The sequence below is a fragment of the Amycolatopsis xylanica genome (assembly GCF_900107045.1).
Classification (GTDB): domain Bacteria; phylum Actinomycetota; class Actinomycetes; order Mycobacteriales; family Pseudonocardiaceae; genus Amycolatopsis; species Amycolatopsis xylanica.
In genome coordinates this window covers 56,977-112,765 of sequence record NZ_FNON01000009.1, presented here as the reverse complement: position 1 = coordinate 112,765, position 55,789 = coordinate 56,977, and the positions used below count along the sequence as shown (strand labels likewise).

The 55,789-nt window shown below is 69.3% G+C and carries 53 protein-coding genes (1 of these 53 cut by a window edge); 29 read left to right on the top strand and 24 right to left on the bottom strand.

Annotated features, from left to right (window positions below; translation table 11 throughout):
* Window positions 1–7: 7 nt before the first annotated feature.
* The 4 genes from BLV57_RS33985 to BLV57_RS33970 form a co-directional block, all read right to left on the bottom strand.
* The gene (locus BLV57_RS33985; protein ID WP_091296261.1) at window positions 8–886 is read right to left on the bottom strand and encodes an amino acid ABC transporter permease; all 879 of its coding nucleotides are present in this window, start codon (window positions 884–886) and stop codon (window positions 8–10) included.
* The gene (locus tag BLV57_RS33980; protein WP_091296258.1) at window positions 883–1,530 is read right to left on the bottom strand and encodes an amino acid ABC transporter permease; all 648 of its coding nucleotides are present in this window, start codon (window positions 1,528–1,530) and stop codon (window positions 883–885) included. The genes BLV57_RS33985 and BLV57_RS33980 overlap by 4 nt, the downstream gene beginning before the upstream one ends.
* 85 nt (window positions 1,531–1,615) lie before the next feature.
* Window positions 1,616–2,530, bottom strand: a complete 915-nt coding sequence (locus BLV57_RS33975) for a glutamate ABC transporter substrate-binding protein (RefSeq protein ID WP_091296256.1) — start codon at window positions 2,528–2,530, stop codon at window positions 1,616–1,618.
* A gap of 52 nt (window positions 2,531–2,582) precedes the next feature.
* Complete coding sequence (locus tag BLV57_RS33970; RefSeq protein ID WP_176968942.1) at window positions 2,583–3,311, bottom strand: amino acid ABC transporter ATP-binding protein; 729 nt, start codon at window positions 3,309–3,311, stop codon at window positions 2,583–2,585.
* A 293-nt stretch (window positions 3,312–3,604) separates the two neighbouring features.
* Between BLV57_RS33970 and BLV57_RS33965 the strand changes: the two genes are divergently transcribed.
* Window positions 3,605–4,288 carry a response regulator transcription factor gene (locus tag BLV57_RS33965; protein WP_091296251.1) on the top strand — a complete coding sequence of 228 codons (684 nt, stop codon included), beginning with the start codon at window positions 3,605–3,607 and terminating at the stop codon, window positions 4,286–4,288.
* Between the two features lie 4 nt (window positions 4,289–4,292).
* Window positions 4,293–5,705, top strand: coding sequence for a sensor histidine kinase (locus BLV57_RS33960; RefSeq protein ID WP_091296248.1), 1,413 nt, complete (start codon window positions 4,293–4,295; stop codon window positions 5,703–5,705).
* Here BLV57_RS33960 and BLV57_RS33955 read toward each other — a convergent pair.
* Window positions 5,677–6,588, bottom strand: a complete 912-nt coding sequence (locus BLV57_RS33955; RefSeq protein ID WP_245757629.1) for a TAXI family TRAP transporter solute-binding subunit — start codon at window positions 6,586–6,588, stop codon at window positions 5,677–5,679. The genes BLV57_RS33960 and BLV57_RS33955 overlap by 29 nt on opposite strands.
* Window positions 6,589–6,636: 48 nt before the next feature.
* On the opposite strand from BLV57_RS33955, the gene miaB reads away from it, so the two are divergent.
* A complete protein-coding gene (gene miaB / locus BLV57_RS33950; RefSeq protein ID WP_091296246.1) occupies window positions 6,637–8,118 on the top strand; it encodes a tRNA (N6-isopentenyl adenosine(37)-C2)-methylthiotransferase MiaB in 1,482 nt (493 codons plus the stop codon).
* A gap of 5 nt (window positions 8,119–8,123) precedes the next feature.
* A complete protein-coding gene (locus BLV57_RS33945) occupies window positions 8,124–8,573 on the top strand; it encodes an Rv2732c family membrane protein (RefSeq protein ID WP_091296800.1) in 450 nt (149 codons plus the stop codon).
* A 22-nt stretch (window positions 8,574–8,595) separates the two neighbouring features.
* On the opposite strand, the gene BLV57_RS33940 is transcribed toward BLV57_RS33945, so the two are convergent.
* Together BLV57_RS33940 and BLV57_RS33935 are read right to left on the bottom strand one after the other, a co-directional pair.
* Window positions 8,596–9,054: a hypothetical protein gene (locus tag BLV57_RS33940; protein WP_091296245.1), complete on the bottom strand. Its 459-nt coding sequence runs from the start codon at window positions 9,052–9,054 to the stop codon at window positions 8,596–8,598.
* 463 nt (window positions 9,055–9,517) lie between these two features.
* Window positions 9,518–10,831, bottom strand: coding sequence for a DUF349 domain-containing protein (locus BLV57_RS33935; protein ID WP_091296243.1), 1,314 nt, complete (start codon window positions 10,829–10,831; stop codon window positions 9,518–9,520).
* 209 nt (window positions 10,832–11,040) lie between these two features.
* Between BLV57_RS33935 and BLV57_RS33930 the strand changes: the two genes are divergently transcribed.
* From BLV57_RS33930 to dapF, 3 genes are read left to right on the top strand one after another with little or no spacing between them, the layout of a single operon-like run.
* Window positions 11,041–11,730, top strand: coding sequence for a class III extradiol dioxygenase subunit B-like domain-containing protein (locus tag BLV57_RS33930; protein ID WP_091296241.1), 690 nt, complete (start codon window positions 11,041–11,043; stop codon window positions 11,728–11,730).
* On the top strand, window positions 11,727–12,629 hold the full coding sequence (gene miaA / locus BLV57_RS33925; RefSeq protein WP_176968932.1) for a tRNA (adenosine(37)-N6)-dimethylallyltransferase MiaA: 903 nt from the start codon (window positions 11,727–11,729) through the stop codon (window positions 12,627–12,629). Before BLV57_RS33930 ends, miaA begins: the two co-directional genes overlap by 4 nt.
* Window positions 12,630–12,639: 10 nt before the next feature.
* Window positions 12,640–13,458, top strand: a complete 819-nt coding sequence (gene dapF / locus BLV57_RS33920; protein WP_091296240.1) for a diaminopimelate epimerase — start codon at window positions 12,640–12,642, stop codon at window positions 13,456–13,458.
* On the opposite strand, the gene BLV57_RS33915 is transcribed toward dapF, so the two are convergent.
* Window positions 13,448–14,677 carry an MFS transporter gene (locus BLV57_RS33915; RefSeq protein ID WP_091296238.1) on the bottom strand — a complete coding sequence of 410 codons (1,230 nt, stop codon included), beginning with the start codon at window positions 14,675–14,677 and terminating at the stop codon, window positions 13,448–13,450. The two genes, dapF and BLV57_RS33915, sit on opposite strands and share 11 nt — an antisense overlap.
* Before the next feature lie 5 nt (window positions 14,678–14,682).
* The gene (locus tag BLV57_RS33910) at window positions 14,683–15,912 is read right to left on the bottom strand and encodes an MFS transporter (protein ID WP_091296237.1); all 1,230 of its coding nucleotides are present in this window, start codon (window positions 15,910–15,912) and stop codon (window positions 14,683–14,685) included.
* A 59-nt stretch (window positions 15,913–15,971) separates the two neighbouring features.
* Here BLV57_RS33910 and BLV57_RS33905 point away from each other — a divergent pair, with 59 nt between their 5' ends.
* Genes BLV57_RS33905 through BLV57_RS33895 form a run of 3 tightly spaced genes read left to right on the top strand, consistent with a single transcriptional unit; the run spans window position 15,972 to window position 19,000 of the window.
* Window positions 15,972–16,472: a helix-turn-helix domain-containing protein gene (locus BLV57_RS33905; RefSeq protein ID WP_091296235.1), complete on the top strand. Its 501-nt coding sequence runs from the start codon at window positions 15,972–15,974 to the stop codon at window positions 16,470–16,472.
* A gap of 44 nt (window positions 16,473–16,516) precedes the next feature.
* Window positions 16,517–17,953: a GTPase HflX gene (gene hflX / locus BLV57_RS33900; protein WP_091296234.1), complete on the top strand. Its 1,437-nt coding sequence runs from the start codon at window positions 16,517–16,519 to the stop codon at window positions 17,951–17,953.
* Window positions 17,954–17,992: 39 nt separating this feature from the next.
* Window positions 17,993–19,000, top strand: a complete 1,008-nt coding sequence (locus BLV57_RS33895) for an SdiA-regulated/phytase-like domain-containing protein (RefSeq protein WP_091296232.1) — start codon at window positions 17,993–17,995, stop codon at window positions 18,998–19,000.
* Between the two features lie 272 nt (window positions 19,001–19,272).
* Here the strand turns inward: BLV57_RS33895 and lexA are convergent, their stop codons facing one another.
* A complete protein-coding gene (gene lexA, locus BLV57_RS33890; RefSeq protein ID WP_091296231.1) occupies window positions 19,273–19,992 on the bottom strand; it encodes a transcriptional repressor LexA in 720 nt (239 codons plus the stop codon).
* A 296-nt stretch (window positions 19,993–20,288) separates the two neighbouring features.
* Here lexA and BLV57_RS33885 point away from each other — a divergent pair, with 296 nt between their 5' ends.
* From BLV57_RS33885 to BLV57_RS33865, 5 genes are all read left to right on the top strand, one after another.
* Window positions 20,289–20,774 (top strand): LysM peptidoglycan-binding domain-containing protein, encoded by a 486-nt coding sequence (locus tag BLV57_RS33885; protein ID WP_091296229.1) that lies wholly within the window; start codon window positions 20,289–20,291, stop codon window positions 20,772–20,774.
* Window positions 20,775–21,076: 302 nt separating this feature from the next.
* Window positions 21,077–21,571: a transcriptional regulator NrdR gene (gene nrdR / locus BLV57_RS33880; RefSeq protein WP_091296227.1), complete on the top strand. Its 495-nt coding sequence runs from the start codon at window positions 21,077–21,079 to the stop codon at window positions 21,569–21,571.
* Window positions 21,572–21,609: 38 nt separating this feature from the next.
* Window positions 21,610–25,470 carry a vitamin B12-dependent ribonucleotide reductase gene (locus tag BLV57_RS33875; RefSeq protein WP_091296226.1) on the top strand — a complete coding sequence of 1,287 codons (3,861 nt, stop codon included), beginning with the start codon at window positions 21,610–21,612 and terminating at the stop codon, window positions 25,468–25,470.
* 106 nt (window positions 25,471–25,576) lie between these two features.
* Window positions 25,577–26,401: an ADP-ribosylglycohydrolase family protein gene (locus tag BLV57_RS33870; protein WP_091296224.1), complete on the top strand. Its 825-nt coding sequence runs from the start codon at window positions 25,577–25,579 to the stop codon at window positions 26,399–26,401.
* A gap of 75 nt (window positions 26,402–26,476) precedes the next feature.
* The gene (locus BLV57_RS33865) at window positions 26,477–27,301 is read left to right on the top strand and encodes a TIGR03619 family F420-dependent LLM class oxidoreductase (protein WP_091296223.1); all 825 of its coding nucleotides are present in this window, start codon (window positions 26,477–26,479) and stop codon (window positions 27,299–27,301) included.
* An 80-nt stretch (window positions 27,302–27,381) separates the two neighbouring features.
* Here BLV57_RS33865 and BLV57_RS33860 read toward each other — a convergent pair whose 3' ends face one another.
* Together BLV57_RS33860 and BLV57_RS33855 are read right to left on the bottom strand one after the other, a co-directional pair.
* Window positions 27,382–27,825, bottom strand: a complete 444-nt coding sequence (locus tag BLV57_RS33860) for a hypothetical protein (protein ID WP_091296793.1) — start codon at window positions 27,823–27,825, stop codon at window positions 27,382–27,384.
* A gap of 32 nt (window positions 27,826–27,857) precedes the next feature.
* On the bottom strand, window positions 27,858–28,415 hold the full coding sequence (locus BLV57_RS33855) for a TetR/AcrR family transcriptional regulator (RefSeq protein WP_091296221.1): 558 nt from the start codon (window positions 28,413–28,415) through the stop codon (window positions 27,858–27,860).
* Between the two features lie 91 nt (window positions 28,416–28,506).
* On the opposite strand from BLV57_RS33855, the gene BLV57_RS33850 reads away from it, so the two are divergent.
* Window positions 28,507–29,133, top strand: a complete 627-nt coding sequence (locus BLV57_RS33850; RefSeq protein WP_091296219.1) for an FMN-dependent NADH-azoreductase — start codon at window positions 28,507–28,509, stop codon at window positions 29,131–29,133.
* Window positions 29,133–29,447, top strand: coding sequence for a DMT family transporter (locus tag BLV57_RS33845; protein ID WP_091296790.1), 315 nt, complete (start codon window positions 29,133–29,135; stop codon window positions 29,445–29,447). The genes BLV57_RS33850 and BLV57_RS33845 overlap by 1 nt, the downstream gene beginning before the upstream one ends.
* Here the strand turns inward: BLV57_RS33845 and BLV57_RS33840 are convergent.
* Window positions 29,437–31,452, bottom strand: a complete 2,016-nt coding sequence (locus BLV57_RS33840) for a prolyl oligopeptidase family serine peptidase (protein ID WP_091296217.1) — start codon at window positions 31,450–31,452, stop codon at window positions 29,437–29,439. The genes BLV57_RS33845 and BLV57_RS33840 overlap by 11 nt on opposite strands.
* Window positions 31,453–31,575: 123 nt before the next feature.
* Here BLV57_RS33840 and BLV57_RS33835 point away from each other — a divergent pair, with 123 nt between their 5' ends.
* Entirely contained in the window at window positions 31,576–32,604 is a 1,029-nt protein-coding gene (locus tag BLV57_RS33835; protein WP_245757628.1) for a neutral zinc metallopeptidase, read from the top strand.
* On the opposite strand, the gene BLV57_RS33830 is transcribed toward BLV57_RS33835, so the two are convergent.
* A complete protein-coding gene (locus tag BLV57_RS33830; RefSeq protein ID WP_091296214.1) occupies window positions 32,597–33,157 on the bottom strand; it encodes a TIGR03086 family metal-binding protein in 561 nt (186 codons plus the stop codon). The genes BLV57_RS33835 and BLV57_RS33830 overlap by 8 nt on opposite strands.
* An 82-nt stretch (window positions 33,158–33,239) precedes the next feature.
* Between BLV57_RS33830 and pdxR the strand changes: the two genes are divergently transcribed.
* Both pdxR and BLV57_RS33820 read left to right on the top strand, forming a co-directional pair.
* Entirely contained in the window at window positions 33,240–34,646 is a 1,407-nt protein-coding gene (gene pdxR / locus BLV57_RS33825; protein WP_091296212.1) for a MocR-like pyridoxine biosynthesis transcription factor PdxR, read from the top strand.
* Between the two features lie 87 nt (window positions 34,647–34,733).
* Window positions 34,734–35,162 carry a CBS domain-containing protein gene (locus BLV57_RS33820; RefSeq protein WP_091296211.1) on the top strand — a complete coding sequence of 143 codons (429 nt, stop codon included), beginning with the start codon at window positions 34,734–34,736 and terminating at the stop codon, window positions 35,160–35,162.
* Here the strand turns inward: BLV57_RS33820 and BLV57_RS33815 are convergent.
* The gene (locus tag BLV57_RS33815) at window positions 35,151–36,209 is read right to left on the bottom strand and encodes a DUF2293 domain-containing protein (protein WP_091296209.1); all 1,059 of its coding nucleotides are present in this window, start codon (window positions 36,207–36,209) and stop codon (window positions 35,151–35,153) included. The genes BLV57_RS33820 and BLV57_RS33815 overlap by 12 nt on opposite strands.
* Window positions 36,206–37,750, bottom strand: coding sequence for a DUF4139 domain-containing protein (locus BLV57_RS33810; protein ID WP_091296208.1), 1,545 nt, complete (start codon window positions 37,748–37,750; stop codon window positions 36,206–36,208). Before BLV57_RS33810 ends, BLV57_RS33815 begins: the two co-directional genes overlap by 4 nt.
* A gap of 97 nt (window positions 37,751–37,847) precedes the next feature.
* Here BLV57_RS33810 and BLV57_RS33805 point away from each other — a divergent pair, with 97 nt between their 5' ends.
* The 3 genes from BLV57_RS33805 to BLV57_RS33795 all read left to right on the top strand — a co-directional run bounded on the left by BLV57_RS33805 (window position 37,848) and on the right by BLV57_RS33795 (window position 42,362).
* Entirely contained in the window at window positions 37,848–39,635 is a 1,788-nt protein-coding gene (locus BLV57_RS33805) for a Xaa-Pro dipeptidyl-peptidase (RefSeq protein ID WP_091296206.1), read from the top strand.
* A 674-nt stretch (window positions 39,636–40,309) separates the two neighbouring features.
* Window positions 40,310–41,161 (top strand): M23 family metallopeptidase, encoded by an 852-nt coding sequence (locus BLV57_RS33800; protein ID WP_091296205.1) that lies wholly within the window; start codon window positions 40,310–40,312, stop codon window positions 41,159–41,161.
* Window positions 41,162–41,303: 142 nt separating this feature from the next.
* Window positions 41,304–42,362, top strand: coding sequence for a DUF4192 domain-containing protein (locus tag BLV57_RS33795; protein ID WP_091296203.1), 1,059 nt, complete (start codon window positions 41,304–41,306; stop codon window positions 42,360–42,362).
* Here BLV57_RS33795 and galE read toward each other — a convergent pair.
* From galE to BLV57_RS33775, 3 genes are all read right to left on the bottom strand, one after another.
* Window positions 42,359–43,348: a UDP-glucose 4-epimerase GalE gene (gene galE / locus BLV57_RS33790; RefSeq protein ID WP_091296201.1), complete on the bottom strand. Its 990-nt coding sequence runs from the start codon at window positions 43,346–43,348 to the stop codon at window positions 42,359–42,361. The two genes, BLV57_RS33795 and galE, sit on opposite strands and share 4 nt — an antisense overlap.
* A 485-nt stretch (window positions 43,349–43,833) precedes the next feature.
* Complete coding sequence (galK, locus tag BLV57_RS33780) at window positions 43,834–45,021, bottom strand: galactokinase (protein ID WP_091296197.1); 1,188 nt, start codon at window positions 45,019–45,021, stop codon at window positions 43,834–43,836.
* Entirely contained in the window at window positions 45,018–45,716 is a 699-nt protein-coding gene (locus BLV57_RS33775; protein ID WP_176968930.1) for an iron-dependent transcriptional repressor DtxR, read from the bottom strand. Before BLV57_RS33775 ends, galK begins: the two co-directional genes overlap by 4 nt.
* Window positions 45,717–45,853: 137 nt before the next feature.
* Here BLV57_RS33775 and BLV57_RS33770 point away from each other — a divergent pair, with 137 nt between their 5' ends.
* The 3 genes from BLV57_RS33770 to BLV57_RS33760 are packed head-to-tail and all read left to right on the top strand — an operon-like array spanning window position 45,854 to window position 50,619.
* Window positions 45,854–46,699: a sulfurtransferase gene (locus BLV57_RS33770; protein ID WP_091296196.1), complete on the top strand. Its 846-nt coding sequence runs from the start codon at window positions 45,854–45,856 to the stop codon at window positions 46,697–46,699.
* Window positions 46,700–46,738: 39 nt separating this feature from the next.
* Window positions 46,739–47,911, top strand: a complete 1,173-nt coding sequence (locus BLV57_RS33765; protein WP_091296194.1) for an acetoin utilization protein AcuC — start codon at window positions 46,739–46,741, stop codon at window positions 47,909–47,911.
* A gap of 17 nt (window positions 47,912–47,928) precedes the next feature.
* Complete coding sequence (locus BLV57_RS33760) at window positions 47,929–50,619, top strand: bifunctional acetate--CoA ligase family protein/GNAT family N-acetyltransferase (protein WP_091296192.1); 2,691 nt, start codon at window positions 47,929–47,931, stop codon at window positions 50,617–50,619.
* A 59-nt stretch (window positions 50,620–50,678) separates the two neighbouring features.
* Here the strand turns inward: BLV57_RS33760 and BLV57_RS33755 are convergent, their stop codons facing one another.
* From BLV57_RS33755 to BLV57_RS33735, 5 genes are all read right to left on the bottom strand, one after another.
* Complete coding sequence (locus BLV57_RS33755) at window positions 50,679–50,882, bottom strand: cold-shock protein (protein ID WP_091296190.1); 204 nt, start codon at window positions 50,880–50,882, stop codon at window positions 50,679–50,681.
* 179 nt (window positions 50,883–51,061) lie between these two features.
* A complete protein-coding gene (locus tag BLV57_RS33750; protein WP_091296188.1) occupies window positions 51,062–51,457 on the bottom strand; it encodes a DUF6292 family protein in 396 nt (131 codons plus the stop codon).
* 8 nt (window positions 51,458–51,465) lie between these two features.
* On the bottom strand, window positions 51,466–51,645 hold the full coding sequence (locus BLV57_RS33745; RefSeq protein WP_091296186.1) for a hypothetical protein: 180 nt from the start codon (window positions 51,643–51,645) through the stop codon (window positions 51,466–51,468).
* 86 nt (window positions 51,646–51,731) lie between these two features.
* Window positions 51,732–52,760 carry an acyl-CoA dehydrogenase family protein gene (locus BLV57_RS33740; protein ID WP_091296184.1) on the bottom strand — a complete coding sequence of 343 codons (1,029 nt, stop codon included), beginning with the start codon at window positions 52,758–52,760 and terminating at the stop codon, window positions 51,732–51,734.
* Window positions 52,761–52,812: 52 nt separating this feature from the next.
* The gene (locus tag BLV57_RS33735; protein ID WP_091296182.1) at window positions 52,813–53,985 is read right to left on the bottom strand and encodes an acyl-CoA dehydrogenase family protein; all 1,173 of its coding nucleotides are present in this window, start codon (window positions 53,983–53,985) and stop codon (window positions 52,813–52,815) included.
* A 103-nt stretch (window positions 53,986–54,088) separates the two neighbouring features.
* Between BLV57_RS33735 and BLV57_RS33730 the strand changes: the two genes are divergently transcribed.
* The 3 genes from BLV57_RS33730 to BLV57_RS33720 form a co-directional block, all read left to right on the top strand.
* Window positions 54,089–54,277, top strand: a complete 189-nt coding sequence (locus tag BLV57_RS33730; protein WP_091296180.1) for a ferredoxin — start codon at window positions 54,089–54,091, stop codon at window positions 54,275–54,277.
* 65 nt (window positions 54,278–54,342) lie between these two features.
* Window positions 54,343–55,431 (top strand): zinc-binding dehydrogenase, encoded by a 1,089-nt coding sequence (locus BLV57_RS33725; RefSeq protein ID WP_091296178.1) that lies wholly within the window; start codon window positions 54,343–54,345, stop codon window positions 55,429–55,431.
* On the top strand, window positions 55,428–55,789 hold the start of the coding sequence (locus BLV57_RS33720; RefSeq protein ID WP_091296175.1) for a 3-oxoacyl-ACP reductase. Its footprint extends 493 nt past the window's final position; only the first 362 of its 855 coding nucleotides appear in the window; it begins with the start codon at window positions 55,428–55,430; the stop codon falls past the right edge of the window. The genes BLV57_RS33725 and BLV57_RS33720 overlap by 4 nt, the downstream gene beginning before the upstream one ends.

Genomic DNA, 55,789 nt, shown 5'->3' with positions numbered 1-55,789 from the left:
CCGAAACTCAGACTCCGCCGCCACCGGCGTCGGCGACCAAGGCGATCTCCTTGGCTTTGTCGCCGGTCGTCTTGATGACCTTCTTGTTGCGGCGGTTGCGCTTCTCCAGGTAGTTCGCCAGCGCCGTCAGCAGCAGGCACATCACCACGTAGATCGCGCCGACCACGAGCGTCGACGGCACGATCGGCCTGGCGAAATCGCCCTGCGAGCCGATGAACTTGGCGTAGTACAACAGCTCCTGATACGTGATCAGGAAGCCGAGCGCGGTGTCCTTCAGCAGCACCACCAGCTGGCTGATGATCGTCGGCAGCATCGCCCTGATCGCCTGCGGCAGCAGCACCGAGATCATCACGCGTGTCTTGCGCATGCCCAGCGCGTACGCCGCTTCGGCCTGCCCGCGCGGCAGCGACTGGATGCCCGCGCGGAAGATCTCCGCGAGCACCGAGCCGTTGTACAGCATCAGGCCCAGCACCACGGCGAGGAACGGGGTCGTCTGGACCCCCGCGATCGGCAGGCCGTAGTAGAACAGGAACATCAGGACCAGCAGCGGGATCGCGCGGAAGAACTCCACCACCACGCCCGCGATGCCGCGCAGCCACGCGTGGTCCGAAAGCCGGCCGGCCGCGAAGATCGCGCCGAAGATCAGGGCCAGCACCGCGCCGGCGCCGAACGCCTTGAGCGTGAACCAGGTCGCGCTCAGCAGGTCTTCCTGAACCTGCGCGTACTCGAGCCATTCCCACTTGCTCGGGGCGAACTGGCCGCTGTCGTAGAAGCGGTAGACGACGAACGCGATCAGCGCGACCACGGCCACGACGCCGATCACCGCGAACGCCCGGTAGCGCAGGCGCGCCTTCGGGCCCGGGATGTCGAACAGGACGTTGCTCATCGGGCCACGCTCCAGCGCTTCTCCAGGCTGCGCTGGACGAGCGACAGCACGGAAACCAGGATGATGAAGCCGAGCGCCACCCAGAGCAGCCCGACCAGCTGGTTCTCACCGCGTTCGGACAGGTACTGCCGGATCGCGCCCGCTTCGGCGACCGAGAACCCGGCCGCGATCGTGGTGTTCTTCAGCAACGCGATCAGGGTGCTGATCAGCGGCGGGACCACCGACCGCAGCGCCTGCGGCAGCACGATCTGGCCCAGGATCTGGGTGAAGGTCAGCCCGAGCGCGCGGGCCGCCTCGGCCTGGCCGACCGGCACGGTGTTGATCCCGGAGCGGACCACCTCGCAGATGAACGCGGAGGTGTACACGGTCAGCGCGACCACCGCGGCGGGGAAGTAGTCCAGCTTGACGACCTTCAGCAGCGGGAAGGCGAAGACCATGAAGAGGAAGACCAGCGTCAGCGGGGTGTTGCGGACGATGGTCACGTAGGCGGTGCCGAACGCGCGGAACACCGGCACCGGGCTCACCCGCAGCATCGCCAGGAAGGTGCCGAAGATCAGGCTGCCGATCGCGGCGAGCAAGAACAGTTTGATCGTGGTGAGGAAGAAAGGACCGAAGAGGTCCAGATTGTCGAGCAGGACGTTCATCGAGCCCCCGCTGCTTCCTTCTCGGGAGAGGTGGATACGACCGCGGCCGGTGGACAGCGTTCATCCACCGGCCGCGACGTGACGGTCAGTACTTCTCGAGGGTCGGCTTGGTCGCGGGCGAGCCCGACTTGCCGAGCGTGGCGTCGTAGATCTTCTGCCAGGTGCCGTCGTCCAGCGCCTTCTGCAGGGTGTCGTTGATCTTGTCGCGCAGCGCCTTGTCGTCGTGGCCGAGCCCGATGCCGTACGGCTCCTTGGAGAACGGCTGGCCGATGACCTTCAGCTCCTTCGGCTGCTGCGAGGCGAAGCCCTTGAGGATCGCGTCATCGGTGGTGACCGCGTCGACGTCCTTGGTCAGCAGCTTGTCGACACACTGCGAGTAGCCCTGGAACTCGACGATGTTGTTGTCCTCGGTCAGCTTCTGCTCACGCACGCGCTGGATCGGCGTCGAGCCGGTCACCGAGCAGACCTTCTTGCCCTTGAGGGTGTCCTTGCCGGTGATCGACGTGTCGTCCGCGCGGATCAGCAGGTCCTGGCCTGCCTGGAAGTACGGGCCCGCGAAGGAGATCTGCGCCTTGCGCTTGTCGTTGATCGTGTACGTGCCGGTGTAGTAGGCGACGTCACCGTTGGTGATGGCCTGCTCGCGGTTGGCCGACGGGATGGCCTTGTACTCGATCTGGTCCTTGCCGAAGCCGAGGCTGGCGGCGACCAGGCGCGCGATCTCGATGTCGAAACCGGAGTACTGACCGGTCGTCGCGTCCTTCTTGCCGAGGCCGGGCTGGTCGTCCTTGACGCCGATGGTGATCTTCTTGGCGCCCTTGGCCTTGGCGAAGGCCGCGGAGCCCGCGACGTCCACGTTCTGCGCGACCACGTACTCCGGCAGCGTGGCGGCGTTGCCGGACTGGCCCTCGGCGGGCTTGTCGGTCGGCGTGCCTTCCTTGCCACAGGCGGTCAGCGCAAGACCGCCGACGAGCAGTCCCACCGCGAGGGTGCGGATCCTCATGTGAATCTCTCCTGTTTGTTTCGACGGTGCGGCGTGCGCCGCGGTACCACGCTCAGTGGGTCAGGATCTTGCCGAGGAAGTCCTTGGCGCGGTCCGACTTCGGCTTGGTGAAGAACTCGTCGGGCGTGGTGTCTTCGACGATCTCGCCGTCGGCCATGAAGATGACCCGGTCGGCGGCACGGCGGGCGAAGCCCATCTCGTGCGTGACCACCAGCATCGTCATGCCGTCCTTGGCGAGGCTGGTCATGACGTCCAGCACCTCCTGGACCATCTCGGGGTCCAGCGCGGAGGTCGGCTCGTCGAACAGCATCACCTTCGGGCGCATGGCCAGCGCGCGGGCGATCGCCACGCGCTGCTGCTGCCCGCCGGAGAGCTGGGCCGGGTACTTGTCGGCCTGGTTGGCGATGCCGACCCGCTCGAGCAGCTCCATCGCCGTCTTGCGGGCGTCGGCCTGCGCGGTCTTGCGCACCTTGACCGGCGCGAGCATCACGTTCTCGACGATCGTCTTGTGCGCGAACAGGTTGAACGACTGGAACACCATGCCGACGTCGGCGCGCAGCGCCGCGAGTGCCTTGCCCTCGGCGGGCAGCGGCTTGCCGTCCACGGCGATCTCGCCCGAGTTGATCGGCTCCAGGCGGTTGATCGCCCGGCACAGTGTCGACTTGCCCGAGCCGGAGGGCCCGAGCACGACCACCACCTGCCCCTGGGGCACCTCGAGGTTGATCTCCTTGAGTACATGCAGGTCGCCGAAGTACTTGTTCACGGCGTCTGCCCTGATCATCGGCGGCGCCGTCGGCGCGGCGGTCATCTGGCCTCCACGAGCCTTGCTGGTTCTTAGGTTGTCCACGAGAGCGAGCACGCGATGGCGGAAACCTACTCCCGCCGAACTCGATGTAAAGCCCGCTTGACCCACACTTAGGGTTTCAAGTCCGTATCGTTCCCCCTCATCACCACTGATCACCCTAGTCCGGCGAAACGGACGACGTTACCGGGGTCACACCCGGTGTAATCTGGATCGGTCACGGTCCGTCACCGGTTCGCCCGCTCGGGCGGCCTCAGGGAGGGGAACAAGGCTTGCGGGTATTGCTCGTAGAGGACGACGACCGTGTCGCCGGAGCCCTCACGCCCGCGCTCGTCCGCCGGGGACTGGTGATCCGCAGGCTGGCCTCGGGCGCCGGGGTGCTCGATCGGGTGCATGAGGTCGACGTGGTCCTGCTCGACCTCGGCCTGCCCGACGTCGACGGGATCGTGCTGTGCCGCCAGATCCGCGCGGTCAGCGACGTCGCGGTCATCGTGGTCTCCGCGCGCGGCGAAGTGGAGGACCGGATCCTCGGCCTGCGCGCCGGCGCCGACGACTATCTGGTCAAGCCGTACAACGTCGAGGAGCTCGTCGCCCGCGTGCACGCGGTCCGCCGCAGGCGCGGCGACGGCGGCGTCGTGTCGCCCGCGCCGACCGGCGTGGTGCGCATCGACGACGTGCACGTCGACCTCGACCGGCATGAGGTGCGCGTCGGTGGCGCCGTGGTTCCCTTGTCCCGCAAGGAGTTCCAGGTGCTGACCCTGGTCGTCGCCGCCCGCGGCGCGGTGTGCACCCGCGAGCACGTGCTCGTCGAGGTCTGGGGCCGCAGCGGGCCGGCGGAGAGCCGCTCGCTCGACGTCCACATCGCGACGCTGCGCACCAAGCTCGGCCGTCCCGCGATGATCGAGACCGTCCGCGGGGTGGGCTACCGGCTGGCCGGCCAGCCGGAACGGGAGTGATCCGATGCGCCTGAGACTGCAGGCGATCGTGCTGTCACTGGTCGCGCTGCTGGTGTTCGGCCTCGGCGTCCCGCTGGCGCTCGCCGTCGCGGGCCGGGTGCAGCAGGAGCTGTTCCTCGACCGGCTCACCGACACCTCGCGGTTCGCCTCGGTCGCGCAGCGGCCCATCGTGGACGCCCGCACCGACGAGCTCGACGGCCAGCTGCGCCGCTACAGCGAGGTCTACGGCGTCTCGATCGCCGTGATCAACAAGGACCGGCAGCTGGCCTCGTTCGCCAGCAGCGACGGCACCCCGTTCGGCAGGCTCGGGCCGAGCATCACCAGCAGCATCAACACCGCGCTGGCGGGCAGGCGTCCCGAGCCCGGCGCGGTGCTGATGCCGTGGGACGGCAGCCCGCTGGTGCTCGCCGAGCCGATCCTGATCGACGGCGAGGTGCGTGGCGCGGTCGTGACCGTGTCGGACACGGGCAAGGCGCGCACGCTGCTGGTCGTCTACTGGACGCTGATCGCCGCGGGCGCGGTGCTGGCGTTCAGCCTGGCGCTGCTGGTCGCGCTGCCGGTGGTGCGCTGGATCCTGCGCCCGGTGCGCAGGCTGGACGAGGCGACCGAGTCGCTGGTCGCCGCCGTGGTCAGTGGGCGCGACGTGGAACTGGTCGGCGCCGCCAGCGGGCCGCCGGAGCTGCGCAAGCTCGGCAGCTCCTTCGACCGGATGGCCGCGAGCGTCGGCGAGGCGCTGCTCGCCCAGCGCGCGTTCGTCGCGGACGCGTCGCATCAGCTCCGCAACCCGCTGACCGCGCTCAAGCTGCGGCTCGGCAACCTCGACGGGCACGTCGACCCGGCGGCCGACGAGGAGCTCGAAGCCGCGGTCGCCGACGCCGACCGGCTCAACCAGATCCTCGACGGGCTGCTGTCGATGGCGAGGGCCGAGGCATCCGCGGGCGATCTGGTGCTCGCCGACCTCGACACCTCGATCGCCGACCGGGTGGCGGACTGGCGCGTGGTCGCCAAGGCCGACCGCGTCGGGCTGGAGACACACGGCCTCGGCGGCGGGCTCGAAGTGCTCACCCCCGCGCGCGGGCTCGAGGTCGTGCTCGACAACCTGATCGACAACGCGCTGAAGTTCTCCGAGCCGGGTTCGGTGGTCGAGATCGGGGTCGAGGCGGTCGAAGACGGCGTCGAGCTCTCGGTCCGCGACCACGGGCCGGGGCTGCGGCCCGAGGAGCTCGAACGTGCCACCGACCGGTTCTGGCGCAGCCAGTCGCATCAGAACGTGCCTGGCTCCGGGCTGGGCCTCGCGATCGTCAGCGAGATCGCCACGCTCGCGGACGGCCGCGTGCGCCTGGAGCTGCCGGACGGCGGCGGCCTGCGTGTGATCGTGACGCTGCCGGTCAGGGCTTCCGATCGCGGTAGTACCTGAGCGCGCCCGGATGTAGGTCCAGCGGCATCGTCTCGATACCGGGATGCACGTCGATGGACTCCGCGGCCGCGCTCACCATGCCCAGCTCGCCGACCGAGTCGTACAGCGTCGAGACCAGCGCGTGCGCCAGGTCCGCGCTCATGTCCGTGCGCACCACCAGGTAGTTCGGCACGACCAGCGTGGTCACCGGGTTCCCGCCGATCAGCGGGTACGCCGACGCCGGGATGGTCGCCCGCCGGTACACCGGGTTCGCGATGCGCATCTGGTCCATGGCCGAGCCGATGTCGAGCAGCCGCAGCTGCGTCGACTGGCTGGCCTGCGTGATCGCGTCGGTCGGCAGCCCGCCCGACCAGAACACCACGTCGACCGTGCCGTCTTTGAGCTCCTTGAGCGCGGGTTCGAGGCTGAGTGACTTCTTCTCCTTCGGCGTGATGCCGATCCGGTCGAGCAGCACCTGCGCGATGTGCGCGACGCCGGAGTCCGGCAGCCCGATCGCCAGCCTGCGGTCCTTGAGGTCGGTGAGCTGGTTGATCGTGGAGTTCCGCAGCACGACCACGTGCAGGTAGTCGTCGTAGACCCGCGCCAGCGCCTGCAGCCCGGCGCGCCCGGTCGTCACATCGGCCGCGCTGAAGGCGACGTCGGCCTCGTGGCTCGCGAGCTTGTCGAGGTTGTCCGGTGAGCCCTTGCTCGTCAGTACCTTGGGCGCCTCGGCCAGCCCGAGGCCACGCGCCCACACCCCGGACAGCGAATGCGCGAGCTTGGAGTAGACCCCGCCGTCGACACCGCCCGCGATCGTCACGTGCTCTCCGGACAAGTCCGGCGTACAGCCCGCGAGCAGCACCAAGGTCAGTGTGAGGAGGCTGATCCGGCGGGTCACAGTCACGGGCCCGATCGTGCCAGACCAGGTCAACCGCGTACTCTCGAACGCGAGATGAGCGCGCGCACTTACCAGATCCGTACCTTCGGCTGCCAGATGAACGTGCACGACTCGGAGCGGCTCGCGGGCCAGCTCGAGGGTGCCGGTTACGTCCCGGCCGAGGATGAGGGCACCCCTGACCTGATCGTGTTCAACACCTGCGCGGTCAGGGAGAACGCCGACAACAAGCTGTACGGCACGCTCGGCCACATCCGGCCGGACAAGATCGCGAACCCCGGCATGCAGATCGCCGTCGGCGGCTGCCTCGCGCAGAAGGACCGCGGCGAGATCGTCAAGCGGGCGCCGTGGGTGGACGTCGTGTTCGGCACGCACAACCTCGGCTCGCTGCCGACGCTGCTGGAGCGCGCCAGGCACAACGACGAGGCGCAGGTCGAGATCCTCGAGTCGCTGGAGACGTTCCCGTCGACGCTGCCGGCGCGGCGCGAGTCGGCGTACGCGGGCTGGGTGTCGATTTCGGTGGGGTGCAACAACACCTGCACGTTCTGCATCGTGCCCGCGTTGCGCGGCAAGGAAAAGGACCGCCGTCCCGGTGATGTGCTGGCCGAGGTGCAGGCGCTGGTTGACGAGGGCGTGCTGGAGGTGACGCTGCTCGGGCAGAACGTCAACTCCTACGGCGTCGAGTTCGGGGACCGGCTCGCGTTCGGCAAGCTGCTGCGTGCCTGCGGCGATATCGAGGGCCTGGAGCGCGTCCGGTTCACCTCGCCGCACCCGGCCGCGTTCACCGAGGACGTCATCGACGCGATGGCCGAGACGCCGAATGTCTGCCCCCAGCTGCACATGCCGCTGCAGTCCGGTTCGGACCGGCTGCTGCGCGAGATGAAGCGGTCGTACCGCTCGGCGAAGTACCTCGGCATCCTGGACCGGGTGCGCGAGTCGATGCCGGACGCCGCGATCACCACCGACATCATCGTCGGCTTCCCCGGTGAGACCGAGGAGGACTTCCAGGCGACCATGGACGTCGTCGCGGAGGCGCGGTTCTCCAGCGCGTTCACGTTCCAGTACTCGCAGCGCCCCGGCACGCCCGCCGCCACGATGCCGGACCAGCTGCCGAAGGCCGTGGTGCAGGAGCGCTACGAGCGGCTCGTGAAGCTGGTCAACGACGTCGCGTGGGACGAGAACAAGAAGATCGTCGGCCGCAAGGTCGAACTGCTCGTCGCGACCGGCGAAGGCCGCAAGGACGCCGAAACCCAGCGCATGAGCGGCCGCGCCCGCGACGGCAGGCTCGTGCACTTCACCCCGACCGGGCCGATGATCGACCGGTCGGTGCGGCCCGGCGACATCGTCGAGACCGTGGTGACCTACGGCGCGCCGCACCATCTGGTGGCCGACGGCGACCTGCTCTCGCACCGGCGCACCCGCGCGGGTGACAACGCCGAGGCCGGACTGCGTCCCAAGACCGATGGCGTCGGCCTCGGCCTGCCCTCCTTCGGCGCGCCCGCGCCGTTGCCCGCTACGACCGGTGGGTGCTCACTGTGAACGACATGGACGAACAGCTCGCCGCCGACGTGGACAGCGTCGTCGAGAAGGCCGCGCGCACGATCGATCTCGGCAAGCGCGGGTTCACCATCGCGGTGCTGGTGTTCGTGCTGATCATCGGCCAGCTGCTGCCGTGGGTCGGCGACCACGTCGGCTGGCAGGTGCTGACCGGCCAGGGCGGTGGCATCCCGCAGCTGTTCGCCGCGACCTCGACCGGTGTCGGCGTCTTCGCGTCCGCGCTGACATTGGCGCTGCGCCGCTGGTGGATGGCGTGGGTGTGCGCGGTCGGCGGCTGGTTCGCCTTCGTCGACGGGATACTGGCGATCTGGTCGCAGCAGTCCTCGGTCGCGGCCAACGCGATCGGCACCGGGCCGGGCATCGGCATGATCGTCGCCTGGCTGGCCACCATGCTGCTCGGCATCCAGTGGATGCGGGCGGCCTGGTCCCGCACCTGAGCGCGGGGCCAGGCGGCGCCGGTCAGAGGATCGTCAGCAGGGAAATGTTCGAGTACGCGCTCAGGTAGAGCGTGGTTTCGGGGTGGTAGAGCCGCAGCGAGACGGTCGCGCTGAAGCTCAAGCTCAGCGAGAACGTGCCCTTGGGCTTGCAGTAGTAGCTGCCGTAATCGACCCACAGGCCCGCGCTGGTCTGCGTCTGCAGGATCAGCGTCTCCGAGCCGGACGACACCGCTTCGTCGCTGAGCAGGCCGCCTTCGAGCACATCGAGCTTGCCATGGAGCTTGACCTCCTCATTGGCCTTGGCCTTGTTCTTGGAGAGGTCGAGGCCGACGTTCACCTTCTTCTTGCCGTTGGCGACCGAAGAGGCGGTAGCCGGGGAACCGATCGCCGACGCGGCGGGCGTGAACCCGGCCACCAGAGCGCAGCTGATAGCCAGCGCCGCGAAAGCGCGGCCTGCGTGTGAAATCAGTGTGTGGTTCATGGTCCACAGTGGACCACCCAAGATCGTCCTGAGTGATCGCTAACCCTCGACCAGGTGACGTCCCGTTATCCACCTGAAAGGAGTCGTGAGTGTTCCGGCCGGTTCTAACCGGCCGCAACACTCACGACCCCTGACCTGCGAGTCGACCGCCGCCCAGCGCTCGCCCAGGCCTTCCGCGAGCGCTCCCTTGTCCACGCTCTCCCTGTATGAAGGCTCCCTTCATCCAACCCGGCGCGTATGAAGGGAGCCTTCATCCACCTATGCGTGATGAGGGGAGCCTTCATCCAGATCGGCTTGTATGAGGGGAGCCTTCATCCACCTACGCGTGATGAAGGGAGCCTTCATACAACCCGGGCTGTATGAAGGCTCCCTTCATACAAGCCGGGGGCCAAGCAAAAGGGCTCGTGAGTGTTTTAGCCGGTTCTAACCGGCCGCAACACTCACGAGCCCTGAGCAGGGGAAACTACCGGTCCGCCACAGCGGCTTCTGCGGCGGCGAGCCATTCACGCCACTGCGCGGCCTGCTCGTCGGCCTTCTTGGCGTCGCGTTCCTTGCCCGCCGCGCGCGCCTTGGCCGCCTGCGACTCGAAGTGCGCGATGCGCTCGCGGAACTGCGCGACGCGGGCCTCGGCCTCGGGGTCGGTGCGGCGCCACTTGGTCTCTTCGGCGTCCTTGATCTTGTCCTGGACGGCCTTGAGACGCCCGTCGAGCTCGCGGATGCGCTCGCGCGGGACCTTGCCGATCTCGTCCCACTGGTCCTGGATGCGCCGCAGGTGGTTCTTGGCGGCATCGAGGTTGGCGGCGGGGTCGATCTTCTCGGCCTCGACGAGCAGCGCCTCCTTCTTCGCCGCGTTCTCGCCGAACTCGGCGTCACGCTCGGAGAACACCGCGGAGCGGCGTGCGAAGAACTTGTCCTGTGCGGCGCGGAAACGCTGCCACAGCGCCTCGTCGGAGTCCTTGGGCGCCCGGCCCGCGGCCTTCCACTCGCCCATGAGCTCCTTGTACCGGCCGGCGGTGTCGCCCCAGTCGTCGGAGTCGGCGATCTTCTCGGCCTCGGCGATCAGCTCTTCCTTGCGCTGCTTGGCCGTCGCGCGCTGCTTGTCCAGCTCGGCGAAGTGCGAGCCGCGGCGGCGGTTGAACGCCTCGCGGGCCTTGGAGAACCGCTTCCACAGCTCGTCGTCGGTCTTGCGGTCGACGCCCTTGACGGCCTTCCACTCGTCGAGGATCGAGCGCAGCCGGTCGCCGGCGGACTTCCACTGGGTCGACTCGGCCGCGATCTTCTCGGCCTCTTCGGCGAGGACCTGCTTGCGGCTGATCGCCGCGGAGCGGGCCTCCTCACGCTCGGCCTTGGCGCTGGCGAGCGCCTTCTCCGCATGCCCGATGACGTGGTCGATCCGCGCGCCCAGCGCGGCCAGGTCACCGACCACGGCGGCTTCGGCGAGACCCTCGCGCATCTGCGTGGCGCTCTGCAGCGCGTGCTTCGGGTCGCCCGCGCCGGACTCGAGCCGGGTTTCCAGCAGCTCGACCTCGGTGCGCAGGTCGTCGAAACGGCGTGCGTAGTGGATGAGTCCTTCGTCAGGGGATCCCGCCTGCCAGACACCGACAGCGCGCTCACCGTCCGCGGTCTTGACGTAGACGGTGCCCTCTTCGTCCACCCTGCCCCACCGGTCCGGATGGGTCTCGGCTTGCGGCACCGGGGGAGCGGCGTGGCCGCTGCTCACTGCGTGCGGCACGGGGTGCGGTGCCGGGGTACCGGTGGACGTGTTCTCCTGGGCCATCGCAGGCTCCTTATCGCCTGTACGCCCGCCGGGGCGGGCGCCCCACGGGTGGCGTGGGGCCGGGTAGTGCGGGTATGCGAACCTCTGCCGCATTCAAGCAGCTCACGGTCCGCAGTGGTACTGGAACGCTTTACCTAGAGCACGTGATCCTACTGGTGACGGAGCGTCCGCGGTGGCCACTCCCAGAAGGGGAGGTAACGTCGCACGGCGTGATCACGCAAGTGGTGACGGTGCCTCAGCCACCGTTGCTCGTCCCCGAACTCGCCGCGGGCGCCGCCCCGGAGACCGCTCAGCTGCGCGAAGCCTGCCTGTCCGCCGTGCGCACGCTGGGCGGACGCTGGCTGGCCGTCGCCGCGGGCCCTGTCGAGCGAACCGTGCCAGCCGCCAGCGCCGGCTCGTTTCGCGGTTATGGCGCCGACGTCAGGGTCACTTTGGCGGGCGACGGCGCTTCCACTCCGGCGGGTGAACTTCCTTTGCCCGCCCTCATCGCGGGCTGGCTTCGCGGGCAGGCGGGCGCCGAGTCCGTCGACGTCCGCATCGTGGACGCCGACGCCACCCCGGATCGCTGCGCCGGGCTCGGCGGGCGGCTCGACGGCGAAGACGTCGGCCTGCTCGTGCTCGGCGACGGCTCGAACCGGCACGGGCCACGGTCACCCGGCAACGAAGACGAGCGCGCTCCCGGTTTCGACGAGGCGGTCGCCGCGGCGCTCGGCAAGGCGGACCTGGAAGCCTTACGAGCGCTGGACCCCGGACTGTGCGCCGAACTCGGCGTGGGCGGCCGCGTGCCCTGGCAGGTGCTCGCCGGGCTCGCCGACGGCGCCTCCTGGCGCGCGGAGCTGCTCTACACCGGCGCCCCGCACGGCGTCGGCTACCACGTCGCGGTCTGGGAGCGCGGGTGATCCGGCCGATCGCGGTGGTCGGCCCGACGGCCACCGGCAAGTCCGATCTCGCCGTCGACCTCGCGCTCGCGCTCGGCGGCGAGGTGATCAACGCCGACGCCATGCAGCTCTACCGCGACATGGACATCGGCACCGCCAAGATGACGCTCGACGAGCGCCGCGGCGTCCCGCATCACCTGCTCGACGTGCTCGACGTGACCGAGACCGCGTCCGTCGCCGCGTATCAGCGCGAGGCTCGCGCGTGCGTCGAGAAGCTGCTCGACGCCGGCCGGGTCCCAGTGCTGGCAGGCGGTTCCGGCCTCTATGTCCAAGCCGTGCTCGACGACCTCAAGTTCCCCGGCACCGACCCGGCGATCCGCGCGCGCCTCGAAGCCGAGGCCGAAGAAACCGGTACCCCGGCGCTCTACGCGAGGCTCGCCCAGGCCGATCCGGCCGCGGCCGAGGCGATCCTGCCCGGCAACATCCGCCGGATCGTGCGCGCGCTCGAGGTCATCGAGATCACCGGCGAGCCGTTCTCGGCGAACCTGCCCAAGCCCGGCCCGGCGCGCTACGACACGCTCATGATCGGCGTCGACCGTGCCGTCGCCGAACTCGACGAGCGCGTCGACCTGCGTGTCGAGCGGATGTTCGCGGCCGGGCTCGTCGACGAGACCCGCATGCTCGCCGAGCGTGGCCTGCGCGAAGGCAAGACCGCGTCACGTGCGCTGGGCTATCAGCAGGTGCTTACGGCGATGGACACGGACGGTGACTACGAAGCGGCCGCGCAGGCGACCGCGCTCGCCACCCGCAGGTTCGTCCGCAAGCAACGTTCCTGGTTCCGCCGCGACAAGCGGATCCACTGGTTCGGCGGTGCCGATCGTCACCTGGCCGACAGCGTGTTGACATTGGCAGGCAAGTAATCTTGCGGCCATGGGCGGCATCGCATTCCTCAAGGGGCACGGCACACAGAACGACTTCGTGCTGCTCCCCGACCCCGACGGCCGCCTGGACCTGACCGAGGCCAGGGTGGCAGCGCTGTGTGACCGGCAGCGCGGCCTTGGCGCGGACGGTGTCCTGCGCGTGGTGCGGTCGAAGGCACTCGGAGTGAGCTCCGAGGGCGAATGGTTCATGGACTACCGCAACGCCGACGGCTCGATCGCCGAGATGTGCGGCAACGGCGTCCGCGTCTTCGCGCGCTACCTGGTCGACGAAGGCCTGGTGACGGGCGACTTCATCGTCGGGACCCGTGCCGGTGACCGGCCGGTGCAGGTGCATCCGGACCGCAGCGTCACCGTCCAAATGGGACCGGCGACGATCATCGGCGCCTCGGTGACCATGGTCGCGGGCAGGCCGTTCTCCGGGGTCGCGGTGAACGTCGGCAACCCGCACCTGGTGTCCGTGGTCGACGACGACGTCGACACGCTCGACCTGCGTGACCAGCCGGACTTCGACCAGGACTTCTTCCCCGATGGCGTGAACCTCGAGTTCATCAACCCGCTCGGCGGCGACGTGCTCAAGATGCGCGTGCACGAGCGCGGCGTCGGCGAGACACGGGCCTGTGGCACCGGCACGGTCGCGGCCGTCGCCGCGCATCTGCACAACGCGGGCACCGACACCGGCGCGGCGACCGTCGAGATCCCCGGCGGCGTCGTCCAGGTGACCATCTCGAAGGGCGCTTCGACGCTGACCGGCCCCGCCGAGATCGTCGCCCGTGGCGAGCTGGACGAGAAGTGGTGGGCTAACGCGTAGCCGGTTCTGGCATGTCTCGCAGCTTGCGAAGCGGCGAGAAGACCATCCAGAGCACGCTCGCCCCTGAGAGCGCGGTGCCCACGATGACGGTCTCGCGGATTCCGACCACCTCACCCAGCGCACCGCCGATGAGCCCGCCGATCGGGTACATGCCCCACACGACGAACCGGATGCTCGCCGTCATGCGGCCGAGCAACCGGTCGGGGCAGACGGCCTGGCGGTAGCTGACATTCGCGACGTTGAAGACGACCAGGCCGTAGGAAAAGATCCCGTACCCGGCGGCCGCGAAGGCGATCCGCCAGCCCGGCATCGCCAGCGCGGCGAGCATCCCGCACGGCCAGGTGCACAGGGGAACCAGCCAGATCGCCCGCACCCGGCCGACGCGCCGGTTCACGAAGCCGGCGGTGACCGCGCCGAGCACCCCGAACGCCGAGCCGATCGCCAGCACCAGGCCGATCCCCGCGGCGGGCAGCCCGAGCGTGCGGCTGAAGAAGATCATCATCACCGCGAGGAAGATCCCGTTGCCGACACTGCCGGTCGCGGTCGAGATCGTGATGGCGCGCAGGTTCCGCTCGCGGAAGACGAACCGCAGTCCTTCGGTGATCTGGACGCGCAGCTTGGCCTTCTCGTGCGGCGCGGGCGCTGGTTCGGCGGTACGGATCCGCAGCAGGCACAGTGCCGAGCCCAGGAATCCGAGCCCGGTGGCCAAAACCGCGTTGGCCGCGCTCACCAGCTGGATCAGCACACCGCCGAGCCCCGGCCCGGCCACCTGCGCCACCGACATGCTCGCCTGCAGCTTGGAGTTGCCTTCGAGCAGGTGCTCGCGGCTGATCAGCGACGGCAGGTACGACTGGTACGCGACGTCGAAGAACAACGTGCCCGCGCCCGCCAGCAGCGCGACCACGATCAGCTGGGTGAGCGTCAGCACGCCCAGCCACCACGCGACCGGGACCGACAGCAGCAGCGCCGCTCGCGCGAAATCCGCGGCCAGCATCACCGGACGCCGTCGCAGCCGGTCGACCCACACTCCCGCCGGCAGGCCGAGCACGAGGAAAGCCGCCTGTTCGGCCGCGGTGAGCAGACCCATCTCGAACGGCGTCGCGGCGAGCGCGGTCACCGCCAGCAGCGGCAGGACGGTCACACCGACCTGCTGGCCGAGCTGGCTGATCGTGTCGCCCGCCCAGAGCCTGCGGAAGTCGGCGTGCCGTATCAAAGACATGATCGTCAGCTTGGCTTAACAAGCTCCGGAACGTCACGCAGTTTTCGAATAGGCGAGACGAGCAGCCAGAGCACCGCCGACGCCTGCACGGCCGCGCCGGCGACGAGCGCGCCCCGGACGCCGATCAGCTCGCCGAGCAGGCCACCCAGCAGCCCGCCGATCGGCTGGATCCCGTAGACGAGGAACCGGATGCTGGCGTTCATCCGGCCCAGCATCCCGTCCGGGCAGATCGACTGGCGGAAGCTGAGCTGCGCCACGTTGTAGACGACCACGCCGTACCCGAACAGCAGCAGCCCGAACGCCGCGAGCCCGAGCCGCCAGCCCGGCGCGGCGAACGGCAGCAGCTGACCGGGCAGGCTGACCAGCGAGACCAGCCAGATCGAGCGCACCTGCCCGATCCGCGCGATGCACCACCGCGCGGTGAGCGCACCCGCGACGGAGCCGACCCCGGAGACCGCCAGCAGCGCGCCGACGGCCGCCGGGGAAAGCCCGACCTCGCGGGTCAGGAACAGCACGGTCACCGCGCCGAGCATCAGGTTGCCGAGGTTCGCCGTGCCGGTCGCGCAGGTGATCGGCCGCAGCAGGGGATTGCCGAAGACGAACCGCAGCCCCTCGGTGATCCGCGGCCACAGTTTTGGGTCATCGTGGCGTACCGGTTCGGGCTCCACGGTCTTGATGCGGACCAGGCACAGCGCCGAGCAGAGAAAGCCGATCCCGGTGGTGAGCACCGCGTTCGCCGCGCCGGCCAGCTGGACGAGCGTGCCGCCCAGGCCCGGCCCGGCGACCTGCGCCACCGACAAGCTGGACTGCAGCTTGGAGTTGCCTTCGAGCAGGTGCTCACGGCCGACCAGTGACGGCAGGTAGGACTGATAGGCGAGGTCGAAGAACACCGTGCAAACGCCGGTGAGCAGCGCGACCACGACCAGCTGGCCGAGCGTGAGCACCCCTGCCCACCAGGCGATCGGCACCGAGATCAGCAGCGCGGCGCGCACGAAGTCGGCACGCAGCATGACCGGACGGCGGCGCCACCGGTCCACCCACACACCGGCCGGCAGGCCGATGACCAGGAACGCGGCGGTCTCGGCCGCGGTCAGCACGCCCATCTGGAACGGGGTCGCGGCGAGCACCGTGGCCGCGAGCAGCGGGATCGCCGTCTCGCCGATCTTCTGGCCGAACTGGCTGAGCGTGTCGCCGGCCCACAGCCTGCGGAAGTCGGCGTGCCGGAGCAAGGACATACGCCCAGCCTGGCCGAGTGATTGGAAACTGTCAATCACTCGGCGCTAGGCTCAGTCACGTGGTGAAGGAGCGGCGGCCGTCGACGGCGGCGGAGGCACACGCGCTGGCGTCCGGAATACGCCTGCGCATCATCCGGTTGACCCTTTCGGAGGCGCTGACCAACAAGGAACTCGCCGACCGGCTCGGCAAAGATCCGGCGACCACGCTGCATCACGTGCGCAAGCTCGTCGACACGGGTTTCCTCGAGCCGCAGCCGCCACGCAGGGGCGCGCGTGGCGCCAAAGAGATCCCGTACCTGTCGACAGGGCTTTTCCGTGACCTGTCGAACGCCGGCCGGAGCCAAGTCGGCGAGGCGATGCTCGAGGCTTACCTGGCCGAGATCGCCGAGCTCGATATCGCGGACGTCGACCAGGCCGCGGGCGTGCTCCTGCTCGGAAAAGCCCAGCAAGAAGAGCTGATGAGGCGGATGACGGAACTGGCCGAAGAGTTCCGCGAGCGGCCCCCGGACGAGGACGCCGAACCCGTGGCCGTCTACATCGCGACTTACCCGGCCAAGTAAATCGATTCGGCACCCGCGACGAATCGTGGGACAATTGAAGGACGATGACAGAACTGACACACGATGAGCTGACCAACACAGACATGCTCGACGGAGACCCCTCCATCGGCGAACTGGAGCTAGAGGATCGCGCCTCGCTCCGCCGCGTCGCGGGGTTGTCCACCGAACTCGCGGATGTCACCGAGGTCGAATACCGGCAACTGCGCCTGGAGCGCGTCGTGCTGGTCGGTGTGTGGACCGAGGGGACCCCCGCCCAATCCGAGGCTTCGCTCGCCGAACTGGCGCGCCTGGCCGAAACCGCGGGCTCCGAGGTGCTGGAGGGCCTCGTGCAGCGCCGCATGCGTCCCGACCCGGCGACCTACATCGGGTCGGGCAAGGTACGCGAACTCAGGGACATCGTGGTGGCGACCGGCGCCGACACGGTGATCTGCGACGGTGAGCTTTCCCCAAGCCAGCTGCGTCAGCTGGAGGAGAAGGTCAAGGTCAAGGTGATCGACAGGACCGCCCTGATCCTGGACATCTTCGCGCAGCACGCACGGTCGAAGGAAGGCAAGGCCCAGGTCGAACTGGCGCAGCTGCAGTACCTCATCCCGCGACTGCGCGGCTGGGGTGCGGCACTGTCCCGCCAGGGTAGTGGCGGCAACGGTGGGGTGGGTCTGCGTGGTCCCGGTGAGACGAAGCTGGAGACCGACCGCAGGCGCATCAACAAGCGGGTGTCGAAGCTGCGGCGCGAGATCGCCGCGATGGACACCATCCGCGAGACCAAGCGCGGGCGCCGCGTCGCCAACGAGGTGCCCAGCGTGGCCATCGTCGGCTACACCAACGCGGGCAAGTCCAGCCTGCTCAACGCGCTGACCGGCGCCGGTGTCCTGGTGGAGGACGCGCTGTTCGCCACCCTGGACCCGACGACGCGCCGCGCGGCGACGGCGGACGGCCGGACGTACACGCTGACCGACACCGTCGGTTTCGTGCGGCACCTGCCGCACCAGCTGGTCGACGCGTTCCGCTCGACGCTCGAGGAGGCCGCCAACGCGGACCTGCTCGTCCACGTCGTCGACGGTTCCGACCCGGCCCCGGAGGACCAGGTCAACGCGGTCCGCGAGGTGCTCAACGAGATCACCCGCCGCCGCACCGACCCGCTCCCGCCGGAACTGCTGGTGATCAACAAGGCGGACGCCGCCGACGAGCTCGCGCTCGCCAGGCTGCGCCACGTCATGCCGGGTTCGATCCAGATCTCCGCGCGCACCGGCACCGGTGTGCGGGAGCTGGTCGAGACGATCACGGACCGGCTGCCCCGGCCCGAGGTCGTCGTCGAGGTGGTCATCCCGTACGCGCGGGGTGAGCTCGTCTCGAAGACCCACGCCGACGGGGAGATCCTCGAAGAGGAGCACCTGCCCGACGGCACCAGGCTGCGCGCGAGGGTCCGCCCCGAGCTCGCCGCCGCGTTGCAGCAGTTCGTGACCGACGGCTCACGCGCCTAGCAGCGCTCCACGCCGGATCCTCGGTACCTTGGTCTCACGATGAAGGTACTGAGGATTCCGGTGTGCGCCGGATTGCTGCTGCTCACCGCCGTCCCGGCGCTCGCCGCCGACGTGCCGGCGCCCGAGACCGTCTGCACGGTCAAGGATTCCCGGCTCAACGAGCTCTCGGGGCTCGTGTCGGACGGCAAGCAGTGGTACGCGATCAACGACGGCGGCACCAAGATCCAGGTGTTCGTGCTCGGCCGGGACTGCGCGGTCAAGAAGGTGATCAGCAACCCGACCGATCCCTTCGACGTCGAGGACCTGGCCCGCGCGTCCGACGGCACGCTATGGCTGTCCGACACCGGCGACAACAAGAAAGCCCGCGAGACCGTCGCGCTGCACGCGGTGACGCCCGCGGGCAAGAGCACGCTCTACCGGCTCAGCTACCCGGACGGTCAGCACGACACCGAGGCGTTGCTGCTGGACAAGAAGGGCGTGCCTTATCTGATCACCAAGGACATCCTCGGTGAGGCCAAGATCTACCGGCCTTCGGGGGAGCTGCAAAGCCCTGGGCCGACTCCGCTGGAGAAGGTCGGGTCCCTGAAGATCCAGGCGACCGACACGCCGGGGAGCCCGGTCGGGTCTTTCGGGTCGGTGCTGGTCACGGGCGCCGCGTCCACTGTGGACGGCACGGTGATCGCCGTGCGCACCTACACGGACGCGTATCTCTACTCGGCGCCGGACGGCGATGTCGTCGCCGCGTTGAAACGGCAGCCGGTTCGGGTGCCGCTGCCGAACGAAAAGCAAGGCGAGGCGATCGCTTTCGAGCCTGACGGGACTTTGCTTTCGGGCAGCGAAGGTGTCGGCGAACCGATCCGCGCTGTGGCCGGAGCGGCTGGGCTCGTTACGCCGTCTTCGGCTTCATCCCCTGCGGGGGAGTCGTCCTCGGCTTCGGGCTCGCCGGACTCGTCGGGAGTGCCTGTGGGGCCTGCGATCGCCATCGCGGTGGCCGTTGCCGCCGGTGGGGTTTTCGGCGTGAGCAAGCTCCGCCGCCGCAGGTCTTGAAGGGCACGTGAGTGGTACGGCCGGTTCTAACCGGTCAAAACACTCACGACCCTGGCCTCCCGTGGCCACGTCGTGAGCGAGGGGTTCCCCTGCTGCACCCAACGCAGCAGGGGAACCCCTCGCTCAACCACGAAAAACCCTGTGCGAGTGGTACCTCTGCTCCGTTAGATGCAGCAAAGTCACCACTCGCGCCCGCCTGAGGCTGATCGCGCGGCGAGGGTGCCCCCTTTGGCTTTCCCCTCAAGAGAACCGTCGGCACGAGCCTTGATCGGTCAGAGGCGGCGCAGGACCGCGACGACCTTGCCGAGGATGGTGGCGTCGTCGCCGGGGATCGGCTCGTAGGCCTCGTTGTGCGGCATCAGCCAGATGTGGCCGTCCTTGCGCTTGAACGTCTTGACCGTGGCCTCGCCGTCGATCATCGCCGCCACGATCTCGCCGTTGTCCGCGGTCGGCTGCTGCCGGACCACGACCCAGTCGCCGTTCGTGATGGCCGCGTCGATCATCGAGTCACCGGTGACGCTCAGCAGGAACAGCTCGCCCTCGCCGACGATCTCGCGCGGCAGCGGGAAGACGTCCTCGATCGCCTGCTCGGCGAGCACCGGCCCACCGGCCGCGATCCGGCCGACCAGCGGCACGTACGCGGGCTTGGGCCCCGGCTGCACGTCCTCGTGCTGCTCGATCCCCATCGGGTTGTCGTCGTGCTGGGCCAGCACGCCGACCGCGCGCGGCCGGTTCGCGTCGCGGCGCAGGTAGCCCTTGCGCTGCAGCGCGCGCAGCTGGTGCGAGACCGACGACGTCGACGTCAGCCCGACGGCCTCCCCGATCTCGCGCACGCTCGGCGGGTACCCGAAACGGCTGACCCAGGCCCTGATCACTTCCAGCACCTGCTGCTGCCGAACGGTCAGGGTGTCGTCGACGTCGTAGACCTCGGGCAGGGAGTGCACCTTGCCCGCTTGCTTCTCCACCGCCCCGGCCTTCCTGTCGTCTGTCACTGCGTCGCCTCCCAGATGATCATCGCCGGCTTCCGCCGGACGCCGCCGAGTCTGTGCTGACCGGCGGTTTCGCACGCGGCCGCAGGCGGGAGCCCGGGCCGCGGATGTCCTGTCGACGACGTTAGCCCGCGCGGTAAAAGATATCAAACATCTGTTCGAGCGACACGCCGTGCCGTGCTCGATTTTGTCGGGGGTAGGTGGTAGACATTCGCCCAGGCGTTCGATAGAACGAGTGTTCGATCATGGTGGCACACCAGCCACGACGCCGGGCAGTGGGACTGCGAGGAGGTTCCGAGATGTCGATTCTCGTGGGTGAAGGACTGATCCGCTCCGTGGCGCGCAGGCCGGTCGCGGCGCCGGAACGGGTCGCGCCACCGAGGCTTCGGGTGCGCAGGCTCGGCGAGACGCGCCGCCCGCCGACGCGGGCCAGGGTCGTGGCGGGCCGCAAGGCGGGCGCCGTCGCCCCGTGCGCGCCGCGCCGGATCGCGGTGCGGTGGCCGTGGCTGGTCGCGCTGGCCGTCGCGGCCGGGCTCGGGGTAACCGGTTTGGGTGTACTTGCGAACGGGGTTTCGCCGTCCGCGGTGCCCGAGCAGACCGCCACCGTGTCGGTCGCACCCGGCGAAACACTGTCGGACATCGCCGCCCGGTTCGCGCCAGGCAGCGAGACCGGCGCGGTCGTCGACCGCATCAAGCAGCTCAACGACCTGCAAGACGCCGCGATCGTGCCGGGACTCCCGCTCACGGTCCCCGTCGCGCGAGGCGTCGAGCCCGCCAGGCCATGACCGCCCGCGCACCCTCCGCGGCGAGCGCGGAACGCGCCGTGTCGCCCGATCGTGGCGGTTGCGCGCCGTTCGGCCCCGATCTACTGTGCACCGCTATATCTAGTAGTTACACGGCTGTAGTTGGTCCACAAGTTGGGGTAGAATCGGCAGCGGTTGTCCACAGCTCGTCGGTGTTCACCCACCGGATATCCACAGAAGCATCCCCAGGGGCCGGTGCGCACGGCGCCATCCCCACCGGACACAATGTGGGTGTTCCCGGTGCTTCCGGCGACGACCGGCATGGAGGGGAAGGTGATCGGCGGATGAGGTGCCCGTTCTGCCGTCATGCGGACTCCCGGGTCGTCGACTCGCGTGAGGTGGATGAGGGACAGGCCATCCGGCGTCGGCGCTCCTGCGCCGAGTGCGGCCGGAGGTTCACCACGTCGGAGACGATGGTGCTCGCCGTCGTCAAGCGGTCCGGCGTCACCGAGCAGTTCAGCAGGGACAAGGTCGTCCGCGGTGTGCGCCGCGCCTGCCAGGGCAGGCCGGTCGACGACGACGCGTTGCAGCAGCTGGCACAGCGGGTGGAGGAGTCGATCCGCTCCGCCGGGCTCGCGGAGATCCCGAGCCATGAGGTCGGCCTCGCCATCCTCGGCCCGCTCCGTGAACTGGACGGGGTCGCGTACCTCCGGTTCGCCAGCGTCTACCGCTCCTTCTCCTCGGTAGAGGACTTCGAGAAGGAGATCTCGGACCTTCGCCAGGCGATGGCAGGTTCGGCACAGCCGAACGACGGCGAAAAAAACGCGGGCGGCGACTGAGCAGGTCGTTTCACGCCGCGCGGGGAGCGAGGAAACCCATGACCGAAATTGTGGGTGCCGGAGCCAAGCCCGGCAAGGAACAGGGCAAGCGCGGGCTCAAGGTCCAGCGCGTGTTCACCACCGAAGGCGTGCATCCCTACGACGACGTGACCTGGGAAAGCCGCGACGTCGTCATGACCAACTGGCGCGACGGCACCGTCAACTTCGAGCAGCGCGGCGTCGAGTTCCCCGACTTCTGGTCGGTCAACGCCACCAACATCGTCACCAGCAAGTACTTCCGCGGCGCCGTCGGCACCCCCCAGCGCGAGAAGAGCCTCAAACAGCTCATCGACAGGGTCGTCAAGACCTACGTCGAGGCGGGCACCGAGCACGGCTACTTCACCACCGCCGCCGACGCCGAGCTCTTCGAACACGAGCTCACCTGGATGCTGCTGCACCAGGTCTTCAGCTTCAACTCCCCGGTCTGGTTCAACGTCGGAACCGCCTCGAAGCAGCAAGTCTCGGCGTGCCAGCCGTATGACGCGCTGGTCACCACCCCCGCAGGCTCGATCCCCATTGGACGGCTCGTCGAGCAGGACGCGGTCGGCACCAAGGTGTTCGACGCCCATGGACTCACCTCCGTGGTCGCCACCAAGGCCAATGGCGTCAAAGAGGTTCTCCGCATCATGACCAAGTCGGGTCACGCGCTCGACGTGACAGCCGACCACCTCGTCTGGCTGGCGACCGGCGTTGACTCGGGACGTTTCGTTCCCGCGGGCGAACTGCGAGTGAATGACAAGCTCGTATGGCACAGGTCGGTGTCCTTCGGTGAACGCGAAATCGATCAGCGTGAGATCGCCGAGGCCGCGCTGGCAGGCTGGCTGCAGTCCGACGGATTCGTCGGTCAGTATCAGGGCACGAATCGATCGCTGACGATCGAGGCTATGACGGTCAACGACGCCGAGCTGTCCTGGGTGACCGAGGCGCTGGACCAGGTGTTCCCCGATGTCCACCGGCATGAGCGCGCGGTGGAGACCCAGGACACGAAGCTGGATTGCCGTCGTACCCGGCTCTACGGGAACGCGCTCGAACCATTCGTGAGCCGCTGGGGGCTGCGCGCTCGTGGCTGCGACATGGAAGTTCCGGAGTTCCTGCACACCGCTCCGCTGCCCGTGGTCAGGGCGTACCTGCGCAGCATCTTCCAGGCCGAGGGTTACGTGTCGCGGCGGGAACGGTCCACTTTGGTCGCGCTCGACATGATCGGTGAACGGCTGGTCCGCGGTCTGCAGGCGTTGCTGGCCCGCTTCGGCATCTTCGCGCGTGTGGGGCACAAGACCGATCCTCGACCCGACCGCCACGACCTGTGGGGCATCCGCATTCAGAACGCCGGGGAGCGGCGGATCTTCGCCGACTCGATCGGATTCATCGATCCGGTGAAGGCAGGGAAGCTGGAGGCTTCCTTCGAAATCCCCGGCCGATCCGCGCTCGATGCCAAGCGCCTGGAGATCGCGAGCATCGAGAGTCGCGGCGAGATGCCGGTTTACGACATCCAAACGGAGTCAGGGGAGTATCTGTCCTCGAACCTCCGCGTCCACAACTGCTTCATCCTCGCCGTGGACGACACGATGGAGTCCATTCTCAACTGGTACCGCGAAGAGGGACTGATCTTCAAGGGAGGCTCCGGAGCGGGCCTCAACCTCTCCCGCATCCGCTCCTCCCGTGAGCTGCTGACCTCCGGCGGCACCGCGTCGGGCCCGGTCTCGTTCATGCGCGGCGCCGACGCCTCGGCGGGCACCATCAAGTCCGGCGGAGCCACCCGCCGCGCCGCCAAGATGGTCGTGCTCGACGTCGACCACCCCGACATCGAAGAGTTCATCCAGACCAAGGCCCGCGAAGAGAAGAAGATCAAGGTACTGCGCGACGCGGGCTTCGACATGGACCTCAGCGGCGCGGACATCTCCTCGGTCCAGTACCAGAACGCCAACAACTCGGTCCGCGTCTCGGACGAGTTCATGCGCGCCGTCGAGTCCGGCGACGGCTTCGGCCTCCGCGCCCGCCTGACCAACGAGGTCATCGACACCGTCGACGCCCGCCAGATCTTCCGCTCGATGACCACCGCCGCCTGGGAATGCGCCGACCCCGGCATCCAATACGACGGCACGATCAATGATTGGCACACCTGCCCCGAATCAGGTCGTATCACCGCATCTAACCCATGTTCCGAATATCTACATTTGGACAATTCAAGTTGTAATCTCGCCTCGCTCAACTTGTTGAAGTTCGTCAATTCTGACGGCACTTTCGATGCGCCGTTGTTCGTGAAGGCCGTGGAATTCGTCATCACGGCGATGGACATTTCCATCTGCTTCGCGGACTTCCCGACCGAGTCGATCGGCGACATCACCCGCAAGTTCCGTCAGCTCGGCATCGGCTACGCGAACCTCGGCGCCCTCCTGATGGCGCTCGGCCACGCCTACGATTCCGACGGCGGCCGCGCGCTCGCCGCCTCGATCACCTCGCTGATGACCGGCGTTTCCTACCGCCGCTCGGCGGAACTCGCCGGGGTCGTCGGACCCTACGACGGCTACGCCCGCAACGCCGAGCCGCACCAGCGCGTCATGCGCAAGCACGCCGCCGCCAACGACGAGATCCGTACCCTCCACGCCAACGATGCCGCGGTCCGCTCACTCGCCACCGAAGAATGGAAACGCGGAATAGAAATCGGCGCACAAAATGGCTGGCGCAATTCGCAGGCCAGTGTATTGGCTCCGACTGGCACAATTGGTTTCATGCTCGATTGTGACACCACGGGAATCGAGCCCGACTTTTCCTTGGTGAAGTTCAAGAAGCTGGTCGGCGGCGGTTCGATGCAGATCGTGAACCAGACCGTTCCCCGTGCGTTGACCGCTCTCGGTTACCCGGATGAGCAGGTCGAGGCGATCATCGAATACGTCGCGCAGAACGGCCATGTCGTCGACGCGCCGGGGCTCCGGCCCGAGCACTACGAGGTGTTCGACTGCGCGGTCGGCGAGCGCTCGATCAAGCCGATGGGCCATGTCCGCATGATGGCCGCGGTCCAGCCGTTCCTGTCCGGCGCGATCTCCAAGACCGTCAACATGCCCGAGTCGGCGACGGTCGAAGAGGTCGAGGAGATCTACTTCCAAGGCTGGAAGCTCGGCCTCAAGGCGCTCGCCATCTACCGCGACAACTGCAAGGTCGGCCAGCCGCTCTCCACCGGCAAGAAGGACAAGCAAGAAGAACAGCCCGCCGTCGAGTTCCGCCCGGTGCGCAAGCGCCTGCCGAAACGCCGCCCCAGCCAGACGGTGTCCTTCACCGTCGGGGGCGCCGAGGGTTACCTCCACGCGGGGTCGTATCCGGACGACGGTCTTGGCGAGATCTTCATCAAGCTCGGCAAGCAGGGGTCCACTTTGGCCGGTGTGATGGACGCGTTCTCGATGTCCATTTCAGTCGGGCTTCAATACGGGATCCCGCTGGAGTTCTACATCTCGAAGTTCTCCAACCTCCGCTTCGAGCCGGCGGGCATGACCGATGATCCGGACATCCGCATCGCCACCAGCGTCCTCGACTACCTGTTCCGCCGCCTCGCCCTGGACTTCCTGCCCTACGAGAAACGCGCCCAGCTCGGCATCTTCACGGCCGACGAGCGCACGGCCCAGGTCGAAACCGACTACGGAACACCCACCGCCGACGGCGTGGACCTCGAGGAGTTGCGCACGAGCGTCGAGTCGACCCGGCCACGCCCGATCGAGGAGACCGCGCACAGCACGGCCGAGCTGATGGAACTGCACCTCGGCAAGGCGGCCGACGCGCCCTTGTGCATGACCTGCGGGACCAAGATGCGTCCGGCCGGTTCGTGCTACGCCTGCGAAGGGTGCGGGGCGACTTCCGGCTGCAGCTGACCTGGGGTCGTGAGCGTTGCGGGCGGTTAGAACCGCCCGCAACGCTCACGACCTGGCCGGTCAAATCGGGTGGCGAAACCGGGCGACTGTGGCAGGATCGCGGCCGATGTCCTTGATGCAGAAATCGCTCGACGGGCTTTCCGTCGGAGACGCTTTGGGCGCCCAGTTCTTCGTGCCGGGCCGATCTCTTCCCGAACTTCAAGCAGGCAGGCCGCCTGCCGCTCCCTGGCCGTGGACCGATGACACCGAGATGGCCTGCACGCTCGTGGCCGAACTACGCGATCACGGCGAGATAGATCGCGACAGGCTGGCGCGCGGGTTCGCTGATCGGTGCGAGCCGTATCGCGGTTATGGGCCGGGCGCGGTCGTGATCCTGCACGCGATCCGCGACGGCGTCCCGTGGCGCGAGGCGGCAGGGGCCGCGTTCCAGGGGCAGGGGTCGTGCGGCAATGGCGCCGCCATGCGAGTCGCGCCGCTTGGCGCGTACTTCGCGGATGATCTGGAAACCCTTGTGGAACAAGCGAAGCTGTCGGCCGAGGTGACGCACCTGCATCCCGAGGGCGTCGCGGGCGCGGTGGCCGTCGCGCTCGCGGCGGCTCAAGCGGGTTTCGGTGAGATCCTGCGTCGGCTGGACGACGGTGAGGTCAAGCAAGGCGTAGCGCGGGCGGCGAGTCTCGCCGAATGTTCAGTTGCCGAGGCGGCTTATGAACTCGGCAACGGCGCTCGGGCGATGGCGCAGGACACGGTGCCGTTCGCGTTGTGGGTGGCCGCGCGCAACGCGAACGACTATCCGGCCGCGATCACCGCTTGTGTGGAAGCCGGGGGTGATGTCGACACGACCGGCGCGATCGTTGGCGGGATCGTCGCCGCGGGCGGGGCTGCGATCCCCGAGGAGTGGTTGCGCCGTCGTGAGGCTTTGCCCGGGTGGTGAGGCATTCGCCGGGTGCATGGCGGGCATGCGTAATCGTCGCTGGTGAGCGATGCGGGGCCGCGCCAGGATTCGGGTATGCGTTTTGGATTGTTCGGTATCAACAACGGCGCGCTCGCCACGAATCCCGCCGACGCCGTGAGGGTGGCGGTGGCCGCGGAACAGGCCGGGTGGGAGAGCTTGTGGGCGAGCGAGCACTACGTCCTTCCCGATCCGCCCGTTCCGGAAGCGCCGCTGCCGCCCGACGCGCCGATCTTGGATCCGTTCGTCGCGCTCTCGAATGTCGCGGCCCACACGAGCAGCATCTTGCTGGGCACCGGGGTTCTCGTCTTGCCCTTGCACACTCCGCTGGTGCTGGCCAAGAAGGTCGCTTCGCTCGACCGGGTTTCGGGTGGCCGGCTTCAGCTGGGGGTTGGAGTCGGCTACCTGGAACCCGAGTTCCGGGCGCTGGGCACTTCGCTGGCGGAGCGTGGGGAGCGGACGGTCGAATGCCTCGATGCCATGGCGGCCGTCTGGGGTGATCGGGATTTCAAGGGACGGCACGTCGAGTTCGCGCAGGTGCGGGCCGAGCCGAAACCGGTGCAGGATCCGGTTCCGGTGCACTTCGGTGGGCAGGTCGCCGCGTCGTTTCGACGGGCTGTGACGCGGGGGACGGGGTGGTATGGATGGTCGCTCGATGTTGAGGCGGCGGGGAAGTTCATCGCGGAGCTGGGGAGATTCGAGCGGCCGCAAGGGCTGGCGCCGTTGGAGATCTCCGTGACGCCTCCGCCGCGGAGCCGGATCGACCGGGCGGCCGTCGACGCGTATGCCGAGTTGGGGGTGACCAGGCTGGTGCTGGTGCCGCAGTGGTCCGAAGTGGACTCGGTGCTCGAATTCGTGGATGACGTGGCGGCGTTGTTTTAGCGCTCTGCTGCCGGGTAAGGCTTTCGTCGCTTATCGGCGGAAGGTCACCTCGCCCGTGGGCGAGGTGACCTTCCGCGAGTTCACGCGCGGGAGAACTCCATGATCCAGTTCGTTTCCCAGGTCTGTTCGCCGTCGATCGAGAAGGCCTGATCCCAGCGCGGACTGTCCCCGGTCGCCCAGGTATAGCGGACGCGGACGGGGCGGCCGTCGTGCTCGTCGTCGCCGTAGAAGAGGCCGACTCCGTCGTCGAACCCGCCGTGCACCGGGGGCTGGAGGAGGCCGGTGCGGCTGTTGGCCCAGTAGATCGACCATTGGCCGGTCTCCGGGGCGAACAGGCGCAGCGTCATGCCGGTGAAACCCTTGGTGGGGAAGGAGATCTCGTCGAAGTTGCCCGCGCCGTCGAACACGGTGTGGCAGGTCGACGTGGCGGGGAACTCGTCCCATTCGTCGCTGCCGGTCAGTGGTTTGACGAGCCGCCGGTTGACGACGGTCCAAGTGCCGAGGAAGAAGTCGAAGTCGTTCACGCCGGTGATCATGGACCCGCTTCACTGACAACCTATGTCAGTGAAGACGCCAAATCTCGCAACGTCGAGGCGATGCGGTCCGGGCTGATGCCGAGTTGCTCGGTCTGGAAACGGAACACCTCGGGCGCGAGCGGGGCGAGGAGGACGTCGGTCAGCGTGTCCGGGTCCGGTTTGCCCGCCGCGACGAGCAATGCGCGTACGTGGGCCCGCCAGAATCCGTACGCGCCGGTGGCGAACCGCGACTGGCCGACTTCGCTGCCGAGCACGAGATGGCCGTGCGTGCGCAGCAACTCGATCATTTCCGTGTAGAACGCGGCCAGCCGTTCCGCGGGCGGCGCGCCGGGGCCGAGTGGGGGCTCGCCGCGCATCAGCTTCTCTTGCAGCACACGCTCGTGTTCGTCGAGCAGGGCGATGGCGATGGACGCGCGGTCGGGGTAACGCCGGTAGAGCGTGCCGCGGCCGACGCCCGCCGCCTTCGCGATGTCGTCCATGGTCACTTCGGACGCGTCGCGCTCGGCGAAGAGGACCGCGGCCGCGGCGAGCACCTTGGCCCGGTTCTTGGCCGCGTCGGCCCGTTCCGCTGACGGCATGCCTGGATCTTAGGAATAACTGGACGCGATGTCCACTTGAAGCTACCGTCAGGGTAACTGGACACGACGTCCACTTCTGGGAGGAATCGCGATGACCCACTTGCTGCACCTCGACTCCAGCGCGCGCCGAGCCTCGTTCTCGCGTGAGCTCGGGCAGCGTCTCGTGAAGGGCTGGAGCGGTGGCTATACCTACCGTGACCTGGCCAAAGACCCGGTCCCGCCGATCGGCGAGGCGTGGACCGAGATCTGTGACCGGCTGCTGGCCGAGGGCATCACCGACCCCGCGCGCTACGTCGACGCCGTCCGCACACCGGAACAGCGGGAGGCCTGGCGGATCATCCAGCCGCTGCTCGACGAGTTCCTCGCGGCGGACGTGGTGCTGTTCGGCGCGCCCATGTACAACTTCTCGATCCCGGCCGCGCTGAAGGCGTGGATCGACCAGGTGACGTTCCCGAAGATGTCGTTGCGTGGCAAGGCTTTCGTGGTCGTCGGCGCGCGCGGCGGGTCGTATCGGCCCGGTACGCCTCGCGCGCCGTTCGACCATCATGAGCGCTATCTGCGTGACTTCTTCGCCGGGCACTACGACGTCGAGGACGTCACGTTCCTCAACGCCGAGCTCACCAACGCGCTCGTCGACCCGAAGCTCGCAAGCCTCGAGGCCGCGCGCCAAGCCTCTTACGAAGCGGCGCGCGACCTCGCCGACGAATGGGCGCGGTGATGGGCTGGCTCGTGCTCGTCGCGGCCGGGCTGGTCGAAATCGCTTGGTCGCAGAGCATCAAACCGACCGAGAACTTCACCAGGCCGCTGCCGACCGTGCTGTGTGTCGTCCTCGGTGTCGCCGCCGTGTACCTGCTTTCGCGCGCGATGGACACCGTGCCGGTGGGCACCGCCTACGCGGTGTTCACCGGCATCGGCGCCGTCGGCGCGATCGTGCTCGGCGTGGTGGTCAACAAGGACCCGCTGGGCGCCGGGCGGATTCTCGCGCTGAGCCTGATCGTCGGCGGGATCGTGCTCGCGAAGGTCACTTCGTGAGCCGCTCCCACAGGAATTCGAAGACCAGCGCCCATTTGAACGCGAGCTGCTCGTTGTCGGCCGCGCCGCCGTGGCCGCCTTCGATGTTCTCGTAATACCTGACGTCGTAACCCTGTTCGTTCATCTTCGCGAACATCTTCCGCGCGTGCCCGGGATGCACCCGGTCGTCACGGGTCGAGGTGACGAACAGGGTCGGCGGATAGTTTTGTCCACTTTGGACGTTCTGGTACGGCGAGTACTTCGAGATGTACTCCCATTCGGACTCTTCGTCGGGGTCGCCGTACTCCGCCATCCACGACGCGCCCGCCAGCAGCTTGTGGTAGCGCTTCATGTCCAGCAGCGGGACCTGGCTGACGATCGCGCCGAACAGCTCGGGGTAGCGGGTGAGCATGACGCCCATCAGCAGCCCGCCGTTGCTGCCGCCCTGGATGCCGAGTTGCGCGGCCGTGGTGATGCCGCGCGAGACCAGGTCGGCGGCGACGGCCGCGAAGTCCTCGTACACCTTGTAGCGGTTGGCCTTGATGACCTGGGTGTGCCAGTCCGGCCCGTATTCGCCGCCGCCGCGGATGTTCGCGGACACGTACGTGCCGCCGCGTGCGAGCCAGCCGCGGCCGGTCACGCCGCTGTACGCGGGCAGGATCGCGGCCTCGAAACCGCCGTAGCCGGTCAGCAGCGTCGGCCCGCCCTCCACACCACGCGGGCGGACCACGAAGTACGGGATCCGCGTGCCGTCCGCCGACGTCGCGAAATGCTGCTCGACCGTCATGCCCTCGGCGTCGAACCGCGCCGGCGACTGCTTGAGCACCTCGATCTCCTCGCCGACCCGGCCGTAGCTCAAGGTCGCCGGCGTGAGGAAACCGCTGATGTTGAGCAGGTACTCGTCGCTGGCGTCCGGGTCGGTGTCGAGGATCTCCGCCGTGCTGAACGTCGGCGCGCCCGCGAGCGGCTGCGAATCCCAGCCGCCGTCACGCGGCGTCAGCACCCGCAGCTCGGTCTTGACGTCGGAAAGCGTTGCCAGCAAAAGGTGATTGCGGGTCCATGCGTGGTATTCGAGCGACGTGTGCGCGTCCGGTTCGAACAGCACGGTGAAATTCCGGTCGCCCGCGCGAAACGCCTCGAACTCGATGGCCAGCAACGCGCCAGCCGGATGGTCGGCGCCGCCGACGCTCCACGGCGAGCGGGTGCGCACGAGCAGCCACTGGCGGTAGATCGACGTCTTCGCGTCCTCCGGGACGTCGATGCGCTCCAGCGTCCCTTCCGGCGTGCGCAGGTAACGCTCCGCCCGGTAGAAGGTGATGCTGCGGTGCACGAAATCGCGCTGATAACCCTCGGTCGGGTCGTGGTAGCCGGTCACCGACACGTCGTCCGGCTTGCCCTCGAACACCGTCTCCGCCTCGGTCAGCGGGGTGCCGCGGCGCCAGACCTTGGTGATCCGCGGATACCCGGAGCTGGTCAGCGAGCCCTCGCCGAAGTCGGTGCCCACGTAGATCCGGTCTTCGTCGATCCAGCCGACGCTGCTCTTCGCCTCGGGCAGCTCGAACCCGCCGTCGACGAACGCGCGCGCCTCGAGGTCGAACTCGCGGACCACGGTCGCGTCCGCGCCGCCGCGCGACAGCTCGAGGAGGGCGAGCCGGTAGTCGGGACGCAGCACGGTCGCGCCCTGCCAGACCCAGTTCTCGCCCTCGGCCTCGCCGAGCGCGTCGACGTCGAGCAGCAGCTCCCAGCCGGGCTTGTCCTTGCGGTACTCCTCGAGCGTGGTGCGCCGCCACAGCCCGCGCGGGTGGCTCGCGTCCTGCCAGAAGTTGTAGAGGAACTCGCCGCGCCTGCGCACGTACGGAATGCGGTCGTCGGCGTCGAGCGCTTCGCGGATCTCGTCACGCATCGCGGCGAAGCGCGCGCCTCCCGTGAGCTCCGCGGTCGTCACCGCGTTGTGCTCGCGCACCCAGTCCAGGGCCTGGTCGCCGCTCACGTCTTCCAACCACAGGTACGGGTCCTCTTCGTTCATTCCCCTAGTCTGTCAGGACGGCGTTCCCTTTTCGTGATCGTGGTCGAATCGGGCAATCCGTATGCTTGACTTTCGACGCCGGAGTCGGGGGACATAGCGGCGTGTCATTGTCACGGGGGAGTAATGAGTCTTTCGGGGAACGACCCTGCCGAGGGAGCCCGGCCGGAACCACCGCCGATGGTGGTCGCCGAGCTGCCTCGCAGTACCTATGCGCCACTGGTGTCGGACGACTACCTGGCGTGGGCGCCGCCCGCGTACCCGCAGCCGCAGCGTGGCGGGCTCAAGACCGGTTCGCGCGTCATCATCGGGTTGTTCGCCGCCGCGCTGGTGTTCGTCGCGGGCGCCGTCGTCGTCGACGCGTCACGCACGGTGAGCGGGCACGCGCTGCCCGCGCCCAACGCGGAGTCCGAGCTCGCGAAGAACCAGACGGGGGAGAAGCCGGGCGCGAAGGTCGGCAAGGTGCTCGAGACCGACAAGAACCCGATTCTCGGCGCGGGCATCGCGCTGACGAAGGTCACCTGCACGCTGCCGCAGATCAGCAAGAACGACGCCGAGCTGCTCGCCTTCTACAAGGCCGCGCTCGTCTGCCTCGAGCAGGCGTGGAAACCGGTGCTCGACCAGGTCAACGAGCCGCACATGAACGTCAACCTGGAGATCGAGCTGCCCGAGTCGAGCCGCTGCGGCGAGGCGCCGGACAGCAAGAAGGCCATGGCCTACTACTGCCCCGGCGACCTCACCATCTACCTGCCGCGCGAGTGGATGCTCAGCGCCGTCGGCACCAACAAGGGCGCCCACCTCGCGACGCTCGCGCACGAGTACGGCCACCACGTGCAGCACGAGAGCGGCATGCTGGCCGCGATCAGCGACCAGATGGTCACCAAGGACGAGTCGAGCCCCGAGGACCAGCAGCGTGTCCGCCGCATCGAGCTGCAGGCGAACTGCTTCGGCGCGCTGTTCATCGCGGCCGCCGCCGGGCGCGGCGGCATTTCGACGGCGACCGCCAACTCGGCGGTCGCCGACTATGGCAACACCGGCAACAGCGAGACCCACGGAAGCCGGGTCAACCAGGGCAACTGGGCGAACACCGGGTACCGGGAGAAGACGACCGCTTCGTGCAACACCTGGTCGGCCCCGGCGAGCGCGGTCAGCTGACCCAGGCGGGGTCGCGGCCGAGCAGGCCGAGGAACCGGTCCAGGTCCGAGGCGGCGGGCGGAGTCGGCACGACCGGCGCGAAGCTGCCGCCGGGCTCGCGGTCCGTGGGGATGTTCTCGACGAACCGCAGTGCTTCCGCGAGCGCTTCGGCGTCGGGTTCGTAGGGCAGGCCGAGTGCGCGCGCGATGTCCCAGCCGTGCGCGACCGAGTCGACCAGATGCATCCGCAGCGCGATCGCGGCGGGGAAGTCTCCGAACTCGCGGATAGTCATGGTCGGGGCCGTGCCCTCGTCGAACGCGGTGAGCGCGTCCTCGGCCGAGCGGCTGTAGGCCGCGAAGGCGTCGTCGCCGAGCGTGCCGCCGTCCCAGTCGGGCGCGGACCCCTCGCGCGCGGCGGTGGCGAAGGCGTGGTTTTCGCTGATCTGGTGGCGGAGCAGCTCGGCGAGGTCCCAGCCGGCGCACGGGGTGGGGCGGCCGAGGTCCGCCTCGGTGGCGCCGGCGAGGAGCTTGTCGATGATCCCGAGTGAGCGGCGATCCAGGTCCCGGATATCCATGGCTTCGACGCTAGTGCCGGAGATCGGCCCAGCAGAGAGCCAAAAACGGGTCGATCGGACTGGGCCAATCTACGATGGGCCGGTGGACATCCACATCGAGTTCGCACCGGGCCGCGGGCGGCGCGACGAGATCTACCGGCAGCTGCGCGCCGCCATCCTCGACGGCAGGCTGCGTGCGGGCGACCCGCTGCCGCCGACCAGGGAATTGGCCCGGCGCGTCGAGGTCTCCCGCAACACGGTCAGCGCCGCATACGACCGGCTGACCGCCGAAGGTTTCCTCGACGCGCACGTCGGATCCGGCACCTTCGTCCGCGACGGCGCCGGGCGAGCGGACCGGCCGGCGCCCGGCTTGCCGTCGCCGCTGCGGCCGGTCGAGATCTGGGACGCCATGCCCAACGCGCCGCGCAGTTTCGTGACCACGGCGGAGTTCGACTTCCGCGCCGGCGTTCCCGATCTGCGCCGGTTCCCGTTCGACACCTGGCGGCGGCTCGTGGCGAACCAGCTGCGCGAGTCCGCCGCGGACGTCCTCACCTACGGCGACCCGCAGGGGCATCCCGGGCTGCGCGCGGCGATCGCCCGGCAGATCGGGCTTTCGCGTGGTGTCCGCGCCGAGCCGGACGACGTGCTCGTGACCGGTGGCGCGCAGCAGGCGATCGACCTGGTGGCGCGCGTGCTGCTGCGCCCGGGCGAGCACGCCGCCGTCGAAGACCCCGGCTACCCGCCGCCCCGGCTGCTGTTCCAGACGCTCGGCGCGCGGGTGCACGGCGTGCCGGTCGACGACGAGGGACTGGTCGTCGACGCGATTCCGCCCGGGTGCCGCCTGGTCTACGTGACGCCGTCGCACCAGTATCCGATCGGCACGGCGATGTCGTTGCGGCGGCGGCTCGCGCTGCTCGACTGGGGCGGGCGCAACGACGCCGCGATCATCGAAGACGACTACGACACCGAGTTCCGCTATGCCGGGCGTCCGCTGGAACCGTTGCACAGCCTCGATTCCGCCAACCGGGTGCTCTATGTCGGGTCGTTCTCGAAGGTGCTCGCGCCCGGGCTGCGGCTCGGTTTCCTGGTCGCGCCGCCGTCGCTGCGCGTGGCGCTCACCAAGGCCAAGTCGCTGGCCGACTGGCAGACCGCGAACCCGATCCAGGCCGCGCTCGCGCAGTTCATGGACGAGGGCGGGTTCGCGCGGCACGTCCGCGCGAGCCGGCGCGAGTACGAGGCGCGCCACGATCTCGTCCGCCGCGTGCTCGAGCGGGACTTCGCGGGCCTGCTCACCCCGATCCCGTCTTCGGCGGGCTTGCACGTCAGCGCGTTCGCGTCCGCCGACATGCGCCCGGTGGTGAAGGCCGCGCGGAAGGCCGGGATCCGGCTGTACTCACTGGAGGACTTCACGGCCCGAAAAGCAGAGGTCCGCGGACTCGTGTTCGGTTACGGCGCGATTCCGCTGGACCGCATCGAACCAGGACTGCGCCTGCTGAGGAGGGTGCTCTGACCTCGGTGTCCGCTTCGCGACTTTCGCACCCGGCCATCTGCCCATAACCTGGTGTGAACTGGCTCACGAGAACCGGGAGGATCGCGAATGCGCATATCCGATGTGTTGCGGAGCAAGGGCGCGGCGGTGGCGACGGTATTGCCGGAAACGCTCGTGACCGAGTTGCTGCGCAGACTGGCGGACAACAACGTCGGCGCCATGGTCGTGGTGGGCGTGGACGGGATCGCAGGCATCGTGTCCGAACGGGACGTGGTGCGGCGGCTGACCGAGTACGGGCCGGACCTGCTGTCGATGCCGGTCTCGGCGATCATGACCACCATGGTGGCCAGCTGCCGCCCCGAGGACTCGGTCGACTCGCTGTCGGCGCTGATGACCGAGAAGCGGATCCGGCACGTGCCGGTGGTCGTCGACGGCAAGCTGGTCGGCATCGTCAGCATCGGCGACGTCGTCAAGGTCCGCATGCAGGAGCTGGAGCAGAGCCAGGAGCAGCTGCAGGCCTACATCTCACAGGGGTAGGCCGCCCCAGGCGAGCAGCACGGCGCTGATCTCGTCGCGGATGCGCTCCCGCGCGTCCGCGCGAGGCACGCCGGACATCAGCAGGTCGTCGTACGGCGTGTCCTCATGCCGGATCGAGGCGATCACCGCGAGCCGGACCGCGTTCTCGTCGAGCGCGCGGCCGGCCGCGGTCCGCCCGACGCGGCCGCTGCCCCGGGTCCCGGCGTGCTCGGCGATGGAGCGCGCCCGGTCCTCCGGGCAGCCGGGGAACGACCGGACGATCGCCGCGGCCATCGCGGACTGGAACTCGACGTCCTGCGCCGCGCGCCGTTCGGCGTCGCGCTCACGCCGTCTCGACCGGACCTCTTCGTCGGCGAAGCACTGGGTCTCAGCGGCTTCCAGCGCGGCCTGCTCGATCAGGATCCCTTGGCGCTCATAGCGTTTACGGCGCTTGTTAAACCGCATCACGAGCGCGGAGAGTGTGCTCTCCTTCTTAGCGCGTCTCGACAGCGCCGCGTTGCCCGCGGGCAGGTACAGCAGATGGTCGAAGTCCGCGCAGGTCAGGCAGAGCGGCTTGCCGTCCTCCATGTACACGAACTCGCCCTCGGCGCTCGGCATCCGGCAGCTCGCGCACGTCCACGCGTTCAGCGGTGCGATGACCACGAGATCGGGCGCCTTGTTCTGCCGGGCTTCGAGCTGCTCGCGCCGTTTCTCGGTCAGATCCGGCGAAAGCCAGTGCCGCTGGAAGGCGCGCTCGATCGCTTCCTCGGCGGAGGCCGTGAAGCGCAGCTGGTGATGATCGCGCGTCGCCGCGAGATAGGCGGTGTCACTGGGTCGTAAGCCCTGCTGCCGCGCCCATTCGGTCAAGTGCTCCAACGCTTCGGCGAGCTTGGGCGTGTCGACGGCGATCGCCGAGTCGAGGTGGCGGAGCCTGCCCTGGCGCCATTCCTCGACCCGCGCGGACTTGAGCCAGCCGAGTGAGCAGACCACGGTCACGGGTGCGACGAACTTGTTGCGCGCCAAGCATTCCTCGGCCGCGGTCACGACACGGGTGCGCAGCTTGCTCATTCGTGCCAGCCGCTCAGTTCGACCCCCTTGCCGACGGTGACCCGGAACGCCAGCGTCACCTCACCGGTCGCGCCGGGCGCGAGCGTGAGCTGCCAGGTGAGCTCACCGAGCTCGGTCGACTCCACCGGCTCCGGCGCCGTGCGGACGTCGCGGACCTCGATCGCGTCGTCGCGCGAGACCGGGACCTGGTCCAGCACGGTGATCTTCGCTTCGCGCGGGCTGTGGTTGGCGATGGTCGTGCGGTACTCGGCCTCGCGCCGTTTCGTGCCGGACAGCGTCGCCTTGCTCGCGCTGCGGCGCACGAGCTTGCGCTCGACACGCACCCGGTCGTCGACGCCGAGCGCCAGCTCGACCTCCTCGCCGGGCGCCCACGGGTCGAGCCAGGTGGTCCCGACGAATTCCGCGTCGTGGAAGATCGAGGCGTTGCCGGGCCGCAGGGTGTGCTCCGAGGTGTTGACGACGACCGCGCGCAGGTACGCCTCCTCCGCGCGCACCGGCGCGGTCACGTAGTCGAGCTTCGACTCGGGCTGGAGCACGGCGACCGTGGTCCGGTGCGCCGAGCCGTCCGACGGCACCGCGACCGGGCGCGACGGGCGGTACGTCGCCGCGGCCACGCCCTGTTCGACCGTCGCGGCGCTGTAGGCCATGTCCGCCGCCTTCTCCATCCGCGCGCCCCCTGGCGCGGCGCCGCCGAAGCCCCGCATCGGCGCGGCCGCGGCGGGCATCGGCACGATCGGCTGCACGCGGTCGAGGAACCACGGGTCGAGCTCGGGCACCGAGACCGTCGCGGCGGGGCGCGCGGTGGACAGCGCGAGGTCGCACTCCGGCCAGTCCTCGCCGGTGTTCTGGCTGATCAGGCCATGCCAGGTGAGCGTGACCTCGTCGCCGCGCACCCGGACGTCGTAGGTCGACTCCCAGCTGGCGCCATAGACCACATAGGACAGTTCGAGGGTGATCTCGCCTGCCGCCTCGGACGGCTCCAGCTCGACGGTGACCCGGGTGCTGTCGGGCGTTCCGCTTTGGCGTGCCTGCATTTCCCGGTCGAGCGCGGCCATCGCGTCGTCGAGCTCGGCGTGCTTCACCGCGAGCTCCCGGCGGCGCTGCAGGACGTCGCCGAGCTGCTCGGCGATCGCGTCGCCGACCCCGGCGACCCGCTCCGGCCCCGCCTTGCCGGTGGCGAGCGCCTTCGCGAAGGCGATGCCGCTGCGCCGGTTCAGCGTGGTGAGCAGGTCGGCACGCGACTGCTCGACGGCTTCCGCGTCGGCCAGCTCGTCGAGGTCGGCCTGGAGTTCCTTGCGCCGGTCCAGCAGCTCGCGGATCGCGTCCTGGATCGGCTCGGCGTGGCGCTCTGTCGACACGTCGACACCCACGATCGACGCCGGGCCGGTGCCGTTGACGCGCACCGACTCGGGGGCGAGGCCCTGGGGCAGCCCGGTGAACACGAACCGGTCGTCGAGCGCGGCCGTCGCCCGGCGGGTGATCCTGGCCTGCTGCGGATAGACGGTGACGGCGGTGATCGGGGCTTCCAGCTCGGTCGGCATGGCGCCGACCTTAGTAGGTTGACAGTGCACGGGTGCCCGGGAAGGGTCGGGCGAGGTGTCATCCGGCCTGATTTGTCTTGGGGGTTCTGTGAGAACCGTGTCCGTCCTTCTCGCCGCCGCGGTGGCATGGCCACTGATTTCCGTTGCCGCGCAAGCGGATCCGCCGCCCGCCCCGGTGTTCCAGGACGGCCAGGCGCAGCCGGTGTTCTCCGCCACCGACGTCGTCCGTGACGACGTGTGGGTGACCGCGCCGGTCGACAGCGACCACGACGGCAAGGACGACCTCGTGCACACCGAGGTGGTGCGCCCCAAGGCCACCCTGCAGGGCATGAAGGTCCCGGTCGTCTACCAGGCGAGCCCGTACTACGCGGGCGGCAACGACGTCGCCAACCACAACGTCGACGTCGAGCTCTACGAGCCGGGACGCCCGCACGGCCCGGCCGGCCCGCGCGTCAAGGCCAACGGCGTCGGCCCCGCGGCCATCACCTGGCGCTACGAGCAGTACTTCGTCTCGCGCGGTTTCGCCGTGGTCTACGGCGAATCGCTCGGCAGCGGCAAGTCCACCGGCTGCCCGACCACCGGCGACGTCAACGAGACCATCGGCGCGAAGGCCGTCGTCGACTGGCTGGGCGGCCGCGCCACCGCGCGGGACGCGACCGGCAAGCCCGCCAAGGCCGACTGGAGCACCGGCAAGACCGGCATGATGGGCGTGTCCTACAACGGCACCCTGCCCAACGCGGTCGCCAGCACCGGCGTCCGAGGCCTGGAGACCATCGTCCCGATCGCCGCGATCTCCAGCTGGTACGACTACTACCGCAACGACGGCGCGACCGTCGCGGCCGGCGGGTACCAGGGCGAGGACGCCGACGTGCTCGCGGAGTACGTCTACACCCGCGCCGACCGGGCGATCTGCCGCCCGGTCATCGACCAGCTCGCGAAGGACCAGGACCGGATCACCGGCGACTACAGCCGTTTCTGGGACGTCCGCAACTACCGCAACGACGTGTCGAAGGTTCGCGCCTCGGTGCTCGTCGTGCACGGCCTCAACGACTGGAACGTCAAGACCAGCCAGGCCGCCGAGTGGTACGAGCTGCTCAAGCGGGCCGGCGTCGAGCACAAGATCTGGCTGCACCAGTCCGGCCACGCCGACCCGTACAACCTCCGCCGCGACGCCTGGCTCGTCACGCTGAACAAGTGGATGTCGCATTACCTCTACGGCGTCCAGAACGGCATCCAGAACGAGCCGAAGGCGACCGTCCAGCGCGAGGACCTGTCGTGGACCGACGAGGCCGAATGGCCCGCGCCGGGCACCTCGGACGTGCGCGTCTACCCGTGGTCGGGCGGTCCGTCGAAGGGCACCATCGACACCCGCAACCCGATGCCGGGCAAGCCGGTCGTCGAGAAGCTGGCCGACGACTCGAGCAAGACCGTCGAGCAGCTGATCGACCTGCCCAGCTCCGGCAACCGCCTGCTGTACTCGACGACCGCGGCCAAGCAGGCCGTGCGCCTGTCCGGCACCGCGAAGGTCGACCTGGCGATCGCGTTCGACCGCCCGGCGGCCAACGTGACGGCGGTGCTGGTCGACCGGGGTCCCGACGGCAGGTCCCACGTGATCAGCCGGGGCTGGACCGACCCGCAGAACTACACCGACCCGGCGGTCACCTTGCCGATCCGGCCGGGCACCACGTACCACGTCGAGGTCGGCCTGATCGCCAAGGACTACGTGCTCGCGGCCGGCCACAAGCTGGAGTTCGCGCTGCTGTCGAGCGACCACGACTACACGCTGCGGCCGAAGCCGGGCGCTGGTCTCGCGCTCGACCTGGGGCGGACCTCGATCACGCTCCCGGTCACCGGCGGCAAGGCAGCCCTGCGCGCGGCCTTCTGACGTGCTCGTGAGTGTTGCGACCGGTTCTAACCGGCCGCAACACTCACGACCCCCGTTGCTTGGGCCAGGGGAAGCCGGGTCGTATGAAGGGAGCCTTCATCACGCCCGGGTTGTATGAAGGCTCCCTCCATACAACCCGACCTGGATGAAGGCTCCCTTCATCACGCATAGGTGGATGAAGGCTCCCCTCATACGGGCCGGGCTGTATGAGGGCTCCCTTCATCACGCATAGGTGTATGAGGGCTCCCTTCATACAGATCGAGCATGGCCAAGGGAGCCCGCGCGGAAGGTCTGGCCAGACGCTAGGCGATGGCTAGTCCGCAGGTCAGGGGTCGTGAGTGCTGCGGCCGGTTCTAACCGGCCGGAACACTCACGACCCCTAGCCCACAAGACAAGCAGCTTGACTGAGGTGGATTTGCGGCGTTGAACGACGCATTTCCCCCTCAGCCTCTTCGCCCGGCCGGGCAAACGAGCTGACCAACCGCACCTAACGGACGAATCCGGCCGCCAGCACCACGTTCGGCCCCGGAGACGCACTCTCGACTTTCCTCGCCGCCAACGTCCAGCTGCCGGGTGGTCGATCCTTCACGAACACGACGGTTTGTACGGAAAATGTAGCCGTGGGCGTTGTGCTGGTGGCCGTTCAGCCACCCCGCTCAGGGAGGTATCAGCCCATGTCCAGGTTGCGTCGTCTCGCGGTGCTCGCCACGGCCGCGATCATGCCCGCGCTCGGCCTCACTCTCGCTTCGACCACCGCGGCCAGTGCCGCGCCGAACTTCCAGGTCCCGTTCAAATGCGGGGTCACCGTCACCGCGGCGACCTTCTCGGGGCACAACCCCGCCAACTCGGTCGACTTCCAGAAGAGCGGGATCACCGGGATGCCGGTGCTCGTCGCCGCGCCGGGCACGGTGACCAGGGTCGAGAACCTGGGCAGCGCGAGCTACGGCCGGTGGATCGAGGTCGACCACGGCGGCGGCTGGCGCACCCGGTACGCGCACCTGTCGCGGCAGGACGTCTCGGTCGGGCAGTCGCTGGGCGCGGCCAAGCAGATCGGCCTCGCGGGCGGCACCGGCAACGTCAGCGGCCCGCACCTGCACTTCGAAGAGAACCTCAACGGCGTGACCCAGAAGGCCGTGCTGAACGGCGTCGCGGTGCCGTACTACGCCCATAAGGACTTCACCAGCAAGAACGGCTGCGGCGGGAACCCGTACACCGCCGAAGAGGCCTGCGGTGACGGTTTCTCGGTGATCGACCAGCAGAACGTCGGCACCTCCGGCACCACCTACCTGCTCTACAACGCCTCGACCAAGCAGAACTGCGTGACCACGCTGAAGTCCGTCTCGCTCGGCACCGCCAGCCCGGTCTCGGCGTTCCTGGAGGTCCAGGGCTCCGCGCGGGTCACCGACAGCGGCAACTTCACCTACTACGCGGGACCGGTGAAGAAGGTGGCGGGCTCGACCTGCGTCAAGTGGGGCGGATCGGTCGGCTCGTCGAGCTACGAGAGCCCGTTCGAGCACTGCGGCTAGCGAACCCGCCAGCCTAGCTCACCCCACCGACAGAAAATCGACTTCAAGATCATCCCCGCCCCAGTTGTCCCCACCCACCCCCGTTGTCCACAGATTCGCCACGCCTCCACCACGCGCCCCATCCCCGGCGCAGGGTGGAGGCATGGTCACCTCAGCGATCCCCCATCCCACCCGTCCCGTCATCAGGCTCAAGGACCCGGGCACCATGCTCGCGGCGCTGCCGTACCTGCTCGGCTTCCGCCCCGAGGACTCGGTGATCCTCATCGGCCACCGGGCGCCGCGTCCCGAACGCGTCGGCCTGGTGCTCAGAGCCGACCTGCCGCCACCCGAACACCACGCCGACCAGGCGGCGCAGCTCGCCGCCACGCTCGCGTCCTCAGGCGACGCGGGCGCCACGATCATCGTGGTCGGAAGTCATCCGGCCGTGCCGCCCGGTGCCGGGCCGCCGCATGCCGAACTCGCCGAGATGCTGCGGGACGAGCTCTTCGCGGCCGGGCTGGCGGTGTTCCACGCGTTGTGGGTGTCCGACATCAGCTCCGGCGCCCCCTGGCAGTGCTACGCCGACGCGGACTGCGGAGGCTTGCTGCCCGAGATCGAGTCCACGGTGGCGGCCGCGACCGTCACCGCGAGCGGCAAGGTCACCCACCGCAGCCGTGCCGCGCTGCGACGGCTGCTCGACCCGCCCGACCTGGCCGCGATCGAGCGAAGACGGGCGCTGCTGGCCGAGCCGCCCGAGTACGAGGACCTCACCGCCGACCCCACCGAACGGGGCTGCGCGGTGGTCAGGGCCGGGCTGTTGCTGGCGGACCAGCGCGACCTGTGCCTGGACGATCCCCAGGTCGTCAGCCTCGCGAGGGCGCTGGCGGACCCGAACGTGCGCGACGCCTGCCTCACCACGGCGGTCTCGCCGGGCAGCCGGACCGCCAAGGCGGCGGAACGGCTGTGGCTGGCGCTGGTGCAGGCACTGCCTTCGCCCGACTTCGTGGACGCGGCCTGTCTGCTGGCCTACGCGGCGTACGTGCGCGGTGACGGCGCCTTCGCGAGGATGGCGGTCGAGCGGGTCCGCGCGACCGTGCGGGGCTGCGGCTTGGCCGACCTCATGCAGATCGCGCTCGACCACGCGTACCCACCGGACCAGATGGCCCTGCTCGGCAGGCTCGACGGGTTTCCCGACCTGAGCCTGCCGGAGGACGAGCCCTAGCTCTTCGCGGCCCGCCGCGCCTGGGCGAACTCCCAGGCGTCGCGGGCGATGCCGATCAGGTCGGTGCGCTCGGGCTTCCAGCCGAGCTCCTCGCGGGCCTTGTCACTCGCCGCGACGAGCACGGCCGGGTCGCCGGCACGGCGCGGGGCGACCTCGGCCGGGATGTCGAGGCCGGTGGCCTCGCGGCAGGCGTCGATCACCTGGCGGACCGAGAAACCGGTGCCGTTGCCGAGGTTGTAGATCCGGTGCTCGCCCTCGGCCGCGTGCTTCAGCGCGAGCAGGTGCGCGTCGGCGAGGTCGACCACGTGGATGTAGTCGCGCACGGCGGTGCCGTCGTCGGTGGGGTAGTCCTCGCCGAAGATCGAGATGTGCGGCCGCTCGCCCGTGGCGGCCTGGAAGACCAGCGGGATGAGGTGCGTCTCGGTGGTGTGGCGCTCGCCGTACGAGCCGTAGGCGCCGGCGACGTTGAAGTACCGCAGGCTCACGGCCGCGAGGCCGTGCGCCCTGGCATAGGAGGTGATCGCGTGATCGATGGCGAGTTTGCTGGCGCCATAGGTGTTCGTCGGGTCGGTGGGCGCGGTCTCCGCGATGGGAGACTCCTTCGGCTCGCCATAGGTGGCCGCAGTCGAAGAGAAGACCAGCCGCGGGGTGCCGTGCTTGCGCATCGCGTCGAGCAGGCGGATGGAGGTGAGCACGTTGCCGTGCCAGTACTTCGCCGGGTCCGACATGGACTCACCGACGAGCGACTTCGCCGCGAAGTGCAGCACGCCGTCGAATCCTTCGCCCAGCAGGGTTTCCGCCGTCTCCGCGGCGTCACCCTCGATGAACCGGGCCCGCGGGTGCACGGCGTCGCCATGCCCGGTGGACAGGTCGTCCACGACGGTGACCTCGTGCCCGGCCTCGATCAACCGGGCGGTGCAGACGCTGCCGATATAACCGGCTCCGCCCGTCACGATCAGTTTCAGGGCCTTGCTCTGGTCGGTCACATTCGGGCCTTTCTCATCCAGGGTGCGCGAGTGGGCCATAGTCTCCCCTCACTGCGACGCCCGGCGACGCACGGGGGTTGCTTGGCCGCTGCCTGAACGTCCACGAGGCCAAGGTCGGTGAAGGCCTCCGAGCGCCGCTTTCCGCTCCTCGCGACCTCCGGGAGCACGGCGACCAGCCTGACGGTGTGGTCTTGGGGCGTCATCGGCCGCTGTGCCAGGCAGGGCGACGTGAACGCCTCGTTCGCAACGTTCAACGTTGCGAACGAGGCGTTCACAACGTCCAGCCGGCGGACCCCGCCCGATTTAGTGTCCACAAAGGACCCTGAACGGGAGAGTTGGTCCATTATGTCGCGTTTAGGTGGTTTTGTGGGACCAGGGGAGGTGACGAACGGGGCTTATGTCACGCTGAGCGTTACGTAAGTGGCTTTTGTGCGCTCGCCCGGGTGAGGGAGGCCCTCACCCGGCCAACGCCGGCCCGCACGGCCCTAGGTGGCCGAATCCCTTCCGGCGCCGCGCGAAGGGACGGCCACGAACGCGCGCGGCTTCCGGTACCCGGCGGCCTCGAAAGCGCTGACGCAGGCGGCTTCCACACTGTCCACATCGGACTCGCGGACCAGTGCGATCGCCGAGCCGCCGAAACCGCCGCCGATCATGCGCGCGCCCAGCGCGCCCGCCTTCCTGGCCGAGTCGACGGCGAGGTCGAGTTCGGGGCAGGAGACGCGGTAGTCGTCGCGCAGGCTCTCGTGGGAGGCGTCGATCAGCGGGCCGACGTCGGCGAGGCGGTCGGCGCGGAGCAGCTCGACCACGTCGAGCACGCGCTGGTTCTCGGTGACCACGTGCCGGGTGAGCGGGACGAGGTCGGCGGGCAATTTGTCCAAAGCGGACGCAAGGCCGTCGGGCGTGATGTCGCGCAGTGCCTTCACGCCGAGCCGCTCGGAGGCCAGCTCGGTGCCGCGGCGGCGTTCACCGTAGGCGCCGTCGTTGAGCGAGTGCTTGGTGCGCGTGTCGATCACGAGCACCGCCAGCCCGGCGGCCGCGGCGTCGAAGGGGACCTGCTCGCTCTCGCCGGAACGCACGTCGTGGAAGAGCACGTGCGCTTCGGTGCAGCACAGGGAAGCGGTCTGGTCGAGCAAGCCGGTGGGCGCGCCGACGAAGTCGTTCTCGGAGCGCTGGACCCAGCGGGCGACCTGATGACGGGTCGGCGTGCCGGGCGCGGCGTCGTCGAGTTCGACGCCGGACAGGCCCAGCAAGGCCAGCGCGACGGCGCATTCGAGCGCGTGCGAAGACGAAAGCCCGGCGCCGGACGGGACATCACCCGCGATCACCAGGTCGGCGCCGCGGTCGAACCCCTCGTCCCGCAGCACCCAGGCGACCCCGGCCGGGTACGCGGCCCACCCGTCGATCCGGCCGGGCTCGAGATCCGGGATCTCGAGTGGCCCGGTTTCCTGGATCTTGCCGTCGGAGCCGAGCGTCGCGACCGTCAGCACCTGGTCGTCGCGCCGCGAAGCGGCCGCCGCCAGGCGATGGGGGAGCGCGAAGGGCAGGACGAAGCCGTCGTTGTAGTCGGTGTGCTCGCCGATCAGGTTGACGCGCCCTGGTGCCGACCACACGCCCTCGGGCGCGCGGCCGTGCACCGAGCGGAACGTCGCCGCGGCCTCGGTGGCCGGGCTCACCTGGCCTGCGCCAGCACGGCGTGCAGGACCGAGGTGGCCACCGCGACCGTGTTGTTCTCGCCGGAGATCTCGATGGTCGAGCCGGTGCCGTTCGCCTTGGCGACCGTCACGGTGCGGCCGGGCACGAGGCCGACCGACTTGAGCTCGGTCATCAGCGCCTCGTCGAGCTGGAGGTGCTCGGCGATCCGCCGGATCTCCACGTCGCCGCCGCCCGCGCGGGCGAACTCGTCGAGCCGGACCAGGTCCGCTTCGGCCGGGGGAGCGGGCTCGCCGCCCTCACCGAGCTTGTCGAGACCGGGAATCGGGTTGCCATAGGGAGAGGTGGTGGGGTGATCGAGCAGCTTCACGAGCTTGCGCTCGACGGCCTCGCTCATCACGTGCTCCCAGCGGCACGCCTCGGTGTGCACGTGCTCCCACTCCAGGCCGATCACGTCGACCAGCAGGCGCTCGGCGAGCCGGTGCTTGCGCATCACGGCGATGGCCAGCTCGCGGCCGTGGTCGGTGAGCTGGAGGTGCCGGTCGTCGGCGACGATCACCAGGCCGTCGCGCTCCATCCGGGCGACCGTCTGGCTCACGGTGGGTCCGCTCTGCTGCAGGCGTTCCGCGATACGGGCGCGCAGCGGGACGACACCCTCTTCTTCGAGCTCGTAGATGGTACGCAAGTACATCTCTGTGGTGTCGATGAGATCGTTCACGCTGTCCCCTTCGTCCGCGTTGCTTATCGTAGTCGCTTCGACCCAGCGCAGCGGCAGCCATGGGGTTAACAAGCTCCGGGGCGGAAAAAGTCCGCACTACCTGGCCCCTTGACGGCCGGTGGGGAGAAGATGGCCACATGCTTCCCTTGATCACCACAACGGCACTCTCCGTGATGCTCGACGGTCCCGAGGACGGCAGGCCCGTCCTGCTCGACGTGCGCTGGCGCCTCGGCGGACCTCCCGGTATCGAGGCGTATCAGGCCGGTCACCTGCCGCGAGCCGTCTACGTCGATCTCGACACCGCGCTGGCGAGCGAGCCGGGCGAAGGCGGACGGCATCCGCTGCCCGAACCCGCGCAACTGCAAGCGCATCTGCGCGCGGCGGGTGTCCACGAAGGTCACCCGGTCGTGGTGTACGACGACGCCGACGGGTCGATCGCGGCCCGCGCCTGGTGGCTGCTGCGGTGGGCGGGGCACACGGAAGTGGCCGTGCTGGACGGTGGATTCGCGGCTTGGCAGGCCGAAGGAAAGCCGGTCACCACCGAGGTTCCGGTTCCGGTGCCCGGTGACATCGAGGTCCGGCCGGGGCAGATGCCCGTGCTCGACGCGGACGAAGCGGCCGAGCTGGCGCGCAAGGGTGTTCTGCTCGACGCGCGGGCGCGCCCGCGGTACGCCGGTGAGGTCGAGCCGATCGACCCGGCGGCGGGGCACATCCCGGGCGCGCTGAACGCTCCCTTCAGCGCGCACGCGGCGGAAGACGGGCGCTGGCGCACGGCGGAGGAGCTCAAGGCGCATTTCGCCGAACTGGATGTCACCGAAGCCGGAAACGTCGGCGCCTACTGCGGATCGGGCGTCACCGCGAGCTCGGTCGTGCTGGCCTTGGAGGTCGCCGGGCACCCCGGCACCGCGCTCTACACCGGTTCCTGGTCGCACTGGTCGCGTGACCCGAGCCGCCCGGTCGCGACCGGAGACGCACCCGGCTGACCGGCGCGGCGCGCCGCCGGGCGCACTAAGGTGCGAAGCATGCGGGCACCGGCGGTCGTGTGGGACTCCTCTCTGCTGGGTTACGACCTGGGTGGTGAGCACCCGTTCAATCCCGTCCGGCTGGAGCTGACCATCCGGCTGGCGACCGAACTCGGGGTGCTCGACGGGGTCCCGCTGCTGGTGCCCGATCCCGCCTCCGACGACGAGCTGCGCCGGATTCACACCGACGAGTACCTCTCGGCCGTGAAGCAGGCGCCGCTCGCCGGCTGGGACGTCGGCCACGGGCTGGGCACCGAGGACAACCCGGTGTTCAGCGACATGCACGAATCGTCCGCGCTCGTGGTCGGCTCGACCCTGCTCGCCGCGCGCAAGATCGCCGAGGGGGAGGCCACCCGCGCGGTCAACATCGCGGGCGGCCTGCACCACGCTATGAAGAACAACGCGTCCGGTTTCTGCGTGTACAACGACTGCTCGGTCGCGATCTCGTGGCTGCTGGACAACGGGTTCGACCGGGTGGCCTATGTGGACACCGACGTGCACCACGGCGACGGCGTGCAGACGGCGTTCTACGACGATCCGCGGGTGCTCACCATCTCGCTGCACCAGCACCCGTTCACACTGTGGCCGGGCACCGGCTACTCCGGCGAGACCGGCGACGGCGCGGCCGAGGGCACCTCGGTCAACATCCCGCTCCCGCCGCGTACCAAGGACGCGGGCTGGCTGCGCGCGTTCAGCGCGGTCGTGCCTTCGCTGCTGGCCGGATTCCAGCCGCAGATCCTGGTCACCCAATGCGGTGTCGACTCCCACGACGAGGACCCGCTCGCCGACCTCGCGCTGTCCGTCGACGGCCACCGCGCGATCTACCGCCTGCTGCGCGAGCTCGCCGACACGCACGCGGGCGGCAAATGGCTGGCCGTCGGCGGTGGCGGCTACCAGCTGATCCGGGTGGTGCCCCGGTCGTGGACGCATCTGCTCGCCACCGTGCTCGACCGTGACGTGGCGCCCGAAATCCTGCTTCCGCCGGACTGGGTGGGTACCGTGAAAAGAGCAGCGCCCCAAGCCGAGATCCCGGCGGCGATGACCGACGGCGCCGACACCACGTTCAAGGCGTGGGGCGACGGCGAGGACGACCCGGTCGACATCGCGATCCGGGACACCCGCCGTGCCGTGTTCCCGTCGCACGGCTTGGATCCCGACGATCCGAGGGACTGACCGATGAGACCGATCCGATGAGCGCGGGCCAGCGGCGCGACCCGTTCGACTACCCGCGGCACTGGGAGGCCGACGTCGTGCTGAGCGACGGCGGCACCGTCCACTTGCGACCGGTGATCCCCGACGACGCGGACGGTCTCGTCGCGCTGCACGGCAGGCTCTCCGAGCGCAGCCGGTACTTCCGGTACTTCGGCGCCTATCCGCGCATCCCGCAGCGCGACCTCGAACGCTTCTCGGTCGTCGACCACCACGACCGGGTCGCCTTCGTCGCGCTGCTGGGTGACGAGATCATCGCGGTCGGCCGGTACGAACGCCTCGACGACGGCCCGTCGGCCGAAGTCGCCTTCGTGGTCGACGACGCGCACCAGGGCCGCGGCCTCGGTTCGATCCTGCTGGAGCACCTCGCGGCGGCGGCCGCCGAATGCGGGCTCAGCCGGTTCGTCGCCGAGGTGCTCGCCGAGAACTCGCCGATGGTCCGCGTCTTCCGCGACGCCGGTTACCAGGTCAGCCGCGAGATCGAGGAAGGCGTGCTGCACCTCGAATTCGACATCGACCCGACCGAGGAGTCGCTCGCCGTCGCCCGGTCCCGCGAGCAGGCCGCCGAGGCGCGCAGCGTCTACAACCTGCTGCACCCGCGCTCGGTCGCGGTCATCGGCGCCTCGGCCGATCCGACCAAGATCGGCTACGTGGCATTGACGAACCTGCTCGCCGCCGACTTCGCGGGCACCGTCTACCCGGTCAACCCCGAGCACCGCTCGGTGCGCGGCGTGCGCGCCTATCCGTCCGTCGTGGACATCCCTGACCAGGTCGACCTCGCGGTCGTCGCGGTGCGGGCCGAGGTCGTCGAGTCCGTTTTGGACGGTGCGCTCGCCAAGGGCGTCAAGACCTTGCTCATCGTCTCCGGCGGGTTCGCCGAAGCCGGGCCGCTCGGCCTGCACGCCGAACTCCGCCTCGTCGGCGAGGCGAGGGCGCACGGCATGCGCGTGGTCGGCCCGAACGCGCTCGGCGTGCTCAACACCGACGCCGGCGTCCGTCTCAACGCGACACTCGCCCCGCGCCTGCCCGCGCGCGGGCGCACCGGGTTCTTCTGCCAGTCCGGCGCGCTCGGCACCGCGATCCTCGCCGACGCCGAAGCGCGTGGCCTCGGCCTTTCGACGTTCGTCTCGGCCGGTAACCGCGCCGACGTCTCCGGCAACGACCTGCTGCAGTACTGGGAAACCGACCCCAACACCGACCTGGTGCTGCTCTACCTGGAGTCGTTCGGCAACCCGCGCAAGTTCGCCCGCCTCGCCAGGCGGCTCGCCCGCACCAAGCCGATCGTGGCGGTGAAATCCGGCCGCCACGCCATCCGCCCGCAGCTCGCCGCGACCTCGATCGAGGTCGACGAGGCCAGCGTGCAGGCGCTGTTCGAGCAGACCGGCGTCGTTCGCGTCGACACGCTCGCCCAGCTCTTCGACACCGCGCTCGTCTTCGCGCACCAGCCGCTCCCGGCCGGGCCGCGCGTCGGCATCGTCGGCAACTCCAGCGCCATCGGCCTGCTCGCCGCCGACACGGCCCGCGCGCAGGGACTCAAGCTCGCCTTCGACCCGGTCGACGTCGGCCCGCAGGCCGGTCCGGAGGAGTTCGCCGCCGCCGTCCGCGAGGCGCTGAACTCACCGGAGACGGACGCGCTGGTCGTGGTCTTCGTGCCGCCGCTCGCCATCCCCGGCACCGCGTTCGCCCGCGCGCTGCGTGAGGCGGTCGTCGAACTGGCCGGGCACAAGCCGATCGTGTCCACGTTCCTGGCCGCCGAAGGTGTCCCGGCCGAATTGGCCGTCCTGTCGGAAGACGGTTCGCCCACCCGCGGTTCGGTGCCCTCGTATCCCAGCCCCGAGCGCGCGGTGAACGCGCTCGCCCGCGTCGTCCGCTACGCCGCGTGGCGCCAGCGCCCGCAGGGCAGTCTCATCCGCCCGGCAGGCCTGCACATCGAGAAGGCGCAGGACATCGTCCGCGAAATCCTCGCCGCGGAGGACGGCAAGACCACCCTGCTGAGTGACGAGGACGTGGTGCGCCTGCTCGGCTGCTACGGCGTCGACGTCGTCCCGTTCAGCGTGGTGTCCACTGAGGACGAGGCCGTTTCGGTGGCGGCCGGGCTCGGCTACCCGGTCACCCTCAAGGCCGTCGACGAACGCCTGCGCGGCCGCCCCGACCTCGCGGGTGTCCGCCTGGACCTGGGGTCGGAGGACGCCGTCCGCACCAGCTACCGCGACCTCGTCGAGGTCTCCGGCGAAGAGGACGTCTACGTCCAGCGCATGGCGCCGAAGGGCATCTCGTGCGTGATCGGCCTGCAGGACGACCCGTCCTTCGGCACGCTGGTCTCGTTCGGCCTGTCCGGGCTGGTCAGCACCCTGCTCGGGGACCGCGCGTACCGGGCGGTCCCGGTGACGGACATGGACGCCGCCACCCTCGTCCGCGAACCTCGCACCGCGCCGCTGCTCACCGGCTACCGCGGCGACGAGCCCGCCGACCTGGCCGCGCTGCAGGACCTGGTGCTGCGGGTGGCCGCGCTGGCCGAGGACAACCCCGAGATCCGCTCGCTCACCCTCGACCCGATCCTCGCCTCGCCGGACGGCGCGTTCGTCGCCAACGCCCGCGCGGTGCTCGGCCCGCCGCCGTCCCGCCCGGACACCGGCCCGCGCAGGCTCCGCCCGATCACGGCGCCGGACTGAGACCACGAAAACGGGTGCGCCCCCACGAGGGGAGCGCACCCGTTTCGGTCAAGCGAAAATCAGATGGCAGTCACGCCGGTGGCCTGCGGGCCCTTCTGGCCCTGACCCACCTCGAACTGCACACGCTGGTTCTCCTCGAGGCTCTTGAAGCCCGAGCCCTGGATCTCCGAGTAGTGCACGAAGACGTCGGCGCCGCCGTCGTCAGGCGCGATGAACCCGAAGCCCTTTTCGGAGTTGAACCACTTCACGACACCCTGTGCCATCTTTACTTCTCCTAGATCAACTGCGGAATAGCGGGAGGTCGCTGTCCCGAACGAGAACTACTCCACAGCTGGGAGAATCACACGCCCGCAACCGGCTTCGCGAGCGTGGAGCACACGAACACAAAACTCAGACGACCGAGGTAAGTCCAGCACACCCGAAGATCGGGCGCAACCACGACTCACCGCTGCGCGGAAATATAGCGTGCCAGTTTCGCCGCCAGCCCGGCGCGGTCCCCGGTGACCGCGAACCGCGGCCTGGCCTGCCCGCGACCGTCCCCGCCGAGTACCTCCGCGACGAAGCGGGCCACCCGCGCGGGCTCCGGGACGAGGTCCTCGCCGCCGAAATACGCTGCCCGATCGGGCTCGGCTTCGACGGCCACGGCCCAGCCGTGCCGTTCGCTCCAGATCAGCATCAGGTCCCGGTCCGGCCGGTCCGCGCGCCGGGTGCTGAGCCCGACGTAGGCCGTCGCCGTGTCGCTGACCTCGAACGTGACGGCCTCGCGGGCCACGCCGAGTGCCGACGCGACCTCGCTGACGTAGCCGGCGAGTCCGCTGGCCACGGTCTGCGCGTCCATGACGGGTCCTAGGCCTCCAAGCCCAGCATCGCCAGTAGCCGGACGCGGTCGTCACCGTCCGTCGCGTTCTTCGTCACACGGAGGGCCGCCCGGCTCCGCATCACGTCCTCGTGGTCGCGTGCGGCGATCCGCGCCTTGGCGAAGTGGCCTTGCTCGTGCGTCCTGGACGTTGGCTCTGACCGGGTCATGTGATCCCTTCGAAGGCGCTGATGAGCTCTGATGACGCTACAGCACCCGTCCCCGCCCGCCCCTTACGTAACGAAGGTCACGCTTTTCACGGCTGGGCGGCGAGCAGTGAGCCGAGCGCGCGGAGGTGCGTGATCGCGGTCCCGAACGTGAACTCGAGGCGTTTCGCGGCGGCGAAGTAGCGGTGGAGCGGGTGGTCGACGTCGATGCCGACCCCGCCGTGGACGTGGACCGCGGAGTGGGCGACGCGGTGCCCGGCCTCGGCGGCCCAGAATTTCGCGGTCGCGACCTTCTCGGCGGCGCCGGGGCCGCCGTCGAGCACCTGCCAGGCCGCCTGCCAGAGCGTGAGCCGCACGGCGTCGACGTCCATGTAGGCCTCGGCGAGGCGCTGCCGGACCGCTTGGAATGACCCGATCGGGTGGCCGAACTGCTCCCGTTCGCGGGCGTACGCGGCCGTGAGCTCCAGCGCGCGCTCCAGGACGCCCAGTTGCTGCGCGCAGACGCCGACCGTGCCACGCAGCCGGACCCACTCGGGCGAGCCGGGCAGCGGCTCGGCCTGGACTTCGTCGAGTTCGAGCAGCGCGGCGTCGGCGTTGTCGATGGTCTGCTGCGTGGAGACGGTGACCCCGGGCGCGGACCGCTCGACCAGGAACAGCCGATCGGAGGCCGCGACGAGGAAGCCGTCCGCGAACGCGCCGAACGGCACGGCCGTCTGCGCGCCCGAGAGCACTGCTCCGTCGGCGGTGAACCCGTCGAGCGCCACGGCCAGCGACTGCTCGCCGCGCAGGACCGGCACGACCCACTTCTCGGTCAACCGGCCGTCGCCCGCTTCGGCCACCGCGGCGGCCGCCATGGTGACGCTGGTCAGGTAGGGCACGGGCGCGACCGCCCTGCCGATCTCGATGAGCACCGAGCATTGCTCCAGCAGGCCGAACCCGCCGCCGCCCGCCGAGGACGGCAGCGCCGCGTCGACGATGCCGGAGCGCGCCAGCGTCGTCCACAGCGCGGCGTCGAACCCGCCGGTGCCGTGCGGCTCCCAGGTGGTCACGCGGTCGGTGAGGATCTTGCGGGTCAGGCCGCCCAGGTCGTTCTGGGCTTCGGTCAAAGTGAAGTCCACTGGAATCCAATCCTTGGCGCGCAGCGCCTCCGTTGAGGGCGGCGGGGGGTCCTTAGCGGGTGACGGGGAGGCCGAGCGCGGTCGCGGCGATGATGTCGCGCTGGACCTCGTTCGTGCCGCCGCCGAAGGTCAGGATCAGCGCGGACCGGTGCAGCCGTTCGATCCGGCCGCGCAGCAGCGCGCCGGGCGAGCCCTCGCGCACGACCGCGCCGGCGCCGAGCACCTCCATCAGCAGCCGGTAGGCCTCGATCGCGAACTCGGTGCCGAACACCTTCGTCGCCGACGCGTCGGCCGGGCCGAGGTCGTCCGTCGACGCGATCTTCCAGTTGCGCAGCTTCAGGTACTCCGCGCCGGCGTGCACCCTGGCGAGATGGGTCTGCACCCATTCCTGGTCGATCACCCGGCCGCCGCTGGGGAGCGTCGCCGAGCGCGCCCAGTCGAGCACCTCGCCGAGCGAGGTCTGGATCGGCGCGGCGGAAGTCAGCGCGACCCGCTCGTGGTTGAGCTGGTTGGTGATCAGCGGCCAGCCCTCGTTCTCGCCCGCGATCCGCGCGTCGACGGGCACGCGCACGTCCGAGTAGTAGGTCGCGCTGGTGCCGGGACCGGCGACCGTGCGGACCTTCGTCCACGAGAAGCCCTCGGCGGTGGTCGGCACGACGAGGATCGACAGGCCCTTGTGCTTACGCGCGTCCGGATCCGTGCGCACGGCGAGCCACACGTAGTCGGCGTACTCGATCAGGCTGGTCCACATCTTCTGGCCGTTGACCACGTACTCGTCACCGTCGCGGACCGCCCGGGTGCGCAGTGACGCCAGGTCGGTGCCCGCGCCAGGCTCCGAGTAGCCGATCGAGAAGTGCAGCTCGCCCGCGGCGATGCGCGGCAGGTAGAACGCCTTCTGTTCTTCGGTGCCGAAACGCATGATCGTCGGGCCGACGGTGTTGACCGTCAGGAACGGCACCGGCACGCCGGCCGCGGCGGCCTCGTCGGTGAAGATGAGCTGATCGAACAGTGGCCTCGCCTGCCCGCCGTACTCCTCCGGCCAGCCGATCGCGAGCCAGCCGTCGCGGCCGAGATCACGGACGATCTGCTTGTACACCAAGCCATCCCCGTACTCCGCGCGGCCGCTGCCCAGTGCCTCGCGGCGCTCGGGCGTCATCAGCCCGGCGAAGTACGAGCGCAGCTCGTCGCGGAGCTTCTGCTGCTCCGGCGTGTAGTCGATCCGCATCCGTTACCTCCACGCGCCGCCGGTCGTTGTGGTGGGCGTACCGTCACCCGTACTACTGTAGAACCTGTTCTAGTTGTACCAGTACGGCCGGACTGGAGGAAGCGTGGAGATCGGTGTCGATCGCGACCTGTGTGAGGCCAACGCCGTCTGTGTCGGGCTGGCGCCGGAGGTCTTCGACCTGGATGACGACGAGGAGCTGGTCATCGACGCGTCGCACGCCGAAGCAGAAGTAGAACGTGTTTCGGCTGCGGTGCATGCCTGCCCGAAGAATGCGCTGTTCATGCGTGGTTAAGTCGACCTTGCCATGAACAAGAACAGATTCTAGTCTGGGTGCCGGACTGCGAGGAGGCATCCCGGGTGAGAGCGGCCGTACTGAACGCGATCGGCGACGACGAGCTGGAGTTGCGCGACGACGTGACCACCGTCGACCCCGGCCCGCGCGAGGTCCGGATCCGCGTGCGTGCCTCGGGGATCTGCCACAGCGACCTGTCCGCCATGGACGGCACGCTTCCGGCGCTCGCCCCTGGCGTCGTCGGCCACGAAGGCGCGGGCGAGGTGCTCGAAGTCGGCTCGGCGGTGGACCATCTCGCGCCGGGCGATCACGTCACGCTGTCCTTCGTCCCGCCGTGCGGCTCCTGCGCGAGCTGCCTGCGCGGCGAGCCGTACCTCTGCGCGGTCCACGCGATCGCCGCGTTCACCACGCCGCGCTTCCGTGTCGGCACGATGCCGGCTTTCGGCTACGCGGGACTCGGCACGTTCGCCGACGAGGTGGTGCTCCCGGCTTGCGGCGCGGTCAAAATCGACCCGGACGTGCCGTTCGAGACGGCCGCGCTGATCGCCTGCGGGGTGCTGACCGGCGTCGGCGCCGTGCTCAACACGGCCAAGGTGCCGCCGGGCGCGGCGGTCGTGGTCCTCGGCTGCGGCGGTGTCGGCATCTCGGTCATCCAGGGCGCGCGCATCGCGGGTGCCGCCGCGATCGTCGCCGTCGACCCGGTCGAAGCCAAGCACGCGGGCGCGCGCCGGTTCGGCGCGACCCACGTGACCACCCCGGACGGACTCGACGAGATCAAACAGCAGGTCACCGGCTTCGAGGGGTTCGACTACGCCTTCGACGTCGTCGGCCACCCGCCGACGATCCGCGCCGCGTGGGACAGCGTGCGCCGCGGCGGTTCGGTGGTGATCGTCGGTGCGGGCCGCTGCGACGCCATGGTCGAGTTCAACGCGCAGGAACTCTTCTTGCACGACAAGAAGATCCTCGGCTCGTTCTACGGCTCGTCGCAGGTGCACCGCGACACTGGCCGCATGCTGAAGCTCTGGCGCGCCGGGCTGCTCGACCTCGACGGCATGATCTCGCGCCGGATCGGCTTCACCGACATCAACAACGCACTCGGCGTGCTGCGACAAGGCGGCACGGACGTCATACGCCAGGTGGTGACACTCAAGTGAGTCTCGAAGGTAAAGCCGCGATCGTCACCGGGGCCGGTGCCGGACTGGGCCGGGCCGAAGCGCTCGCACTCGCGAAAGCGGGCGCGAGCGTGGTGGTCAACGACCTCGCGGGCGCCGCGGACACGGTCGAAGAGATCGAAGCGGGCGGGGGTAAAGCTCTTGCCATAGCCGGTGACATCTCGAAGCGGCCGACGGCGGACGCCTTGCTCGACGCGGCGGTCGAGCACTTCGGCGGCCTGCACATCGTCGTCAACAACGCGGGCGTGCTGCGCGACCGCATGTTGTTCAGCATGTCCGACGAGGACTGGGACCTCGTGCTCGACGTCCACCTGCGCGGGCATTTCCTGCTGTCGCGCAA

Excerpts from the sequence above, each read along its gene's own strand:
- BLV57_RS33985 (WP_091296261.1), bottom strand. The coding sequence starts at position 886 with ATGAGCAACGTCCTGTTCGACATCCCGGGCCCGAAGGCGCGCCTGCGC.
- BLV57_RS33980 (WP_091296258.1), bottom strand. The coding sequence starts at position 1,530 with ATGAACGTCCTGCTCGACAATCTGGACCTCTTCGGTCCTTTCTTCCTC.
- BLV57_RS33975 (WP_091296256.1), bottom strand. The coding sequence starts at position 2,530 with ATGAGGATCCGCACCCTCGCGGTGGGACTGCTCGTCGGCGGTCTTGCG.
- BLV57_RS33970 (WP_176968942.1), bottom strand. The coding sequence starts at position 3,311 with ATGATCAGGGCAGACGCCGTGAACAAGTACTTCGGCGACCTGCATGTA.
- BLV57_RS33960 (WP_091296248.1), top strand. The coding sequence starts at position 4,293 with ATGCGCCTGAGACTGCAGGCGATCGTGCTGTCACTGGTCGCGCTGCTG.
- miaB (WP_091296246.1), top strand. The coding sequence starts at position 6,637 with ATGAGCGCGCGCACTTACCAGATCCGTACCTTCGGCTGCCAGATGAAC.
- BLV57_RS33945 (WP_091296800.1), top strand. The coding sequence starts at position 8,124 with ATGGACGAACAGCTCGCCGCCGACGTGGACAGCGTCGTCGAGAAGGCC.
- BLV57_RS33940 (WP_091296245.1), bottom strand. The coding sequence starts at position 9,054 with ATGAACCACACACTGATTTCACACGCAGGCCGCGCTTTCGCGGCGCTG.
- BLV57_RS33935 (WP_091296243.1), bottom strand. The coding sequence starts at position 10,831 with ATGGCCCAGGAGAACACGTCCACCGGTACCCCGGCACCGCACCCCGTG.
- dapF (WP_091296240.1), top strand. The coding sequence starts at position 12,640 with ATGGGCGGCATCGCATTCCTCAAGGGGCACGGCACACAGAACGACTTC.
- BLV57_RS33915 (WP_091296238.1), bottom strand. The coding sequence starts at position 14,677 with ATGTCTTTGATACGGCACGCCGACTTCCGCAGGCTCTGGGCGGGCGAC.
- BLV57_RS33910 (WP_091296237.1), bottom strand. The coding sequence starts at position 15,912 with ATGTCCTTGCTCCGGCACGCCGACTTCCGCAGGCTGTGGGCCGGCGAC.
- hflX (WP_091296234.1), top strand. The coding sequence starts at position 16,517 with ATGACAGAACTGACACACGATGAGCTGACCAACACAGACATGCTCGAC.
- BLV57_RS33895 (WP_091296232.1), top strand. The coding sequence starts at position 17,993 with ATGAAGGTACTGAGGATTCCGGTGTGCGCCGGATTGCTGCTGCTCACC.
- BLV57_RS33885 (WP_091296229.1), top strand. The coding sequence starts at position 20,289 with ATGTCGATTCTCGTGGGTGAAGGACTGATCCGCTCCGTGGCGCGCAGG.
- nrdR (WP_091296227.1), top strand. The coding sequence starts at position 21,077 with ATGAGGTGCCCGTTCTGCCGTCATGCGGACTCCCGGGTCGTCGACTCG.
- BLV57_RS33875 (WP_091296226.1), top strand. The coding sequence starts at position 21,610 with ATGACCGAAATTGTGGGTGCCGGAGCCAAGCCCGGCAAGGAACAGGGC.
- BLV57_RS33870 (WP_091296224.1), top strand. The coding sequence starts at position 25,577 with ATGTCCTTGATGCAGAAATCGCTCGACGGGCTTTCCGTCGGAGACGCT.
- BLV57_RS33865 (WP_091296223.1), top strand. The coding sequence starts at position 26,477 with ATGCGTTTTGGATTGTTCGGTATCAACAACGGCGCGCTCGCCACGAAT.
- BLV57_RS33855 (WP_091296221.1), bottom strand. The coding sequence starts at position 28,415 with ATGCCGTCAGCGGAACGGGCCGACGCGGCCAAGAACCGGGCCAAGGTG.
- BLV57_RS33850 (WP_091296219.1), top strand. The coding sequence starts at position 28,507 with ATGACCCACTTGCTGCACCTCGACTCCAGCGCGCGCCGAGCCTCGTTC.
- BLV57_RS33845 (WP_091296790.1), top strand. The coding sequence starts at position 29,133 with ATGGGCTGGCTCGTGCTCGTCGCGGCCGGGCTGGTCGAAATCGCTTGG.
- BLV57_RS33840 (WP_091296217.1), bottom strand. The coding sequence starts at position 31,452 with ATGAACGAAGAGGACCCGTACCTGTGGTTGGAAGACGTGAGCGGCGAC.
- BLV57_RS33835 (WP_245757628.1), top strand. The coding sequence starts at position 31,576 with ATGAGTCTTTCGGGGAACGACCCTGCCGAGGGAGCCCGGCCGGAACCA.
- BLV57_RS33830 (WP_091296214.1), bottom strand. The coding sequence starts at position 33,157 with ATGGATATCCGGGACCTGGATCGCCGCTCACTCGGGATCATCGACAAG.
- BLV57_RS33820 (WP_091296211.1), top strand. The coding sequence starts at position 34,734 with ATGCGCATATCCGATGTGTTGCGGAGCAAGGGCGCGGCGGTGGCGACG.
- BLV57_RS33815 (WP_091296209.1), bottom strand. The coding sequence starts at position 36,209 with ATGAGCAAGCTGCGCACCCGTGTCGTGACCGCGGCCGAGGAATGCTTG.
- BLV57_RS33810 (WP_091296208.1), bottom strand. The coding sequence starts at position 37,750 with ATGCCGACCGAGCTGGAAGCCCCGATCACCGCCGTCACCGTCTATCCG.
- BLV57_RS33800 (WP_091296205.1), top strand. The coding sequence starts at position 40,310 with ATGTCCAGGTTGCGTCGTCTCGCGGTGCTCGCCACGGCCGCGATCATG.
- BLV57_RS33795 (WP_091296203.1), top strand. The coding sequence starts at position 41,304 with ATGGTCACCTCAGCGATCCCCCATCCCACCCGTCCCGTCATCAGGCTC.
- BLV57_RS33770 (WP_091296196.1), top strand. The coding sequence starts at position 45,854 with ATGCTTCCCTTGATCACCACAACGGCACTCTCCGTGATGCTCGACGGT.
- BLV57_RS33765 (WP_091296194.1), top strand. The coding sequence starts at position 46,739 with ATGCGGGCACCGGCGGTCGTGTGGGACTCCTCTCTGCTGGGTTACGAC.
- BLV57_RS33760 (WP_091296192.1), top strand. The coding sequence starts at position 47,929 with ATGAGCGCGGGCCAGCGGCGCGACCCGTTCGACTACCCGCGGCACTGG.
- BLV57_RS33755 (WP_091296190.1), bottom strand. The coding sequence starts at position 50,882 with ATGGCACAGGGTGTCGTGAAGTGGTTCAACTCCGAAAAGGGCTTCGGG.
- BLV57_RS33750 (WP_091296188.1), bottom strand. The coding sequence starts at position 51,457 with ATGGACGCGCAGACCGTGGCCAGCGGACTCGCCGGCTACGTCAGCGAG.
- BLV57_RS33745 (WP_091296186.1), bottom strand. The coding sequence starts at position 51,645 with ATGACCCGGTCAGAGCCAACGTCCAGGACGCACGAGCAAGGCCACTTC.
- BLV57_RS33735 (WP_091296182.1), bottom strand. The coding sequence starts at position 53,985 with ATGCGGATCGACTACACGCCGGAGCAGCAGAAGCTCCGCGACGAGCTG.